The sequence below is a fragment of the Alkalithermobacter thermoalcaliphilus JW-YL-7 = DSM 7308 genome (assembly GCA_001584565.1).
GTDB lineage: Bacteria > Bacillota > Clostridia > Peptostreptococcales > Peptostreptococcaceae > Alkalithermobacter > Alkalithermobacter thermoalcaliphilus.
This window is the reverse complement of record LSFY01000001.1, coordinates 1,621,444-1,679,114: the sequence shown is the minus strand read 5'-3', so window position 1 is coordinate 1,679,114 and position 57,671 is coordinate 1,621,444. Positions and strand designations below refer to the sequence as shown.

The following is a 57,671-nucleotide window of genomic DNA, read 5'->3' as shown; positions in this document are numbered from 1 at the left end:
TACTTAATAAATATATAGGTATGATCCTTCTTTACTCTGCAGGAGCTATGGCGTTTTCTATTTGGAATTTAAAAGGATATTTTGATACAATACCAAAATCTTTAGAAGAAGCAGCATTAGTTGATGGAGCTAATAAACTTCAAATATTCTTAAATGTAATACTTCCACTATCAAAGCCTGCTCTTGCAATAACAGCACTATTTATATTCATAGTTCCTTGGACAGATTTTGCAGCAGCATTTTTATTCATATCAGATCCAGATAAATACACTTTAGCCATGGGGCTTTACCAATGGGCATCAGATCCTAGAAATATACCTTGGCCATTATTTGCCGCAGGTTCGATAATAGTTGCAGCACCACTTGCAATATTATATCTAGTTTTCCAAAGATATATAGTATCAGGACTTACTGTTGGTGGTGTAAAAGAATAGATCAAAGCTCCCTTTTGGGAGCTTAATTTAAGGGGGCTTTAATATGAGATTTGGAAAAAAGGATTGGAAAACTTATGAAAGTGGTATCCAAAAAGAGTGGATACTTACCAATGGACTTGGAGGCTTTGCATCATCTACCATAGTAAATTGTAATATAAGAAAATATAATGCACTTTTAAATGTCTCTTTAAATCCACCTATTAATAGAACTGTTTTATTATCTAAATTAGATGAAGAAATAATAATAGGTGATAAAAGTTATTATCTAGGCACTAACAAAACAGTAAACGGAATAAAAAATAAAGGATATCTTTATCTTCAACAGTTTATATTTGAAGATGTTCCAAAATTTATATATTCAGTAGAAGATATTTTTATAGAAAAGGAAATAGCTCTTGTATATAAAGAAGATAAAGTTGTAGTTACATATGAAATAGAAAGTAAAGATAGCAGCTTTATTTTTAGGTTATATCCTTTCACTAATTATAAAGATCATCATCAAAATTCTAAGAAGAATGATTTTATATACAAACAGTTTGAAATAGAAAATGGAGTTAGATTAAACCTAAAGGAAAATGAAAAAATAAACATATATATTAAAACAGATATTGGAGAATATATACAAAGCGAAAAGTGGTTTGAAGGTATGTATTATGACAACGAAGAATACAGAGGATTAGATCCTATAGATTATCATTTTATACCAGGGTATTTTGAAGTTAAAATAAATCCAAATACTAAAACAAAAATATCATTTATTGCATCTACAAAAGATTTCGATGACTTAGATGGATTTAAAATGATACAAAATGTAAAACAAAGATATAAAGATATAGTAAAAAAAGCACACTATGAAGATGAATTTGCAAACAAATTAGTAAGAGCATGTGATGACTTTTTAGTTTATAGAAAATCTACAAATACTAAAACAGTAATAGCAGGATATCCTTGGTTTACAGACTGGGGAAGAGATACTATGATATCTTTAACAGGCCTTACTTTACTTACAAAAAGATTTGATGATGCAAAGGAAATTTTACTTACATTTATAAACTATTTAGATCAAGGCCTTATTCCTAATATGTTTCCTGATGAAGGATATGATCCACTTTATAATACAGTAGATGGAACACTATGGTATTTTTATGGTGTATATAAGTACTTAGAATACACAAAAGATTATGATTTTGTAAAAAATAACATATACTCAAAGCTAAAAGAAATAATAAATTATCATATAAACGGAACAAAATATAATATAAAAATGGATAATGACTTTTTGATTACTGCAGGTGAAAAAGGAACTCAATTGACTTGGATGGATGCAAAGGTAGATGATTGGGTAGTAACTGAAAGACATGGAAAAGCAGTTGAGATAAATGCTCTTTGGTACAATGCTTTAAAGGTTATGGAATACCTTTGTAAAGAATTTAAAGAAGATTATTCATATTATGAGGATATAGCTTTAAAGGTAAAAGAAAACTTTAATAAATTGTTTTGGAATGAAGATAAAAAATATCTATACGATGTTATAAATGAAAATATTAAAGACGATAAAATAAGACCTAATGCGATATTTGCAGTAAGTTTACCTTATAGCGTATTAGATAGTCAAAAACATAAGTATATAGTAGATAGAGTGTATAAAGAACTTTACGCAACATATGGAATAAGATCACTAAGTCCTTATGAAGATGAATATATAGGAGTATATGGAGGAAATAGATATAAAAGAGATGCAGCGTACCATCAAGGAACAACATGGGCTTGGCTTATAGGGCACTTTATAACTGCATATGTAAAAGTATATGGAAAAAGTGATAATCTTATAAAGAAATTTATAGATCCTTTTAAAGATCACATAAAAGACCAGTGCGTAGGTCAGATAGCAGAGATATTTGATGGAAATGAACCTATAATTCCTAGAGGATGTTTTGCTCAAGCTTGGTCTGTAGCAGAAATATTGAGATGTTATGTCGAAGATTTAATCTAATTTTGTCTATTCCCAGGGAAATATACATGAAAAAAATAGAAAAAAATCATAAAAAATCCTATGAAGGCTCCAATAACCTAATATGTTTTTAGTTATATCTGTAATACTAATAATAAATAATTAATCATTTCAAAAGGAGTGAAATTATGAATAGATTAGCCTTATTATTAGTTATAATAGGTGCACTAAACTGGGGTCTTATTGGACTTTTTAGATTTGACTTAGTAGCAACTTTATTTGGAGGTATGTATAGTTATATAAGCAGATTAGTATATATACTAGTAGGTCTTGCTGGAATTTATGCTATAACATTTTTATTTAGAGATACAGAAAAAAGAGAATTAACATAAAAAGGGGGCAAATGCCCCTTTTTTGTATGCAAAAAATAAAAGTGGGAATAATAATTTTTAGGAAGGAGATGAGAATATGTTAGATAATGGTATGGGAAATAGAATATGCTATATGTGCAATGAAGAAAAATCAGGAGGAATAGAAGTTTTAGGAAACTACATATGTAGAAGATGTGAAGAAGAAATGATAAGACAAGATCTAGATGAACTTAAAATGGAATATTATAAAAATAATATAAAAAGTCTTTGGAAAAACAGATTCTCATAAAAAAGGGTAGAAAGCAATTTCTACTCTTTTTTTAATGAATAAAGTGTATAATAAAAAATATAAAGTTTAAAGGAGGAGTATATGTTTTACAAAAAAATCAAAGACATAACAGATAATCTTGTATCATTTCATGTACCAGGACATAAATATGGAAGATTAATTGATAAATACAAAGATTTTTACACAAATATTCCTGAAATAGATACAACTGAGATACCAGGAACAGACAATCTTTATGAATGTACATCGATTATAAAAGATTCACTAAATAAAGCAAGTAAAGTATTTAAAAGCGATTATACATTTTTTTTAGTAAACGGCTCAACGTGTGGAATATATGCTATGATAATGACAGTTACACAGCCTAAAGATAAATTAATAATTGCAAGAGATTGTCATCAATCAGTAATAAATGCATGTATATTAGCAGATATAGAGCCTATATATATATATCCTAAAATAAATAAAGAGTTAGGAATTTCTATGGGAGTAAGTTATGAAGATGTAGCTAAAGCACTAGATGAAAATTCTGATGCAAAAGGGCTTATCATAACATCTCCTAATTATTTTGGCATAGCTTCAGATATAAAAAGAATATCTGATCTATTAAAAAAACAAAATAAATACTTTTTAGTAGATGAAGCACATGGAGCTCACTTAGGACTTAGTGATCTTATTGTAGATAGTGCTATTTTAAATGGAGCAGATATGGTTGTTCAAAGTACCCATAAAACACTTCCATCATTTACACAATCTTCAATGCTTCATGTAAAAAGTGATAAAGTAGATATAAAAAAGTTAAAATCCATCTTAAAAATTGTACAGTCTTCAAGTCCATCGTATATATTGATGTCTTCTTTAGATATGGCAGTTAATATATATGAAAAAGAAGGAAAATACCTTATGAAACAACTTATAGAAAACATATTAGACCTAAAAAAGTTTTGCAAAAGCCTTAAAAATATAACTATATTTGAAAATGACGATATGACTAAAATATATATAATAACAAAAAAGATACGTAAATCTGGTTATCAAATTGAACAACTCCTAAGAGATGAGTATAATATACAAGTAGAGCTTTCTAATTTATGTGGAGTATTGTTGGTAAGTAGTATAGCAAATACTAAAGATGACTTTGAAAGATTAAAAAAAGCTCTTTTAGATATAGATAATTTAATTGGAGATGAAGATATTTCTTATTTTTATAAAAATATATATCCAAACAAGATTTTAAATCCAAAAGAGGCATTTTATAAAGAAAAGAAAAAAGTAAGAATAAATGAGGCTATAGGAAAAGTTTGTGGAGAATATATAATACCTTATCCTCCTGGAATACCAGTTATATCTTTAGGAGAGCAGATAACAAAGGAAATAGTAGATTATGTAATACACTTAAAAGAAATTGGAATGACAATAACAGGAGTTGAAGATGAAAGTTTAAACTATATACAAGTAATTGACTAGAGGTGATATTTTGAACGGATTTTTTATAACTTTTGAAGGGCCTGACGCCTGCGGAAAATCTACTCAAATAAATCTTTTGAAAAACTATTTTCAAGATAAAGGATACGATGTAGTAGTAACAAGAGAACCAGGAGGAACACTAATAAGTGAAAAAATAAGAGCTTTAATATTAGATAAAGAAAACAAGAATATGTCATACAAAACAGAAGCACTTTTATATGCAGCATCTAGAGCACAACATATAGATGAACTTATAAAGCCATCTTTATTACAGGGAAAAATAGTAATATGTGATAGGTTTATAGATTCTAGTTTAATCTATCAAGGAATAGGTAGAAATTTAGGTATAGATAAAATATATAATCTTAATTTATTTGCAATAGAAGATACATTGCCAGATATTACAATTATATTCCAAATAGAGGAAGAAGAAATACAAAGAAGAAAAAACAGACGAAAAAATTTAGATAGATTAGAATGTGAAAAAGACGAGTTTCATAAAAAAGTTTATGAAGGATATAAAATATTAAAAGATATATATCCTGAAAGAATAAAAAATGTTGATGCAAATGGGACAGTAAAGCAAGTTCATGAAAGAATAATAAAACTTATACAAAATGCAATGGAGAAGTAGATATGTTTGATAATATCTTAGGACAGGAAAGAGCAAAAAAATTTATAATAAATTCTTTAAATCAAAACAGAATAAGTCATGGATATATATTTCATGGCCCAAGTGGAGTAGGAAAGAAAGAATTTGCTATTGAGTTTGCAAAACTTATGCTAAACACTCAAAAAATAGAAAATTCACCAGATATAAAAATATTAAATCCAGAAGGAGCATATTTTAAAGTAAGTCAAATAAGGCAAATTACTGTTGATATATCTGTAAGACCTTACTCAAACAAAAAGATATATATATTAAATCAAGCTGATAAAATGACAATACAAGCCCAAAATGCACTTTTAAAAACTCTTGAAGAGCCACCTAGCTATGCAGTTATAATTCTTATTACAGATAATATTTACTCTCTTTTAGATACTATAAAGTCAAGATGCGAAATAGTAAGATTTACATTACTTCCTCAGCAAGAAATAGAAAATTACTTGATACAAAAAGAAAATATACCAAAAGATAGAGCAAGATTTATATCTTGTTTTTCTTCAGGTATATTATCAAGAGCTTTAGATTTTATATATAAAGAAAATATAGACGAATATAGAAACTTTATAGTTGAATTTATAAATACTTTATTTAAACAAGAAAAAATACCTGTTTTAGATAAAGTAAAAGATATGGAAAGTTATAAAGAAAATATATATAATATTTTAGATATTATGATGGCATACTTTAGAGATAGTCTAATAGTAAAAGAAGAAGGAGACGAACAGATTATTATTAATTTAGATCAAATAGATTTTGTAAAGGATTTAAGCAGAAAACTTACCTATTTTCAAATATGTAAAGTTATTGATATAATAGATAAAACTAGTAAATATATAAAAAGTAACTGTAACTTTAATCTTTCATTAGAGGTTATGGCTTTGAATATACAAGAGGTGATCAAATGACAAAAGTTGTTGGAATTAGATTTAAAAAAGCTGGTAAGATATACTATTTTGACCCGTTAGACTTTGATTTAAAAGTAAACGATAAGGTTATAGTAGAAACAGCTAGAGGATTTGAATACGGAAATGTAGTTGTTGGTATTAAAGAAGTAGAAGAAAGTCAAATAGTTCATCCTCTAAAACCTATAGTTAGAATTGCAACAGATGAAGATAAAGCTATAAATAAAGAAAACAAAGAAAAATCAAAAGAAGCTTTCGATATATGTATCGAAAAAATAAAAAAACACAATTTAGATATGAACTTAATAGATTGTGAGTACACTTTTGATAGAAACAAACTAATATTTTATTTTACAGCAGAAGGAAGAATAGACTTTAGAGAATTAGTAAAAGATTTAGCTTCGATATTTAAAACAAGAATAGAATTAAGGCAAATAGGAGTAAGAGATGAAGCAAAATCAATAGGAGGCCTTGGCCCTTGTGGAGTATCACTTTGCTGTTCTACTTGGCTTGGGGATTTTCAGCCTGTATCTATAAAAATGGCAAAAGATCAAGAGTTATCACTAAATCCTACAAAAATATCTGGAATATGTGGAAGATTATTTTGCTGTCTTAAATATGAACATCAAACTTATAGCGATATACTAGAAAATATGCCACCTGTAAATTCAATAGTACAAACTCCAGATGGTCAAGGAAAAGTTATAGATATTTATACACTTGAGGAAAAAGTAAAAGTTCAGTTTGAAGGAACTGAAAAAAAAGAAGGAGATATAAAAGATTATAAGTTAGAAGATATAAAAATAATAAAAAAATCTAATGAATGTGGTGGATGTTGCAAAGATAATTTAGATAAAGAGTTAGAAGAAGAACTCAAAAAGCTTGAAGATTAAGGTAGGAACTCCTACCTTAATTTTTTCTAATACATAGGAAGGAGAGTAAAAATGAAAAGGTTTATATTATTTTTATTTTTAATTATTTTTATGATATCATCAGTAGGCTGTGAAAAAAAAGAAAAGCAGACTATAACAGAAGATAAAAATATACAATATGGAATACATGAAGGAAATAAAGCCTATGATTTTATTTTGACAGATTCAGATGGAAAAAAGGTAGCCTTATCAGATTTTAAAGGAGAAAAAGTATTCTTAAACTTTTGGGCTAGCTGGTGTAAATATTGCGAAATAGATAAACAAAAAATAGCTTCTTTACAAGATGAATACAAAAATATAAAATTTTTAATGGTAAATTTAACTGAACTTGAAAAAATAAATAAAGATCAAATAAGAGATTATCTTTTTAGATATTCAAAAGATTTTGTTCTTTTATATGATGATGAGTCTTATGCTGCATCTATTTATAGTGTAGCTGCAATTCCAACATCATATATAATAGATGAAGAAGGAATAATAAGAAAAATGATAGTAGGTCCGATAACTAATAGACTTGAAGAAGAAATAAGACAATTATTAGATAACTAAAGGAGAAATGGTATGGCTGATGTACTTTTGAAAGAAAATGAAAGAATAGATGATCTTCAAATAAAAAATTTAAAAATAATTCAAGATAAAAGTGGATTTTGTTTTGGAATAGATGCAGTACTTTTAGCAAACTTTGCAAAAATAAAAAAAGACGCAAAGGTTGTAGACCTTGGTACTGGAACAGGAATAATTCCTATACTTTTAGCAGGAAAAAGCAAGGCAAAGGAAATAATAGGAGTAGAAATACAAAAACAAGTAGCAGATATGGCACAAAGATCTGTTAAACTAAACAACTTAGAAGATAAAATAAAAATAATAAATGAAGACTTAAAAAACCTAGAAGGAAAACTACAAACACATGGATTTCATGTAGTATTGTCTAATCCTCCATATATGCATCCAGACGGACTTAAAAATCCTAATGATAAAAAGGCTATATCAAGACACGAAATAATGTGTAATTTAGAAGATGTTATTAAAGCTGCCTCAAGACTTTTAATGCCTCATGGAAAATTTTTTATGATACACAGACCAACTCGCCTTGCAGATATAATTGTACTTTCAAGAAAGTATAGATTAGAGCCTAAGGAGATAAGATTTATACATCCAAAGGCAAACAAAGCTCCAAATATTATGCTAGTTCATTTTGCAAAAGACTCAAAACCAGAGCTGAAAATATTAGACCCTATTTATGTTTACGATGAAGAAGGAAATTATACAGATCAAATAAAAGAAATATACTCAAAAGAAGATATAGGAGAGAATTAAATGAAGGGAACGCTTTATATATGTCCAACTCCAATAGGAAATTTAGAAGATATAACTATTAGAACAATAAATACACTAAAAAGTGTAGATTTAATAGCAGCAGAAGATACTAGACATACAATAAAACTTTTAAACCACCTAGGAATATCAAAACCTCTTATAAGTTATCATGAGCACAATAAATATACTCAAGGAGAAAATATAATAAATAAACTACTAAATGGAGAAAATGTAGCTTTAGTATCAGATGCAGGTATGCCTGGAATATCAGATCCTGGTGAAGATTTAATAAAGCTTAGTATACAAAACGATATAAATGTTATAGTTTTACCTGGGCCAAGTGCATTTGTAAATGCGCTTGTTGGATCAGGCATTTCAACATCAAAATTTGTATTTGAAGGCTTTTTAGAAAGAGATAAATCTTCAAGGAAAAAGCAGCTTGAAAAATTAAAATATGAACAAAGAACAATAATATTTTATGAGTCTCCTCATAGACTAAAAAGCACACTAGAAGATATTGCTAAAACATTTGGAGAAGATAGAAATATAGCTATATGCAGAGAACTTACAAAAAAATATGAAGAATATATAAGAAGTGATTTAAAAACTGCACTAGAAATATTTAGTGATAGACAAGTAAAAGGAGAATTTGTTTTAGTATTAGAAGGATTTAAAGGAGAAAAAGAAGAAATAAATATTTATGAAAATTTAAGTATAAAAGAATACGTAGTTAAGTTGATGAATGATGGAATAAGGAAAAAAGATGCAATAAAACAAGTAGCAAAAGAAAGAAATCTTCCTAAAAATGAAGTATATAAAGAAGTTTTAGATATAGAAAAATAGGCCAATTATTGTAACATAATTGGCCTTAAATTAAATATTAAAGAGAACTTATTTTAGATATACACTCTGAGCAGATATTTTTTCCTTCAAAAGATTTAACTTCTTTTGCGCTTGAACAAAATACACAAGCAGGTTCATATTTTTTTAATATTATAGTTTCGCCATCTACATATATTTCTAGTGCATCTTTTTCTGATATATTTAAAGTACGTCTAAGTTCTATAGGTATAACAATTCTTCCAAGTTCGTCAACTCTTCTTACTATTCCAGTAGATTTCAAGGGACACCCTCCTTTTTTATACATTTTTCGACAACATCTTTATTTATATAATAGCAAAGTTGTAAAAAAAAGTCAATAAAAGTGTTAAATTTAACAAAAATAGATAGGGTGAGTATATATGGAAATAAATGAATTATTGATACAAGAGTTTAAAAAAACTAATGAAAATCTAAAACAAAAATTAAGATCAATAAAAAAAGTAGAAAAGCAAAAATTAAGAGATCTTTTAGATATAAAAAAAGCTAGAAAGCTAAATAAAGACGAAATGAAAAATATATTGAACAATAAAGATATAGTAGGTGTAGATGGAAGTAAAAATAAAATAGGAAATTTATATCCTCATTACATAATAGCTATACAGGCTCTTGCAAAGCCTGTAGACTCTACTAAAGAACCTATTTACTTAAATCAGATTTATTGTCCTTTGATAGAAGGAGATGAAGATGATGAAAATAAGGAAAAAAGTATGATGGCAAAACTAGAAGCTCAGGTTAGTATAGAGGCTATAAAAAAATATACCCCTTACTTAGTAATGGTAGATGGATCTTTAATGACTTATAGGATAAGGTGTGGTAAGGAGTGGGATGAACTTAGACAGTTAGCAGTTGAAAATAATTGCTTGTTAGTAGGTGTAATAGAAGAAATTAAAACAAAGGAAATTTCTTTTCATTTATCTAAACACATAGATATAGATGATCAAATATATGATAAAGATTTATTATTTGGAGTATTAGATGAGGGGGAATATGTAATTATAGAGCCAGATAAATCAAAGAAAAATAAAGAAGGAATAGTATCTTGTTTTTTCAGAACATCGAAAGATCCAAGTGTTATAGGGATAGATATATTAAAAAGTCAAATAGATTATATAGATACTATATGCTCTATTATATATACACTTACAAATCCATCGGGAAGAGGAATTCCTATATGGATAGACATAGTTGATAAAGAAGTGAAAATATCTAATGAAATGATAAATGTATTAGCACAAACTTATATAGATAAAGAGCTTTTAGAAATATTTATAAATCCAAAGAGAGAAAAGAGAAGTTAGGAGGAGAAAAATGCAAGTAGTAGGTTTTACAACTCAACAAGAAGTTAATATAGCAGGAAAAGATAGGCCTTTTAAGATAAATGAAATACTGATAGTACAAGATGAGTATCAGGGGGATCAATTAGTAGAAGTTTATGATACAAAATCATACAATAAGTATATTCCTTTAAGTGTAAATGAAGGATTTATTGATTCTAATATGACTGAAATACTAAATAATATAGGATATAAAGTAGGAGAGGAAACTATACATATAGCAAAAGCTAGGTTGTTAGTAGAAGCTGATTATCCTATACAAACAGGATCAAAAGTAAGAAAACCAAAGTTTGAAGAAGTGAAAGATATATTTGTAAAGTGTAAAAAAGAACAAGGACTTGTATTAGGAGAAATTAGATCAACAGAGGATATATTAAATAGCCTTGATGATGATTTGAAAGATTTGTTTTGTATATATGATAAAGCAAATATAAGAAAACAAACAGGTATTCCTTTTATATTTGATATAAGAAAAATGCAGCAATATCCACATATAGGAATATTCGGGGGATCAGGATCTGGTAAGAGTTTTGGTATTAGAGTTATATTAGAAGAAATTATGAAACTTAATGTTCCAACTGTTGTGTTTGATCCTCATTTTGAAATGGATTTTTCGAATCCTTGTATAGAATTAGATGCAAAATATAGAGATGATTTTGCTGGAAAATTTAATGTATATAGAGTAGGAGTAGATGTTGGAATTAATTTTGAAGAATTAGATAAAAATCAGCTCAAAAAACTTCTTGCTATATCTTCGTCTTTGACAGATTCTATGATAAATGTAGTAGATACTCTTCATCAAAATAAAGATACTTATGATACATTTATTCAAAGGCTTAAAGATTTAAGCGAAGGACATGCTATTGGTTCATTAGACAAAATAGATAAAAAAATAATTGAAGCTCAAGATCAGATACAAAGGCAGACATATGAAAGAATTAGAAATATTTATTCTAAATACGAAAAGACTTGTCCAGCAGCATCAGTAAATGGTATTATATGGAGATTAAATAGACTTTATCACGAAGGTATATTTGGAAAAGACATAACTTTTATAGAGGACGGATTAAGAAAAGGAAAACTTGTTGTAATACAAGGGGATATGAGATTGATAAAAGTATTCTCAACTTATGTACTAAACAAATTATACTTAAAAAGAAGAGAATACAAAGACTGTAAATCAAAGCATATAGAAAGTGAATTTTTCCCTCCTTTTATAATAGTAACTGATGAAGCTCACAATTTTGCTCCGAAAGGACAAGATGCGCCTTCAAAGGGAATAATAAAGGAAATAGCTCAAGAAGGTAGAAAGTATGGAGTGTTTCTAATTTTAGCAACACAAAGGCCAAATTTACTCGATGAAACAGTAACTGCACAGTTAAATACAAAGTTTGTATTTAGAACTGTAAGAGGACAAGATATAAGTATAATAAAAGAAGAAACAGATATAACTTCAGAAGAGTCAAAAAGACTTCCATATTTAAAATCAGGAGATAGCTTTGTATCATCTGCAATAATGGGAAGAACTATACCGATTAGAATTAGAATGGCAAAGACTACAAGCCCGCATACTGAAAATCCATTTGAAGAATTTGAACAGTTCATACAAAAGAGCAAAAACTATATATATGAAAATATAAAAGAAAGTTTTCCTATAAGAGAAATGCAAATACCTGATATAGTATTGCTTCTTGAAAAAAAAGATATAAAAATCAGTGCAAAAAATTTAATAGATGAGCTAGAAAGATTAGTTGAAGATGGGAAAATATCAAAAGAAGAAGGGATATTTGGCGTAACTTATAATAAAATAGACTAAAAGGATGGATAATCCATCCTTTTAGTGTTTTTCGTTTTCAACTAGCTCCATTACTGGAACTTCCATTCTTTCACTATTATCTAGGTATCTTACATAAGCAGAATTTGTTTGGTTGTTAATACTTTCAATCCAAACTGGTTTACCCTTGTATATAACTTCTACATTTTCAGGTGAAGCAACTATTTCTTTCGCTCTTCTAATTTGCATAAAAGCACCTCCTAGATAATAGTATTGAATATAATTTATAAAAATATGTGACTGTAGGTTCTTATTTTTTTCTCATTTCATTTATCATGTTATTTTTAAGTGTCCAAAGTTTTTCGGAAAGGTCTACTTTATATTCTTCAGGAGAAGTTATTCTTCTGTATTGTGGCCATAAAGTATCTAGTTCATCTTTTACAAATTGTCTTATTTTCATTATATCTTGTTTTTCATAAACACATTTACCATTTATAAATAAAGGCTTAAGAAGTCTTTTTGCTGTAAAGTTTTTGAATGTTTTTTTCTTCCAAGTATATATAGGATGGAATATAGTAAGTTCTTTTGATTCATCTATTACTTCATCCTCAAGGATGATAAGGTCAGCTTCTGCTTTATTATATTTGTTGTATATTCTAACAACATTTTTAAATCCTGGATTTGTAATTTTTTCAGGATCTTCAGATATTTTTATTTTAGGAATTAACTTATTATTTTCTTCAACAGCACATAATTTATAAACTCCTCCAAGTGCAGGACAATCACTAGAAGTTATAAGTTTTGTTCCAACGCCCCAACTGTTTATTTTAGCTCCTGAAGATTTAAGTTCAAGTATTTTATACTCATCAAGATCATTTGAAGCTACAATAGATGCATCATAAAATCCTGCTTCATCTAGCATAGATCTTATTTCTTTTGAAAGGTATTCCATATCTCCTGAATCTATTCTCACACCTAAAGGCTTAAATCCTTTATCTTTAAGTTGTTTAAACACTTTTATAGCATTTGGCATACCACTATTTAATACATCGTAAGTATCAACTAAAAGCAAAGTTTTATTAGGATATGTATTAGCATAAGCTTTAAATGCTTCAAGTTCAGAATCAAACTTTTGAACCCAGCTATGAGCGTGAGTCCCAATAACAGGAATATTAAACATTTTACCAGCAAGAACATTTGCAGTACCACTACATCCACCTATTACAGCAGCTCTTGCGCCATAAATACCAGCATCAGGTCCTTGTGCCCTTCTTAGTCCAAACTCTAAAACAGGATCAGATCCAGCAGCAAAGCAAACGCGAGAAGCCTTTGTGGCTATTAAAGACTGAAAATTAACTATATTAAGCAAAGTAGTTTCTATAAGTTGAGCTTGGTATAAAGGAGATTTAACCCTTATAACAGGTTCATTAGGGAACATAACTGTTCCTTCCTCAACAGCATATATATCTCCTGTAAATTTAAATTCTCTCAAAAATTCTAAAAAAGTATCATCAAACATATTTAATGACTTAAGGTAAGAAATATCATCATCTTCAAACTTTAAATTGTTTATATATTCTACAAGCTGTTCTATACCACAGACAATAGTATAGCCACCATTTGAAGGGTTTTTTCTAAAGAACATATCAAATACAACTATATCGTCATGTACATTTTCTTTAAAATATCCATTCATCATTGTAAGTTGATAAAGGTCTGTAAGTAGTGTTAAGTTTCTCATAGCTACCATCCTTTTAATAATATTAATATTTTTGATGAAAAATTTAGTAAGTTTATGATAATATATATAATACCACAAATAATTCAAAAAATGAGATTGTTATTTTTTCTCTAAGTAGACAGGGGTGGTATTGTGGAATATATAGTAATTTGTGACTTTGATGGAACCATAACAACTGAAGATACATGCGTTGCTATGGCCAAAAAGTTTGCTAAGGGAAACTATGATCAGCTTGAAAAAATGTGGATAGAAGGAAAGCATGATGCACAGTATATAAGTCAAAAAATATTAGATATGCTAGATGTAAATGAGCAAAAACTAAAAGAATATATAAGATCTATAAAAATAGACCCATACTTTAAAGACTTTATAGACTATATAAGAAAAAATAGTCTAGAATTTTACATACTTAGTGATGGATTTGACTTTAATATAGATAACATTCTTGAGGAAAATGAAATTAATGGAATAATGACATTTTCAAACATATTAAAATTTGACAACGATAAAATAATTGGAATTTTTCCTAATAAAAACGATGAGTGCACAAAGTGTGGGAATTGCAAAAAAAACATAATAGAAAATATAAATATAGACAACAAAAAAATAATATACATAGGTGATGGATATTCAGATAGGTGTGCATCAAAGCTTGGAGATTACATATTTGCAAAAGGAGAACTTGCTCAGTATTTAAAAGGTAAAGACATAAAATTTTATGAATATGAAAATTTCAAAGACATAATAGGATACATTAAAAAAATAAAATAAAAATTATGGCCTCCTCATAAGATTACATGAGGAGGTTTTTTTTATGAATAAAATATGGATTTATATGATATGTATAGGAATAATAAACAGTTTTATATTTTCAAGATTACAAGAACTAAATAAAGTAATAATAACTGAAAGTGCAAAAGGGGTAGATTTTACTATAAGTCTTATAGGGATTATGGCCCTTTGGATGGGAATTATGAATATAGCAAAAGAATCTGGCCTTGTAGACTTGATAGGAAAATGGCTTGAACCAGTTATAAAGTTCTTGTTTCCAAATATAGTAAAATCAAAAGAAGCAGTTTCTTACATATTAATGAATATGTCATTAAATATGCTTGGAGCATCTAATGGAGCTACTGCTTTTGGGCTTAAAGCTATGGAAAAAATGCAACAGATAAATCCTAACAAAACTAGTGCATCAAGTGATATGATAATGTTTTTAGTTATAAATATGTCATCAATACAACTAGTTCCTATAACAGTTTTAAAGATAAGACTAGATGAAGGGTCTGTAAATCCAAGTGAAATAATTTTTACTACATTGTTTGCAACAGCTATATCAACACTAGTTGGTATAGTATCTTGTAAACTAATGGAAAGGAGCAGTTGATTTGAATACATTTTCTAATACAGTAATTCCATTAATTATATTAATAATAATAATATATGGAAAATATAAAGGAATAGATGTTTATGATAGTTTTGTTAAAGGAGCATATGAAGGAATAAAAACAGCCTACAAAATAGCTCCATATCTAATAGGAATATTTTTAGCACTTGGAATATTTAAAGAAGGCTATGGGATGGAAATTCTAGAGGCGATTTTATATCCAATACTTAGAATATTTAATATACCAAGAGAGTTAATATCACTAGTTATAGTAAAGCCATTATCTGGAAGTGGATCTTTAGCTTTATACAAAGATATAATAGGAAGAGTTGGAATAGATACAGTAACAGAAAGAATGGCAGCAACTATCTTAGGATCTTCAGAGACTATATTTTATACTATGGCAATATATTATGGGAGTTTAAAAATAAAAAATATAAGATACACATTATTTTGTGCACTTGTAAGTCATATGGCAGGGGTGCTTGCATCTATATTTATATGTAGTATTGTTTTTAGATAACTATGTTAAAAAATATATACTATTCCTCCTGAAAATGAAAAAATAAAAAAAAATTATTCAAAAATAAATATGTTAAATTAAAAACTATGCAGTACAATGAACATCTTAAGCTCTGTATAGTTTTAAAATACTAGACTTTGTGAAGCGTCTGTTTTATATCAATACGTACAAAAGCAATTTTTGATGCATATAAATATAAAAAAATCAATTTTCAGATAATTTTCAGGAGGGATATGTATGAAAAATAATATAATAAAAGCTTACGCTGTTGAGGCTATGAATTATTTATTAAATATGGGAATAATAACAACTGATGAAAGAGAATTAGCAATGACATCACTAGCACTTGAGATAGATTTTCTATTAAAAAACTTTAATGAAGAAGAAATACTAGAAAGCAAAGTGTATAAAAGTTTAGAACTTATAAGATAAGTATCTAATAAATTACACTTTATCCATACCTTACACAGAATTAATATTAAAAATACTGAAATAATAAATATGATAATAAAAGAAAAGAGGGATGTGTATGGATACAAAGGATAAAAAAATTTCAAAAGAAGCTAAAAATATGGACTTAAAAACAGAAATGGCACAAGATTTTGATATAAGTGAAGAAAACATATTTTCTTATAGAGAAAACAACAAACAAAATGGAAACTTTTACAAACAAGGAGTAACAGAGAGAATGGGAAAATAGGCAAAGGGAAAACCTTTGCCTATTCTTATGCAAAATTTACATAGAATTTAATTTTGCTTTCTTCAAAAAATAAAAATGAAATTATAAAAAAGGAGTGTGTTAAAGTGGCAAAGAAAAATAAAAATAAACAAACAAGAATAGAAAAAGTAGCAAAGCTAAGAAGCAATGAAAGAAATTTAGAATTTGCAAAAGAGCTTGGAGCATATGACATAGATAAAGAAGAAAATGTTATTCAACATGGAAAACAAAAAGGAAAAAAAGTAATATCAATAAGAAAGCAATACGAGAAATAAAAAAAACTCCTTAATGGAGTTTTTTTTATAAATTGTGAGAAAGTGATAATTTCCATCATGTGTTAGAGCAAAGTCTTTTTTATTAATTTTTCAAAGAAGATTTTGTTATATCTTTAAAAAACATAATCATAGCTCCTGCGGAAGTCCTTTCAGCTAGTGGAACTGTACATCTTGATATTCTATAAAATCTTTCATTATCTTCCTTTATATATTTAAACTTTCTATATATCTTCATAGCAACTCTTGCATTAAACCTTATGTATTCATCTACTGAATCTAGAAGATAAGCTCCTTTATCACATTTAAAATCTTGTATATACCTATAAGTTTTTTTAACGAAATTTTCGTATTGTCTATGGTTATCTAAAAGCTTAACATTAGCGTGTTGTGGTATAGTCATATCTTGAATTATGTGAATACATGCTCCTAAGTAAAATAAAGAATTATATTCATCGCTTATATTCCAAAATTTAAGAGCATTTTCGTAATATTCTTTAGCTAAATTCATAGCACTATACCCACCATAAAGACCTTTTTTAGTTTTAACACTATAAAAATGACCATTACTTTTAAAATCTTGATCTGCCCAAACAGTTCCATCATTAATTGCAGTTATATAATTGCAAAAAAAGTTAAATTCATCTATATATTTATCATTTCTTAAAATTTTTAATGCCTGAGCATTTATAAACTTATGAACTTTGCAGTGGGTATTTATTACTTTCTTTTTTAAAGGATTAATAATAGAAAAATATACTTGTAAAGCTTTAGAATATGCTTTTTCTATCAAATTCATAAATTTCACCTGCCTTTACATTTAGTTTTATATTAAAAAGGTAAAATAAAACAAGTAATACTTGACATAAAAGGAATAATTATATAGAATTTTGCTAAAAATAAAAGTAAACATTCAAAAATAAGTTAAAGGCGTTGAAAGGAAGAGTAGATAAAGTTTTCTTCTAATAGAGAGCTAGGGTGGGTGAAAGCTAGCGTTGAAAGCTTTATTGAACATGGCCCTTGAGCCTTTCATCTGAAACTAAGTAAGATGGAACGTAAAGGCACGTTATAGCCTACTAGAGTAAAAACTAGGGTGGTACCGTGAGATAAACTCACCCCTAAATTTAGGGGTGAGTTTTTTTGCTTAAATATAAAATGAAGGAGGAAAATTTATGAAAAATAAAACATTTTATGTAACAACTCCTATTTATTATCCAAGTGGAAAGCTTCATATAGGACATACATATACAACAGTAGCAGCAGATGCTATAGCTAGATTTAAAAGATTTACAGGATATGATGTAAAATTTTTAACAGGAACAGATGAACATGGAGAAAAAATTCAAAAAACAGCTATAGAAAAAGGATTATCTCCTAAAGAATACCTAGATGATATAGTTGAGGATATAAAAAAATTATGGAAGACAATGGATATATCTTATGATGATTTTATAAGAACTACGGAAGATAGACACAAAAAAATAGTGCAAAAAATATTTACAATTTTATATGAAAAAGGAGATATATATAAAAGTGAATATGAAGGATGGTATTGTACTCCTTGTGAAAGCTTTTGGACAGAAACTCAGCTTTTAGAAGGAAATAAATGTCCTGATTGTAATAGAGAAGCTAAAATAGCTAAAGAAGAAGCATACTTTTTTAAGTTATCTAAATACCAAGATGCTTTAATAAAACATTTTGAAGAAAACCCAATGTTTTGTTATCCAGAAAGTAGAAAAAATGAAATGTTAAATAACTTTTTAAAAGCTGGACTTGAAGACCTTTGTGTTTCACGTACAACTTTTGACTGGGGAATTAAGGTTCCGTTTGATGAAAAACACGTTATATACGTTTGGTTTGATGCAGTATGTAACTATATAACTGCTTTAGGATATTTAACTGATGACCAATCAGAATATGAGAAATTTTGGCCAGCTAATGTTCACATAGTAGGAAAAGAAATAGTTAGATTCCATAGTATAATATGGCCTGCGATACTTATGGCTTTAGAAATACCACTTCCAAAACAAATATTTGGACACGGTTGGATTTTATTTGCAGATGACAAAATGTCAAAATCTAAAGGAAATATAGTTTATCCACAGCCACTTATAGAAAGATATGGTATAGATGCGCTTAAGTATTTCCTTCTTAGAGAGTTTACATTTGGACAAGATGGAAGTTATACAAATAGAAACTTTTTAAACAGAATAAATTCAAATTTATGTAATGACCTAGGAAACTTAGTTAGTAGAACAGTAGCTATGGTTGAAAAATACAGACAAGGCAATATTCCTTCAGCAAAATTATTTGAAGGTGTTCACAGTCAGGTTAGGGAAATAGGAGAAAATCTACACAAAAAAGTAGAAGAAAATATGGATAAGTTAAACTTTAGTGAAGCTTTAGAAGAAATATGGAAGCTTGTAAGAAGAAGTAATAAATATATAGATGAAACTATGCCTTGGGTTATAGCAAAAGATGAGGAAAAAAGTGATGAACTAGATACAGTTCTTTACAATCTTTGTGAGAGTATAAGAATAATTGCAGTTGCACTTACTCCTTTTATGGAGTTAACTTCTAAAAAGATATACTCTCAACTTGGAATAGAAAATGATAAAGAAATATTAACTTGGGATAGTATAAAAGAGTTTGGAAAAATAAAACAAGAAACAAAGGTAAAAAAATCAGATCCACTATTCCCTAGAATAGATATAGAAAAGGAACTTGAGGAGATGGAAAAAATGTTTGAAAACAAAGAGCAAGTAAAGCCTCTAAATCACAAAGAAGCAATAACAATAGATGAATTTGATAAAGTAGAAATAAGAGTAGGAAAAGTATTACAAGCTCAAAAGCATCCTAAAGCAGATAAATTATTAGTTATTCAACTTGAGCTTGGAAGTGAGAAAAGACAAATAGTTTCTGGTATAGCAAAATACTATAAACCTGAAGAGTTAGTAGGAAAAAATGTTTTAGTTGTATGCAATTTAAAACCTGTTAAACTAAGAGGAGTAGAGTCTCAAGGAATGATATTAGCAGCTGCTACTGATGATGATGAAAAATTAGTTCTTCCTACGGTTGAGAATATGCCTTCAGGGGTAGAAGTACGTTAAAGGAGGAAAAAATGCTTTTTGACAGTCATGCACATTTAGATGATGAAAGATTTGATGAAGATAGAGATGAGGTTATAAAAAAAATAAAAAGTGAGAATGTAAAATATGTCTTAAATGCAGGAGCTGATATAGCATCATCTAAAAGAAGTATACATCTTTCTGAAAAATATGATTTTATATATGCATCTGTGGGAGTACATCCCCACGATGTAAAAGATATGAATGAAGATACTATAAATTTATTAAAGACACTTTCAAAACATGAAAAAGTAGTAGCAATAGGAGAGATTGGACTTGATTATTATTATGAAAACTCTCCTAGAGAAATTCAAAAAAGATGGTTTGAAAGACAAATACAGCTAGCAAATGAAGTTAAACTTCCTATAATAGTTCACGATAGAGATGCTCACAAAGATACATTTGATATTATAAAAACCACAAAGAGCAAAGATATAGGATGTGTTTTACATTGCTACTCAGGAAGCTTAGAACTTGCAAAAGAGTATGTAAAAATGGGATGCTTTATATCAATAGCAGGTCCTGTAACTTTTAAAAATAATGTAAAGACTGTTGAAGTAATAAAAAAAATACCACTAGAATATTTACTTATAGAAACGGACTGCCCGTACTTAGCACCCCATCCTCATAGAGGAAAAAGAAATGATCCATCTTATGTAAGATATATTGCAGAAAAGATAGCAATAGAAAAAGGTATTTCGTATGAGAAAGTATGTGAAATTACAACAAAAAATGCAAAGATACTTTTTAATATATAAAATAAAGAGGCCTTGCCTCTTTATTTTTTTGATCAGATTATACTCATAAATATATAGTTTAAAGAATACAATTGATGTTAGTTAAAGATTTATACATAATAAATAGAATTCATGGAAATAATATGAATAAGTAGCAAAACCTATATAAAGGAGGCTCGAATTTGACAATGATTCAAAAATAGTTTAGAATGGATGAAGGCTTCAAATAGGGAGAGTCTTTTTCCGTAAAAAGGAGGACATTAACAGTTAAATTATATTTATAAAATTATATAAATATCTATAATTATTTTACAGATTTGAATTCATTAGGATGTGATAATTCCAATGATTAAAACTTATAAAGTTATGCTTTTGCCTAATAACAAACAAAGAACAAAATTATTTGAGTGTGCTTCAGTTGCAAGATGGGCATATAACTTTGCGTTAGCAACAGAGCAAGAAAATTATAAAAATTGTAGTAAGTTTTTAAGTGATTGTGAACTTAGAAAAAGATTAACTGAACTAAAAAAGACAAAAGAATACTCATGGCTTAATGACTATTCAAATAATATAACAAAACAAGCTATAAAAGATGCCTGTATTGCATATAAAAACTTCTTTGAAGGCAGAGCAAACTTTCCTAAGTTTAAATCAAAGAAAAAAAGTAAGCCAAGCTTTTATCAAGATACAATAAGTACAGGACAAAAGTACAAAAACATAAATAAAACAAGTAAAGTTAAAAAACTTGAGAAAAGACAAAAACGATTACAAAAAAAGCTATCTAAAAAATATGAATTAAACAAAATTCAAATGAACGGAGGTGAATACCGTTACAGAAAAACTAACAATATAAAAAAGTTAGAATTCCTTGTTTTAAAAATGAGAAGAAGGCTTAAAAACATAAGGCATAATTATATTCATCAGATAACTGCATCTTTGGTGAAAGCCAAGCCAGAGTATGTAGTTATGGAAAACTTAAATACTTGTGGAATGCTGAAAAATAAAAGATTATCAAAATCAATACAAGAGCAGCTATTTTACGAATTTAAAAGACAAATGGAATATAAATGTGCCTTAAATGATATTAAATTTATACTTGCAGATACATTCTATCCTTCATCTAAAACTTGTAGCATATGTGGTGCTTTAAAAAACAAATTTTCTTTATCAGAAAGAACATTTATATGTGATGAATGTGGCTATGAGATAGATAGAGACTTAAATGCAAGTATAAACCTAAAAAATTATGGTAAATCAATAGCATAGCACCTAAAGCTATTATTGATATGTACCGATTCGTTAGTCGGGAATTTAAGCCTTCGGAGTGTCAAATAAACAGGAGTAGATTTTTCGAAACTAGACACGATGAACAAGGAAGGAAACATAAACTTTTAAAAGTTTTTTAAGTTTTCTGTAACGGGATCTTTATGAGCCGAAGTAAAAAATATATTTATATACTTACAACGATAGCATTTTTTATACTATGTACAACAGGTATATACCAAGCTTTAAATAAAAATGTAAAAATACGTGTTCAAGATGAAGTAATAGCTGTAAGCACATTTTCAAAGACAGTAGAAGATGTTTTAAAAGAAAACAATATAAGTATACAAAAAGATGATAAAGTCCTCCCAGATATAGACACTAAGTTGAAAGACGGCATGGAAATAGTAATAAAAAGGGCCTTCGATGTGAAGTTAGTATCTGATGGGGAAGAGAAAGTTATAACCACTATAGAACAAACAGTTGAGGATTTGTTAAAACAAAACAATATTTATTTTTCTGAGATAGACAAAATCTTTCCTTCTTTAGATCACAAATTACAGCCTGGTGATGAGGTAAAAATAGTAAGGGTTACAGAAAGAATAGTTAAAGAAACTAAGGAAATACCATTTGTAGTAAATACTGTATATGATGACAATTTAGAAATAGGAAAAGTAATAAATGTTCAAAAAGGATCAGTTGGAAAAAAAGAACTAGCATACAAAGTAATAGAGGAAGATGGGAAGGAAGTAAATAGAATATTAGTCTCAGAAACAGTTGTAAAAGAGCCTAAAAATGAAATAATAAAAAAGGGATCTAAAAACTTTATAATAACATCAAGAGGGGAAAGAAGAACTTTTACAAAATCAATGACTGTAACTGCTACTGCATATACAGCAGGGTATCAGTGTACTGGAAAAACTCCTTCTCATCCTCAATATGGAATAACCAGTTTAGGAACTAGGGTAAGACCAGGAGTTATTGCAGTAGACCCGAAAGTTATACCTTTAGGATCGACAGTTTATATAGAGTCTATGGGTATATATAGAGCAGAAGATACAGGTGGAGCTGTAAAAGGAAATAAAATAGATATATATATGGAAAGTTTAGAAAAAGCACGGAGGTTCGGAAGAAGAACACTCAAAATATATGTATTAAAATAATTATTGCGACACTCTTTGAGTGTCGCATTAAGTTTGTTAAAGGGGTGAGAAGATGATAAAAGAGGTAATAGTAGTTGAGGGAAAAGATGACATAGCAGCAGTTAAAAGAGCTGTAGATGCAGAAGTTTTGGCAACAGGAGGATTTGGATTTCAAAAAGATGTTATAAATAAAATAAAAGAAGCTCAAAAAAGAAGAGGAGTTATAATATTTACAGATCCTGATTATGCAGGAGAAAAAATAAGAAGTATAATATCAAAACAAGTAAGTGGATGCAAGCATGCCTTTTTATCAAGAGATGAAGCTACCAAAGATGAAGATATAGGAATAGAAAATGCATCAGTTGAAAGTATAAGACAAGCTTTAATGAAAGTAAGAAGTGAATCAGTTCAAAAAAGAAATGAGTTTACCCAAATAGACCTTATAAAGTATAATTTAATAGGAACAGAAGATGCTTCTTTTAGAAGAAATGAACTTGGAAAAATATTAGGGATAGGATATGCAAATTCAAAGCAGTTTTTAAACAGACTAAATAATTATGGTGTAACTAGAAAAGAATTTGAAGAAGTTATAAAAAACATAGAAAAATAGGAGTGAAAAAATGGACAAACTTTCTTCTGTAAAGACTACAAAAGAAATAGTTGAAAGATATGGATTTAAATTTTCAAAATCATTAGGACAAAATTTCCTTGTAAACTCTAATATAATACAAAAAATATTAGATGGAGCACAAATAGGTCAAGATGATTATATATTAGAGGTAGGACCTGGAATTGGAACCTTAACAAAGGAAATGGCAAAACTTTCAAAAAAAGTAGTGGCTGTAGAAATAGACAAAAAGTTGATTCCTATACTTTCAGAGACATTAAAAGATAATGAGAATGTAGAAGTTATAAATGAAGATATATTAAAGTGTGATGTAAAAAAGATAGTTGATGAAAAATTAAATGGTGGACCTATAAAACTTGTTGCAAATCTTCCTTACTACATAACAACTCCTATAGTTATGAAGTTTTTAGAAGAAGATATTCCTGTTAGCCATATAGTAGTGATGGTTCAAAAAGAAGTGGCAGATAGAATGAAAGCATCTCCTGGGACGAAAGATTATGGAGCATTATCTGTTGCAGTTCAGTATTATTCAGATGTAGATATTATAACTACTGTTCCAAAAACAATGTTTATACCTCAACCAAATGTAGAGTCGACAGTTATAAGACTTAAAAGCTATACACAACCAAAATACGATCTAATAGATAAAGATTTATTTTTTAGACTTGTAAAAGCATCTTTTTCAAAGAGAAGAAAAACTATATTAAATGCGCTTAGCACATACGGACTTGAGTTTACAAAAGATGAAATAAAAAGTGCACTTGAAGAGGCTAATATACAAGAAACTAGAAGAGGAGAAACTTTGAGTATAGAAGAATTTGTTAAACTAGCAAATATAATGAAGAAAAAAAGTACTTTTAAATAATAAAGTACTTTTTTTTTATGTTTTATCATATATGTTAATATAGATTCTCTTTAAGGGGGGGTACGTTTGAAAAGATCTAATAAAAGAGCTAACATAATGCTGTATTGCAATGATACATCTTTTGAAATAAAAAGAGGATATAAACCTAGAGGATATGCAAATTTAATAACAAGAGACGATAAATCAAAGTTTTCGCTTTATGTTGAAAATATTAAATACGTAAGCGAAGGATATAGAATAGTTATTATAGACAATCAGCTAAACAAAATAGATATAGGTAGAATACTTGTAGATGAAAGCGGAAAAGGTGAAGCTAGAATAGACATAAATAAAGATGATATAGATATACAATGTGTAGCTTTAACCTATGAAGATAATATCCCTTTAATATCATATAAAGGAAGAAGAACAAAAAATTATGAAGATATATTATTAAGGAAAGAAGAAAATATAGATCAAGTACAAGAAGATAACGAAAATCAAAGAAGTGAACAAGTAGATATAGAAACAGAAATAAATGAAGAAGAATTAGACAAAGAAAGAATAGAAGAAGATAAGGAACATGTAAAAGAAAGAATAGAAGAAGAAATAGAAGAAGATGAAGAAATAAATAAAGAAATAGTAGAAGAAGAAAGAGTAGAAGAACAGATACCTCAAGAAATAGAAGAAGAAAGAATAGAAGAAGAAAAAGTAGATGAACAAGAAATAGACGAGGAAAGAATAGAAGAAACAGTACAAGAGGAACCTCAAAAAAAAAAGGAATATTTCGAAGAAAAAAAAGAAGAAAAAGAAGAAGATATTAAGACTTATTTTGAAAAAGAAAAAGAAAGAATAGAAGATAAAACATATTTTATTCCAAGAAGATTAAAGAAAAACTTAAAAAAATATAAAGAAGTAAAGCCTTTTATAAAAGATATAGACGATACAAGATGGTGGAAGATAAATATAAATCCTATGAGTATGTTTGGGTATGATATACCTTACCTAGGATATATGTATTATTTAAATTATACAGCGTATTCAGACATAGGATTTTTAGCATATAAATATAGACATTACTTATTTGGAATAAACTATGACGAAGATGGGCAAAGAAAATATTATGTATATGCTATTCCAGGCAAAAAAAATGAACAACCAGATTTAGGTGAAACAGGTTTTAATCAGTTTTTAGGTTGTAAAAATGAAGATGATGAATATGGATATTGGATTTGTTATATAGACTGCAAAACTAGATTAATAAGTATAGATCAAGAATAGGATCATCCTATTCTTGATTTTTTTTTGGAATTGATATAATTGGAATTTGGGGGCAATTTTGAAAAATTATAGTAGGGGAAGATCAAAGGTGAGATACTTTATAAAAAACTATAAAAAATTTTATATTCCGCTTATAGCTGTGGCTGTATTCAGTATAATATCTTATTATCTTTTATTTTATAATGTAATAGGAGTAAAAAATGCAGTAATAAAGGCAAATGAACAAAAATCAGACCTAATAAGATACCAAGTAGAAGAATATTTAGGCGAAAAACACAAGCTTTTAGAAAGTATAATGCAGCTTATAAGTTCAATGGAAGAGAAAAAATATTCACAAGAAGAAATAAATGTTTTACTAAAAGATATAATACAAAAATATCCAGATATAAATTCTTTATCAAAATCAAATAGATATGGAGACATAGTAATGTTTATATCTAATAATGAGATGTTTAAGCCCGATAATTACTTAGGGCTTAATATATCTCACAGAACTTATTTTCAAGCAGCAAGGCTTGGAAAAAAAACCACATTCAAACTTTTGAATGATTTAGTTACAAATAAAGAAATATTGATAATATCTATTCCTCATTATGATAAGAATGGATTTTTTAAAGGAACGATAGCTTTTTCTATAAATAAAGATTATCTTTTAGATACTTTTGAAAACTATAATGTAGATGATAAAGATTATGTAGTACTTTTAAATACAAGCTCTGAAATTCTTTATCATCCACATTTAGAAAAGGCTAGAAAGTCTGTAAGTGAAAGTAATTTTTTAGAAAGTTTGATATATCAAATAAATAGAAATAATAAAGGAACAATGAACTTATTATCAGAACTTGATAATCAGCAAAAAATAATTTCATATTCTGCTATTAAAAATACAGACTGGGCAGTTTTAAGTGTAAAGCATATATCAAAAGTTTACACTCCTTTAGTAAAACAGCTAGTTATAAATATAAATATAATAGTAATTGTAGCTTTATCTTTGTATTTGATACTTAGAAGTTATTTTCTTCAAATGAAAAGAGAAGAAGATTTTCTTGTTTATAATATGGAAAGAATACAAATGTTAGGGCAGATATCTGCTGGTATAGCTCATGAGATTAGAAACCCATTATCGAGTATAAAGGGGTATATACAAATAGAACATACAATGAACCCAACAGAGCTTTCAAATATTGCTCTAACTGAAATGAAAAAAATAGAAGAAAGCTTAAATTATTTTTTAAAATTATCTAAGCCCCTAGAGGAAGGAAAAAAAGAATTTTATCCTCATGATGTTATAAAAGAAATAGGAACAATACTAGAGGCAATAGGACTTTTAAAAGATATAAATATAAAGTACAATATAGATAACGTAAATGAAAAAATAAAATTTAATAAAGACTATCTAAGATTTATAATACTTAATTTAGTTCAAAAGCTTTGCAGTGAAATAGAAAAAGGACAAACATTGAATATAAATTTAAAATCACAAAAACAAAGTGTAGTATATGAAATAGAAAATGGAAAAATACCTAATGATAAGAATTTGGATCTTGAAATAAGTAAAAAAATAATACAGTCAGAGGGAGGTCAAATAATAGTAGAAAATAAAGGTTATTTTAAAATAGCCATTATTATACCACAAAATAAAAATTAAGTATAGATAGTTTTATTCAATGAAAATGTTGTATAATGGAATAAGAAAAAGAAAACGTATTCATGAAATGTATGGAGGTTCTGATATGGTAAATAAAGACAGAATAGTAAATGAATTTATTGAACTTGTAAAAATAGACAGTCCTTCTTCAAAAGAAGAAAAGATTGCTAAAGTATTAGTTGAAAAACTTGAAAAACTAGGTTTTGAAGTAGTAATAGATGATGCAGGTACTAAAGTAGGTGGTCAAACAGGAAATGTTATCGCAACTTTAAAAGGAACAAGACCAGGAAAGAAAATACTGTTTAGTGCACACATGGATACTGTAAGCCCAGGAGAAGGGGTAAATCCTATAATAGATGAAGAAAATGGAATAATCAAAAGTGATGAAACTACTGTTTTAGGAGCAGACGATAAAGGTGGAATAGCAGCAATACTTGAAGGTATAAGAATATTAAAAGAAAAAAATGAAGACCATGGGGATATACAAGTAGTATTTAGTATATGGGAAGAAGGAGGACTATTTGGAGCTAAGTACTTAGATTATTCTAAGATAGATGCTGAGTATGCATTTGTATTAGATAGCGGTGGATCTCCTGGAGAAATAATAGTAAAAGGACCAGCTCAAGATAAAATAGATGTAAAAATAATAGGAAAACCAGCTCATGCAGGAGTTGCTCCTGAGGAAGGAGTAAGTGCTATAATGGTAGCTGCAAGAGCTATAGAAAATATGAAACTTCTTAGAATAGATGAAGACACAACAGCAAATATTGGAATAGTAAAAGGTGGTATAGCTACAAATATAGTTATGCCAGAGCTTGAAATAAAAGCTGAATCAAGAAGTTTAGTTGACGAAAAACTAGATATGCAAACAAAACATATGGTAGAAACATTTAAAAAGGCTGCTGAGGACTCTAACGCTCAAGTTGAAATAAATGTTGAAAGAATGTATGGAGCATTCAATATTTCAGAAGATGACGAGATAATAACTATGCTTAAAAAAGCGTTTGAAAATATGGGAGTAAAATCATACATAACTTCAACAGGTGGAGGAAGTGACACTAATATACTAAATTCAAATGGAATAAAAGCTGTAAATCTTGGAATTGGTATGAAAAAACCTCATACTCTTCAAGAGTATATAGCTATAGAGGATTTAGTAAAATCTGCTCAAATGGTATACGAAATAATAAAACAAGCATAAACTAAAAGGTATGTACTAAGGTGCATACCTTTTTTCTTTGCTAAAAGTGTAGTATAATGTAAATTATATTTTGCTGTAAAGGAGAAGAAGTTATGAATGAAAGATTAAATGAATCTACAAGCGCAACTATAAAATCTATAATAATAAATATAGTTTTAACCATATTTAAAATATTATCGGGAATAATTGGCAGCTCAAACGCTATGATTGCAGATGGAATACATTCAGCATCAGATATAATAACATCAATTGGAGTATTAGCAGGAAATATAATATCTAAAAAACCTGATGATGATGAGCATAACTACGGACATGAAAAAGCAGAAACATTAGTTGGATTTACTTTATCATTAGTTTTAATATATGTAGGATTTAAGATAGGTTATAATTCACTTTTATTAATGTTTAATTTAGATAAAATAAAAACTCCGACATATCTTCCTATAATAGCAGCTTTAGTATCTATAGCTTTAAAAGAATATCAATTTTATATAACTATAAAAATTGCAAAAAAGATAAATTCTCCATCTCTTAAAGCTGATGCGTGGCATCATAGATCAGATTCATTATCATCAATTGGAGCACTTTTGGGCATAATAGGAAGTAGAATAGGTTTTAAAATATTAGATCCACTATCTGGATTTATAGTTTGTATTTTAGTTTTAAAAGTAGGATTAGATATACTAAAAACATCAGCAAACGAACTTTTAGATTATTCTATAACAAAACAAGAACAAGAAAAAATAAAAGATTTAATAATGACTGTAGAAGGAGTAAACTATGTAACTAGCTTTAAAAGCAGAAAACACGGTTCATATATATACATAGATCTTTCAATTTGCGTAGACCCTAATATAACAGTATATAAAGGACATGAAATAGCTCATAAAGTTGAAGATAAAATAAAAGAAAATATCGAAAATATAAAAGCAGTAGCTGTTCACATAGATGCGTGTACAGTTAGATATAATCAAAAAAAACATTGATTTTTATGTAAAAATATTATAAATTATAATAAGTTGGTTTCTTAAAAACACCTAAAAAGTTTATCAATATGAAACGAAGGAGATGAAAGTGTAAGTTGAAAAGATTAGATCAAACTATGACGCCTCTTTTTACAGCACTTAAGGAATATCACTCAAAAAATGTTATTCCATTTGATGTGCCTGGACATAAACATGGATTAGGAATTAAAGAACTAGCCCAGTTTTTTGGAAAGACAGTTTTAGAAGTTGATGTAAACTCTATGAAATGTTTAGATAACTTATCTAACCCTATAGGAGTTATAGCAGAAGCTGAAGAACTTGCAGCTGATGCATATTGGGCAGATTATGCTTACTTTATGGTAAATGGAACAAGTTCAGCTGTTCAAGCTATGATAATGAGTGTATGCGAGCCTGGAGATAAAATAATTCTTCCAAGAAATGCTCATAAATCAGCAACTTCTGCAATAATACTAAGTGGAGCAATTCCTGTATATATTCAGCCAGAAATAAATGAAGAGCTTGGAATAGCTATGGGAGTTTCGGTTCAAGAAATAGAAAGAGCAATAGGAAAGCACCCTGATGCTAAGGCAATCTTTTTAGTAAATCCTACTTACTATGGTGCAATATCAGACCTTGCAAGCATAGTTAAAATAGCTCATAGAAATGGAATTGCAGTTTTAGTAGATGAAGCTCACGGAGCGCATATGCACTTTCACCCTGATCTTCCAGAATCAGCTATGTCAGTAGGAGCAGATATGTCAGCTGTTAGTATGCATAAAACAGGAGGCTCTTTAACTCAAAGCTCTATACTTTTAGTAAGAGATGGAATAGTAGATGCAAAACATGTTAGAACAACTATAAACTTAACACAAACAACTTCAGCTTCATATCTACTTATGAGTTCATTAGATGTTGCTAGAAAGCAGCTAGCAACTCAGGGAGAAGAAATGTTAGATAATATACTTTCTCTTGTAAGAGAGGCAAGAGAAAAAATAAACAAAATAGATGGACTTTATGCTTTTGGAAGAGAAATTATAGATACTCCTGGAGTTTATGATTTTGATGAAACAAAATTAGGAGTTAATGTAAGAAAACTAGGTCTTACAGGATATGAGGTTTATGATATATTAAGAGATGAATATAATATTCAAGTAGAGCTTGGAGATAACTATAATATACTTGCAATAGTTAGTCTTGGTGACACAAAAGAAAATTTAGATAAACTTGTAGATGCACTTTACGATATATCTATAAAATATAGAAGAGATGAAGAAATAAAGCTTAAAAAGAGTATTCTTAAAAATCCAGACCTAATAGTAGCTCCAAGAGATGCGTTTTATTCTACAAAACACTCTGTACTACTTGAAGATGCAGTTGGAGAAATAAGTGGAGAATCTGTGATGGTATATCCACCGGGAATACCTATAATAGTTCCAGGAGAAAAAATAACAAAAGATATAGTAGAATATATAAAGTTTTTAAAAGAAGAAGAAGTTATACTGCAAGGAACACAAGACCCTTATGTAGACTATATAAATGTATTAGGTATAGAATAAAAAATCTCACAATTGTGTGAGATTTTTCTGTTTTGTGGTATAATTAACAAAAGAGGTGATTATTATGTATAAGAAAATTGCTATAGGATCAGCAGTTATATTTTTAATTGTATTTATAGCAAGTTTTTCTATAACCTATATAAATACTAAAGACGATTTAGTAGATCACAGATTTAAGCCAGTAGTAAAAAATATAAACCTTTTACAAACCCTTTTAAATGAAGAAGAAATAAGGTTAAGCGATAACAGATTTGAAAATATTTTATTAAATGAAGATGTAGTATCAGAATTTAAAGAATTTGTTCAAAACTTTAAGAAAGTAGACGAAAGGGTAAATGTAAGAAAGGTAATATCAGGAGAAGGTAAAAATATACAGTTTATAACAGATTACAAACATATAAAAATACAAGCACAAGATCAAGAAGAATACTACGAAATTCCTAGCGAATATTCAAAGCAAATTGAGGAGTTATTTGAAAAAGGTATATTTACATCACTAGATATTATAAAAAATCACAGAAATTTAACTAAAGTTTTAGTTGAAGATGAAAAAACTAAAAAACAGCAAGAGCTATCAAGATCTAACTTAAAAGAGTTTAGCGAAAGCATAAACTATAGGCAAACTTTAAAAGAACATAGAATAAAAAATGAAAGCAAAGATAACTTTTATATAACAGTATCACTTAGAAATACAGATATTTACCTTCAGCTTATAGATAAAAACACTTTAGGAGTTTTCTATAAAAATTATAGAACTTATTATAGCGTTGAGGAAACACTTTATAATTACTTATCTCATATAATGAGAAATACTCAATACACTCCTTCAGAAAACAATCAAGAACAAGATTACAGCTGGGTTGAAGAAATAGAAGTAAAAGATATAGTAAACAATATAAACTCTTTAGTAAGAGGAAAAGATGCAAAAGATTTAATGGAGTTTTTATTCAATAAAAATACTACTGAAGGAAGATTAGGAGAGTTTGAAGAAAAAAGATATGAACTTACTTTAAAAGGAAATGGAAAAACTCAAAATATAACAGCTTATGAAAATCATATACAGGTTAACTCAAAAATATATCAAGTTAGAAGTGTTGATATAATAATAAGTGCTTATGCAAATACTCCATAAAAAAAGGATGCTTACTTAGCATCCTTTAATATTTTTTCTCCTATTAAATACACATTTCCAGCACCTACAGTTAAAACTAGATCATAAGGTTTAATATTTTCCAAAATATACTCTTTTATATCATCAAAATTGCTCATATATAAAGCATCTATATCGTTTTCTTTAAGTTTAGCTACAAGGTCTTTAGAGTGTATACTTTTATCGTCTTTTTCTCTTGCTGCATATATATCAGTTATTATTACCTTTGTAGCATCATTAAACGAAAGAGCAAATTCATTTAAAAGAGCTTTAGTCCTAGTATATGTGTGAGGCTGAAATATACAATATAAATCTCCCTTACACATATTCTTAGCCGCAGCTAATGTAGCTTTAACTTCTGTTGGGTGATGAGCATAATCATCTATTATTATAGCAGAATTTACTTCACCTTTTTTTTGGAATCTTCTTTCAACACCCTTATATTTAGATATATTTTCTCTTATAATATCAATATCAATTCCAGAAACTAAGCTGCAAACAATAGACGAAGTAGCATTATATATATTGTGAAGTCCAGGTACTGAAAGATTAAATTTACCAAGGTCCTTTCCATTAAAAGTTAGCGAAAATCTTCCACACCCTAAGCTATCAAAAGATATATCCCTTATAACAACATCATTAGAGTTTAAAGTTCCATATTTAATAATATTTGCTTTAACTCCTTTAAGTATATCTTTTGTGTTTTTGTCATCTCCATTTACAATAAAATATCCATCTTCAGGGATTAATTTTCCAAATTCATTAAAAGATCTTTTTATATCTTCAATTCCAGAAAAATAATCTAAGTGATCTTCTTCTATATTTAAAACAACACCTATATTAGGATAAAACTTAAGAAAACTATCTACATATTCACAAGCTTCTGTTATAAAGTTTTCAGACTTTCCTATTCTTACATTACCATCTATTTCTCTAAGATTTCCGCCTACTAATATTGTAGGATCTTTACCTGATAAAGTAAATAAAATAGATGTCATAGAAGTTGTGCTAGTTTTACCATGAGTTCCAGCTATTGCTATTACATTTTTATAATCTTTCATAAGCTCTCCTAAGAAAGAGGCTCTATCTAAGATTTTTATATTCTTTTCTTTACATGATAAAAGCTCCTCGTTGTCATCTTTTATTGCAGCTGTGTATACTACAAGGTCTATATCGCTTGATATGTTCTCTTTTTTGTGTCCTATATATATAGTTGCTCCTAATCTTTTTAGTTTATCTGTAGAAAAAGATTCCTGACAATCTGATCCAGATACCGTATATCCTTTGCTGATACAAATTTGAGCAAGAGCGCTCATACTTACTCCACCTATTCCTATAAAATGTATATGCATTGTTAAATCATCTCTCCTTATGACAAGATATTATGTTATAATATTAAGAATAAAGTCATTTAACATTATACTATTATATTGATATGAATAAAAGAGGTATTATATTATAGATTTTATCTTAAAATCAGGAGGTTTAGCTATGAAGTTCAAAAGAAATGAAAGAATAGGGGCAATAGTTAAAATTCTATCAGACAATCCAAATACGGTTTTTACTCTTAGCTATTTTACAGAAAAATTTAATGCAGCAAAATCTACTATAAGTGAAGATGTATTAGTTGTAAAAAATGTATTTGAAAAGATGAACCTAGGACAAGTTATAACTATAGCAGGAGCAGCAGGGGGAGTAAAATATATACCTAAGATATCTAAAAAAGATAACATTATTTTCTTAGAATCTATATGTAAACAGCTAAATGATAAGTCACGATTACTTCCAGGAGGATTTTTATACATAATAGACCTTATATATAATCCTCAAATAGCTCATAAAATAGGAAAAATATTTGCATCTTATATAGATTATAAAGATGCTGACTATGTAGTTACAATGGAAACAAAAGGGATACCAATGGCTCTTATGACTGCTAGTGCAATGAACTTACCTCTTGTAATAATAAGAAAAGATTCTAAGGTTTCAGAAGGATCAGCAATTAGTATAACTTATATGTCAGAAAGTACAAAGAGAGTACAAATGATGTCACTTCCAAGAAAAGCATTGAAAGAAAATAGTAAAGTTATACTAATAGATGACTTTATGAGAGGTGGGGGAACATTAAAAGCAATGGAAGATTTGATGAAAGAATTTAACGCAAAAGTTATAGGAAAAGGAGTTTTTATAGCAATGGCAGAGCCAAAGGAAAAGCAAGTAGATGATTATGTATCCTTGATAGATTTTCAAATAGTTGAAGATAAAATGCAAATAACTCCTAATAAAGATTTTGTAATACAAAATTCAGAAAATTAAGAAGGTAAATTGATAAAAATGTAGAATATAAAAAATACAATAATTTTTATATCACAAAAGGGGAGTGGGAAACTTGAAAATTACAGACATCAAAATAAGAAAAATAACTGATGAAGGAAAAATGAAGGGTATAGTATCAGTAACATTTGACGATTTATTTGTAGTACATGATATAAAAATAATACAAGGACAAAACGGACTATTTATAGCAATGCCAAGCAGAAAAATATCAGATGGAGAGTTTAGAGATATAGCTCATCCAATTAATTCAACAATGAGACAAATGCTAGAAGAACAAGTAATAAGTGCATACAAACAAGCTTTAAATAATATGGAAGTTACAGCATAAGAAAGAGCCGACACAGGGCTCTTTTGTTTTGTCAAAATTGTATACAATTTTGACGAAAAATGTTATACTATATGAGGAATTTATGGAGTTGAGGTGAAAATATGAACGTAAAATCTATAATTCTTGCTGCAGGACAGGGAACTAGAATGAAGTCTAATATCCCTAAGGTTTTGCACAAAGTGTGCGGAAAAGAAATGATAAATCATGTAATAGATATAGCAAAAAGTGCAGGAGTAGATGAAAGCATAGTAGTTTTAGGGCATGGAAAAGACAAAGTAAAAGAAAAAATTTCAGATGATGTAAAAATTGCAATCCAAGATAAACAACTTGGAACTGGGCATGCTGTTTTAATGGCAAAAGATTATATAGATGAAAACTGTATTATAGTTGTTCTTTGTGGGGATACACCTTTAATTAAATCTGATACACTTAAAAATCTTTTCGCTTACCACAAAGAAAATAGCTATATAGCTACAGTTCTTACTACAAAAGTAGATGATCCTACTGGATATGGAAGAATAATAAGAGACAGTCAAGGAAATTTAATGAAAATAGTTGAACAAAAAGATGCAAATGAAGAAGAAAAGAAAGTAAATGAGATAAATTCAGGAATATACGCATTTGATGGAAAGGCACTTTTAGAAAGTTTATCTAAATTGTCTAATAATAATGCACAAGGCGAATATTACCTTACAGATGTAATAGAAATACTAAGAAAACAAGGATATAAAGTAGGAGCTTACATAGGATCGACAATACAAGAGCTTATGGGAGTAAACTCTAGAATAGACCTTGCAAAAGCTGAAAAAGTTATGAGAAAAAGAATAAATGAATATCACATGTCAAACGGAGTTACTATAATAGACCCTGACAACACTTATATAGAATCAGATGTAAATATAGGAATGGATACAGTTATATATCCTGGAGTTATAATAACATCAAATACAAATATAGGACAAAACTGCATTATAGGACACAGCAGCAGAATAGAAAATTCAAATATAGGAAACAATGTATGTGTTCAAATATCAACTATAATAGACAGTAAAGTAGGAGATAATAGCTGTATAGGGCCTTATGCTTATTTAAGACCAAATAGTGATATAGGTAAAAATGTAAAAATAGGAGACTTTGTTGAAGTTAAAAACTCAGTAATAGAAGACAACTCAAAAGCATCTCACCTTTCTTATATAGGAGATGCACATGTTGGTAAAAATGTAAATATTGGATGTGGAACAGTTTTTGTAAATTATGATGGAAAGAATAAACACAAAACAATAGTAAAAGACGATGCATTTATAGGATGCAATACAAATTTAATCTCACCTGTTACAGTTTATGAAAAAGCATATATAGCAGCAGGTTCTACTATAACTGAAGATGTTCCAAAAGAAAGTCTTGCAATAGCTAGACAAAGACAAGTTATAAAACAAGGCTGGGTAAATAAAAAATAATTAATATTTTGGAGGGTTAATAAATGAATACTAGTGGTAGTGAAATTAAAATTTTCTCTGGTAATTCAAATTTAGAGCTTGCAAAGAAAATTGCAGAAAATCTAAATGTTCCTATGGGAAATGCAAATGTTGGCACATTTAGTGATGGAGAAATTATGGTAAACATAAACGAAACAGTAAGAGGAACAGATGTATTTGTAATTCAATCAACAAATAGTCCAGTAAATAATAATTTAATGGAGCTTTTAATAATGATTGATGCACTAAAAAGAGCTTCAGCAGGTAGAATAACAGCAGTTATTCCATACTATGGATATGCAAGACAAGATAGAAAAGCAAAAGCTAGAGATCCAATAACAGCAAAATTAGTTGCTGATATAATAACAGCAGCAGGAGCAGATAGAGTGCTTACTATGGACCTTCATGCAGCACAAATACAAGGATATTTTAATATACCAGTTGATCACCTTTTAGGAGTTCCTATACTAGCTGAATACTTCAAAGAAAAGGGATTAGATGATTTAGTTGTTGTATCTCCTGATCTTGGTAGTGTAACAAGAGCTAGAAACTTTGCAAACCATCTAGATACTCCTATAGCTATAATAGATAAAAGAAGACCAAAAGCTAATGTTTCAGAGGTTATGAATATAATAGGAGATATAGAAGGTAAAAATGTTATTTTAATAGATGATATGATAGATACAGCTGGAACTATAGCAAATGCTGCTAAAGCATTAAAAGATCACGGAGCAAAAGATGTTTATGCTTGTTGTACTCACCCTGTTTTATCAGGACCTGCTGTTGAGAGAATACAAAACTCTCCAATAAAAGAACTTATAGTACTTGATACAATCCTTCTTCCAGAAGAAAAAAGAATAGATAAAATAAAAATAAAATCAGTAGCTCCTGTATTTGCTCAAGCTATAAGAAAAATATTTGCAAACGAATCAGTAAGTTCATTGTTTGATTAATAGACAAAGCGTCAATCGTTAGATTGACGCTTTTATAACTTATTTGTATGGTATAATATCTTTAGTAAAGGAGGTTTTTAAGATGTTTGTAGTAGTAGGACTTGGAAATCCAGGTAAAGAATATGAAGATACTAGACATAATGTAGGATTTAAAGTAATAGATATATTAGCAGAAAACAATAATATAGATATAAAAAAAATAAAACATAAGGCCATGATAGGAGAAGGAAAAATAGGAGATAAAAAAGTATTATTAGTAAAACCTTTAACATATATGAATTTAAGTGGAGAAAGCGTTTTAGATATATATAAATATTATAAAATAGATAAAGACAAAATAATAATTATATATGACGATATAGATTTAGATGTAGGAAAAATAAGAATAAGAAAAAAAGGCGGTCCAGGAACTCATAACGGAATGAGGTCAATTATAAAGTGCCTTAATTTTGAAGATTTTCCAAGAATAAGAATAGGCGTAGGAAAGCCTCTAAAAGGACAAGATTTAGCTTACTTTGTTCTTTCAAAATTTTATAAAGATGAAATTCCTAGTTTAAATGAGGCTTTAAACAAAAGTGCACTTGCTATAGAAACAATAATAAAAGAAAACATAGATATAGCCATGAACAAATTCAATGGTTAGAAAAGGAGATAAATTATGAATGATGTATTTATATATCCCCTTACAGAATCATCAGAATATCAAAATATAATACAAGCTATAAAAAATAAAAAATCACCTCTTTTAATAAATGGCCTTATAGACTCTCAAAAGGCAAATATAACTTATAGTTTATTTAAGGATATAAAAAGACAAATAATAATAGTATGTCACAATGAATTTGAAGCTAGAATGATATATGATGATTTAAGATTTTACTTAGATGATAAAGTTTTTTACTTGCCTTTTGAAGAAATATTTTTTTATAGACTAGATGCAAAAGATAAAAAAGAAGAAGGAAAAAAAATAAATATTTTATCAAAACTTTGCAAAGAAGAAGATTTAATAATAGTAACTTCAATACAATCAGTTTTAAGAAAATATACACCAAAGCAAATATTCAAACAAAACATAATATCATTTAATCTAGGAGATAGCTTAAATACAGAAACATTCTTAAAAAAGTTAGTTTCAATAGGATATGAAAGAGTATCTAAGGTAGAGTCTTTAGGACAGTTTTCTGTAAGAGGAGGAATAATAGATATATATTCTCCAAATTATGAAAACCCTATAAGAATAGAGCTGTTTGACGATGAAATAGACTCTATAAGAATATTTGACTTTATATCTCAAAGATCAATAGAAAAGCTAAATAATTTTGAAATAGTACCCGCAAGAGAATTTATATATCCTGAAGATATAAATTTATCTTTAAAAAAGATAAAGTCTGAAATAAAGGATTCAACTAGTGAAGATATATATTCTGATATAGAAAAAATAAACCAAAAAATATACTTTGAAGGAATAGAAAATTTTATAGACTATTTTTACGATGAGTTTGACAAAAGTATTTTCAGTTATATGAAAGAAAATGCCCTTATAATTTTAAATGAACCATCTAGAATACAAGAAAAGACTAAAAATATTTTAGATGAGTTTAAAGAAAATTACAAAACAAATTTAGAAAAAGGATTTGTATTAAAATCTCAAGCAAATCTGTTATATAGATTTGAAGATTTAGAAAGCCTAATAAAAGATAGATTCGTAATATTAAAATCCCTCCTTTTAAAGACAGCAAAGGGATTTAATGCTATGTCTACAGTTAATTTTAACTCAAGACAAGTACCTACATTTAATGGAAAAATAAATTTACTTATAGAAGAACTAAAATACTTAAAAAATAATAACCATAAAATCTTACTAGTAGTATCATCAAAAGAAAGGGCACAGTCTTTATACAAAAGCTTACTAGATGAACAAATAGAGTGTAGTTTAATAGATAGTAGAAATAGACAAATACAGCCATCACAGATATTTATAATTTGTGCAAGCATAAGCTCAGGATTTGTGTACACAAGTATAAAATATACATTAATAACAGATAAAGAAATATTTGGAGCTTATAAAAGAATATCTTCAAAGAAAAAGTTTAAAAAAGGAGAAAAAATAGAATCTTTCCTAGACCTTAATGTAGGAGATTATGTAGTTCACGAAAATCATGGTATAGGAAAATATGTAGGAATGGAGCAGCTTAAGGTAAATGGAGTAAAAAAGGATTATATGAAAATTGTTTACGCAGGATCAGACAGCTTATATATTCCTACAGATCAGATGGATAAAGTCCAAAAATATATAGGAGCACAAACAGATACTGTAAAGCTAAACAAACTAGGAACTAGTGATTGGAATAAAGCAAAGAGCAAAGTTAAAAAAGCAGTAGAAGATATGGCAAAAGACTTAATAGAGCTTTACGCAAAGAGAGAAAAAGCTAAAGGTTATAAATTTAGCAAAGACACTCATTGGCAAGTAGAATTTGAAAGCTTATTTCCATATGAAGAAACAGAAGATCAATTAAGAGCAATACAAGAAGTAAAACAAGATATGGAAAGCGATAAAGTAATGGATAGACTAATATGTGGAGATGTCGGGTATGGAAAGACAGAAGTAGCAATAAGAGCAGTATTTAAAGCATGTATGGATTCAAAACAAGTAGCAGTTTTAGTTCCAACTACAATATTAGCTCAGCAACACTACAATAATTTTAAAGAAAGATTCAGCAATTTTCCTATAAGAGTTGAAGTATTAAGTAGATTTAAAACAAGCAAAGATCAAAAGCTAATATTAGAAGATATAAAAAAAGGTCTTGTAGATGTAGTAATAGGAACTCACAGAATATTATCTAAGGATATACAGTTTAAAGATTTAGGCCTTTTAGTAATAGATGAAGAGCAAAGATTTGGAGTTAGAGATAAAGAGAAACTAAAAAAACTAAAAACATCAATAGATGTACTTACTTTATCTGCAACACCTATACCTAGAACACTTCATATGTCATTAAGTGGAGTTAGAGATATGAGTTTAATAGAGCAGCCACCTGAGGAAAGACATCCTGTTTTAACTTATTTAGTAGAAGCAAAAGATAGTATTATAGCTGATGCAATAGATAGAGAAATATCTAGAGGTGGACAGGTATTTTTCGTATACAATAGAGTAAATGGAATAGAAAATATGGTAGCAAAAATAAAAAGTCTAGTTCCACATGCTAAGGTTGCCATGGGACATGGTCAGATGAGCAGTAGAGAACTTGAAAAAATAATGCTTAACTTTTTAGAAAAAAGATACGATGTACTTGTTTGTACTACAATAATAGAAACAGGAATGGACATTCAAAACGCAAATACTATAATAATATACGATGCAGACAAAATGGGACTTTCTCAGCTTTATCAGTTAAGAGGAAGGGTTGGAAGGTCATCAAGACAGGGGTATGCTTATCTTTTATATGAAAAAGATAAGGTACTTAGCGAGGTAGCAGAAAAAAGACTAAAGGCAATAAAGGAATTTACAGAGTTTGGATCAGGATTTAAAATAGCTATGAGAGACCTTGAAATAAGAGGAGCAGGAAATTTATTAGGATCTGAACAGCACGGACATATGGCAGCTATAGGATATGATCTTTATGTAAAAATGCTAAACGAAGCTATAAGAAAGCTAAAAGGAGAAGTTGTTAAAAAGGAAGTAGACACAGAAATAGATATAAATATAAATGCTTATATTCCAGATTATTATATACAAGATGAAGTAGAAAAAATACAAATATACAAAAAAATTGCTTCAATAGAAACTAAAGAAGATATGTATGCTATAGAGGAAGAAATAGAAGATAGATTTTCTGATATACCACAGCCTCTTAGAAACCTTTTAATGATAGCATATATAAAAGCTTTAGGAAAGAAACTTAAAGTTGAGCTTATAAAATATGATGGTCAAAAGGTACACCTTAAGCCTCATTATGTATTTACACCAAATGAGAAAAATGAATATAAACTTATATGTGAAATTGCACAGGTTATGGAAAAGATGATATAATTATTTAAAAATTAAAGGAGTTGTTATATATGAAAAAAGTTTTAGCAATAGTTGTAGCAATCTTTGCTATGTTTAGCTTAGCTGCATGTAATAATGAAAATGCAAATGTAGTAGTAGCTAAGGTAAATGATAAAGCTATAACACTTGAACAGTTTAACAAAACACTTATGCTTTATAAAAGAGATTACGAAAGTGTATATGGAAAAGATGTATGGGAGCAAGAAATAGAAGGAAAAACTATTTTAGATATGTTTAAACAAGAACTTTTAGATATGATGATTTTAGAAGAAATAATATATCAACAGGCAAAAGATATAACTGTTGAAGAAAGTGAAATAACTGAGCAGTTTAATCAACTAAAAGAACATATACAGTCAAACAAAGATTTTAAGGAATTTTTGCAAAAAAATAAAATAACAGATGAGTTTATAAAAGAAAGATTAAAAAGAGATATCTATATACAAAGATATAGAGAAAACTATATGGAAAACATTGACGTAACTAAAGAAAAGATACAAAAGTTTTACGATGAAAACAAAGAATACTTTAGAAATGAACAAGTTAAAGCATCTCATATATTATTTAAGACAATAGATGAAAATAACAATCCATATCCTGATGAAAAAATAGAATCTATAAGAAAAAAAGCTGAAGATGTATTAGCTAGACTAAAAAATGGAGAAGACTTTGCTTCTTTAGCAAAAGAATATTCAGATGATAAAGCTTCTGCTCAAAACGGAGGAGATTTAGGGAATTTTTCAAGAGGAGTTATGGTTCCTGAATTTGAAGAGGCTGCATTTAGCCTTAAAGTAGGCGAAATTTCAGATCTTGTAAAGACTATGTATGGATACCATATAATAAAAGTAGAAGAAAAAATAGATGAGCTTCCTTCTCTTGAAGAAGTAAAAGATATAATAAAAGAAGATATAAAAGAAGAAATTTATTCACAAAACATACAAAATCTAAAAGAAAAAGCAAAAGTAGAAAAATTTATGGAAAATCTAAAATAAGGTGAGAATATATTATATATTCTCCCTTTTTTTGTATATTTTTTTTATTTCGGTAAAAAATATATTCAAAGAAGTTATGGAGGGATAATAATGAGAGCAACAGGAATAGTAAGAAGAATAGATGACTTAGGAAGAGTAGTAATACCAAAGGAAATAAGAAGAACTCTTAGGATAAAAGAAGGAGATCCACTAGAGATATTTACAGCTAAAGATGGAGAAGTAATATTAAAAAAATACTCTCCAATAGGTGAACTTAATGATTTTTCTCAAGAATATGCAGAAACACTAGCAGAAAATACAGGACTTGGAGTTGTTATAACAGATTTAGATAGTATAGTTTCAGTTGCTAAACTATCTAAAAAAGAATACAAAGATAGAAGCATAAGCAGAGAACTTGAAGACCTAATAGAAAACAGAGTCTCAATACTAGCAAAAGATACAAGAGTAGTTCCTATATATAGGGAAGATAACAACGAGTATAAAAAGCAAGTTATAGTTCCTATAATAAGTACATCAGGAGATGCTATAGGAGCAGTTATATTTGTAAATAAAGAAAAAGAAGAAATAGAAGAATCTGATGAAAAGCTAGCTAAAGTAGCTGCAGGATTTTTAGGAAAACAAATACAGTAAAAAGGCCCAAAGGGTCTTTTTTTATTTGATATATAGCTATAAATAAATAGTTGTGATATATTATTGTTTAGTTTATATTTTAGGAGGTTTTAGTATGAGTAAAAATTCCTTTCTTAAAGGAGCTTTTATACTTGGAGTTGCAGGAATTATAGTTAAAATTATGGGAGCTTTTTTTAGAATACCTCTTGGTAATATTATAACTTCAGAAGGAATGGGGTATTATCAAACTGCATATCCTATATATGTTTTTTTATTAGCTATATCTTCTTCAGGATTTCCAACAGCTATATCAAAGCTAGTTTCAGAAAGATTAGCTTTAGGTGATAAAAAAGGGGCCCATAAAGTATTTAGGGTATCTTTTATTGTCCTTATATTAACAGGTATTATATCATCTACAATACTATTTTTAGGATCAAACTATATAGTTACAAAGTTAATAAAAAATGAAAAGGCATATTACGCTATGGTAGCAATAGCACCAGCTTTATTGTTTGTACCTATAATGGCAGCATTTAGAGGATATTTTCAAGGAAAGCAGGAAATGATGCCAACAGCAATATCTCAAATAATAGAACAGTTTGGTAGGGTTGTAATAGGAATATATCTTGCTATTTTATTTTTAGGAAAAGGAAAAGAATATGCAGCAGCAGGAGCGTCATTTGGAGCAACAGCAGGAGCTATGCTTGGAAGTATATTTATGGCTTTTATGTATCTTAAAAACAAATCAAAAATTAAAAATGAATTAAAACTAGAGTCAAATTTTAAAGAAGAAAGTTCCTTTAAAATATTAAATAGACTTTTAAGTATAGCTATTCCCATAACAATAGGATCATCTATTATGCCTATAATGAACATGATAGATGTATCTATAGTAATGAGAAGACTTCAAGAAGCTGGGTTTACATATGAACAAGCAAACAGCTTATATGGTCAATTAACAGGAATGGCTGCAACACTTATAAATTTACCTCAAGTATTAACAGTAGCACTTGCAGTAAGTTTAGTTCCTGTAATATCTCACTCGCTTACAATAAATGATTTAAACTCTGCAAAAAGGGATATAAAAATAGCTACAAAAGCAGCACTTATTATAGGACTTCCAGCAGCTTTTGGTCTTGCATCACTTTCTGGGCCTATTATGAAACTTCTTTATCCTAATGAACCAGCATCAGCAGGTCAAATACTTTTTTATTTATCAATGGGAGTAATATTTATAAGTTTAATTCAGACGTTTACGGGAATACTTCAAGGAATGGGAAAAGCACACATACCAGTTATAAACCTTGTTATAGGATCTATATTAAAAATAGCACTAACTTATACATTAACAGCAATACCTAGCTTAAATGTAAAAGGAGCTGCTATAGGTACTGTTGTAGCCTACATGGTAGCATCAGTATTAAACCTTTATTATATAAAGAAACATTTAAACATAAAATTTGGATTTGTAGAGTTTGTAATAAAACCTTTCATAGCTGTAATTTTAATGTCTATATCAGCTATATTATCTTATAAAGTATTCATTTTAAATTTTAAAAACTCAATATCTACACTTTTAGCCATAGCTATAGCGTCAGGTGTATATTTTGTAACACTACTTTCAGTAGGAGCAATAAGTGAGAAGGAGCTAGCTTATCTTCCAAAAGGGCAAAAAGTAATTAAAATATTAAAGAAATTAAAGATATTTAGATAAATACTTATATAAATGTAAATTGTGGGTATAATGGTAATTGAAAGAAGGTGATTCTTTGATAATTATTGTTGGGTTAGGGCCTGGAGATATAGATTATATAAGCTATAAAGCTTTAAGTATACTAAAAGAAAAAGATAATATATATTTAAGAACTAAACATCACCCAATAGTAAAAGAGCTTTCAGATATGGGAATAAAATATACATCGCTTGATTATTTTTATGAAAAAGAAAAAGATTTTGATAATGTATATCAAAACATAAGTGACTTTATAATACAAAAGGCAAAAACACAAGAAATAGTTTATGCTGTCCCTGGTCATCCTACAGTAGCAGAAAAAACTGTAAGCATAATACAAGACAAGGCAAAACAAGAAGGAATAAAAGTAAAGATTGTGCCTTCAATGAGCTTTGTAGATGCTATGTTTAATTTACTAAAAATAGATCCATGTTATGGATTTTCTCTTGTTGATGCACTTAGCATAGAAAATGAAAAGATAAATGTAAAATCTGACCTTATAATAACTCAAGTTTATGACAACTTTATAGCTTCTGATCTTAAGATAAAGCTAATGGAATATTATGATGATGAACACTATGTATATATAGTCAAAGGTGCAGGTATAAAAGATAAAGAAAGTGTTAAAAAGCTAAAACTTTATGAAATAGACATAAAAGAAAGTTTTGATTATTTAACAAGTATTTATATACCTAAAGCTGAGGATAAAAAATTTAAAGATGTTTATGATCTTGAAAACATAATGAAAAAATTAAGATCAGAAAATGGATGTGATTGGGACAAAAAACAAACACACGAAAGCTTAAAGCCATATGTAATAGAAGAAGCATATGAACTTATAGATGCAATAGAAAAACAAGATATAGACGAAATGATAGAAGAATTAGGAGATTTACTCCTTCAAGTAGTATTTCACTGCCAAATAGGAAAAGAAGAAGGATATTTTGATTTAAATGAAGTTTCAGATAAAATATGTAAAAAACTTATATATAGACATCCTCACGTGTTTGAAGGAAAAAAGATACAAAAAGATTTTAAAAAGCAGTGGGAACAATTAAAAAAAGAAGAAAAGGGAGAAAAAACAATAACAGAAAGCTTAATGAGAATACCAAAACATCTTCCAGCTTTAATAAAAGCAAATAAAATTCAGCAAAAAGCTGCATTAGTAGGTTTTGATTGGGATAATATAGAAGATGTATATAATAAAATACAAGAAGAATATAAAGAAATTATTGACGCACAGAGGAGTTTGAATATACAATACATAGAGGAAGAAGTTGGCGATTTATTATTTGCTGTTGTCAACCTAGCTAGATTTTTAAATGTAGATCCAGAGCAAGCTCTAAACAAAACAAACAATAAATTTATAGAAAGATTTAACTACATAGAAGATGCAGCAAGAAAAATGAATAAATCTTTAGAAGAAATGACTCTAGATGAGATGGATAAGCTTTGGGAAGAGGCAAAAAATAGATAAAAATATTAAGCATAAAGAAGGAATTACAGCAATTAGGTAGAATTATTAAAACTATCAAAAGGCTATTATAAATTAATATACATTGAGGAGGAAATTAACTATGAATAAGGCTGAATTAGTAGCTAAAATGGCTGAGTACAGTGGATTAACTAAAAAAGATGCAGAAGCTTCATTAAATGCATTCATGAAATGTGTAGAAGAAGCATTAAGTGCAGGAGATAAAGTTCAATTAGTAGGATTTGGAACTTTCGAAACAAGAGAAAGAGCAGCAAGACAAGGAAGAAACCCAAGAAATCCAGAGCAAGTAATAGAAATACCTGCATCTAAAGCTCCAGTATTCAAAGCTGGAAAAGGATTAAAAGATATAATAAACAAGTAATTTAAAAAGTGTGGATATTCCACACTTTTTTCTTAGATAAGGAGTGATAATATGAGACTTGATAAATACCTTAAAGTTTCAAGACTTATAAAAAGAAGAACAGTTGCAAAACAAGCCTGTGATAGCGGAATAATAAGTATAAATGGAAAAGTTGCAAAATCATCAACACAAGTACAAAAGGACGATATAATTCAAATAGATTTTAAAACAAAACCTATAAGGGTAAGAGTATTAGAAATAAAAGAACATGCACTTAAAGATGATGCAAAACAAATGTATGAAATTATAGAATAAATACGAAAAATCCCTCATAAATTATTATAAATCATGAATTTATGGGGGGGTTGTGTATGGAACATAATATTAGTTTAAAAAATAGAGAATTATTAGCAATATCAGGAGTTGAGCATGTATATTCTTTTAATGATAACAAAATAGAAATAAAAACTTCACATGGAGATATGAAGATAGAAGGAGAAAATTTAGATATGGGTAAATTAAACCTAGAAGAGGGCTTAGTTACAGTAAAAGGAACAGTAAACTCTATAACATATTCTAAGGTAAGCAAAAAAGATGAAGAAGGATTCTTTAAGAAGATATTTAAATAGTCATGTATCAAAACAGTGAAATATATATATTCATTGTTACGGTATATACAGGTATCCTCATAGGTTTAATTTACGACATGTATAGGGCAATTTCATACAGTTTTAAAGTAAATAAAGTAGTAAGAGTAATAGAAGTAAGTTTATTTTGGACTATAACTTCAATAGTACAATTTTTTATTCTTCACAAGGTAAACGGATACGATCTTAGATTTTATAATTTTTTAGGAGTTATTATAGGCCTTGTTATATATTTTAATACAATAAGCAAATATATATTAAAATTAAACTTAAAAATAATAAAAAAAATAATTAGCATATTTAAATTTATATTTTCTATTTTTCAAGGAATATATTATGCTATTGTCTACCCAATTCACCTTATATTTGATATTATAATATATAAAGTTTTAACTTTTAGAAGATAAGGTGATAATATGAAAAAAAGAAAAAAAGGCAATCTATATTCAATACTAGCCGTAGCATTTATATTATTTTTAATAGGAAATGTTATATACGGATTTATATATCAGGGAATACTTATTAAAAGATATAAAAGTGAAATATCTAACTTAAAAGAGCAAATACAAATGACAAAAGAAGAAAATGAAAAGATGCAAAACGAAATACAAAACTATAAAGAAGATGAATTTATAGAAAAAATAGCAAGAGAAAGATTAAAAATGGTAAAACCGGGTGAAATAATATATATAGATGTAAATAGAAATAGAAACTAAAGGGGATATTCCCCTTAATTTTTTTGGAGGTAAGTTATGAAATTAGCAGCTATAGATATAGGAACAAATTCTATGAGATTATTAATTGCAGAATATGTAGAAGAAAAGTTTATAGAAAGAAAAAAATACATAAATACGACAAGAATAGGACAAGATGTAGATAAAAATGGATATATATCAGAAGATGCCATAAATAGAAATATAAATGCTTTTAAGGAGTTTGTAGATATTGCAAAACAAAACGAATGTAAAAAGATATGGGCTATAGGAACATCAGCTCTTAGAGATAGCAAAAACAAAGACGATTTTATAAAAAAAGCTTTCGAAATGACAAATGTAAATATAAATGTTATAACAGGAGATGAAGAAGCAAACTTAGGATTTTTAGGGACTATCCAAGGAATACAAGAAGAAAAAGATATCCTTATTGTAGACATAGGAGGAGGCTCAACAGAGTTTATAGTTGGAAATAAAAAAGATGGAATAAAGTTTGTAAAAAGTGAAGATATAGGAGCTCTTAGAATGACAGAAAAGATTTTAAAAAATGATTTAGTAAACGATTCTAAGATAAAACAGCTAAACGAGTATATAACCGATAACTTAAAAGGTACAATAGAAAAGATAAAAGAATTTGATATAAACAAAGTAGTAGGAATAGGCGGAACTATAACAACGCTTAGCAGCGTAGATATGAATCTTGAAACTTATGATATGGAAAAAGTACATCTTAGCACTTTAAGTTTAGATAAAATCGAAAACATGTTAAATAAATTTAAAAAGATGAAGGTAGAAGATATAAAGAAAATAAAGGGAATGTATCCTAAAAGAGCCGATATAATAACTGCAGGAACTTGTATATTAATGAATATACTTAAAATGTTAAATATAAAAGAGGTAACTATTAGCGAATATGATAATTTAGAAGGATTAATTTGTCTAAACGCAAAAAAAATGTCTTAAAATTTTAATAAATCCACTCCCAATTATGACAAAAAAATTGCTAACTATTTGTTAAAATTTTAAATCATAACAGGGGGGGATTTTTTTATGGAGAAACAACAAATAACTACTTATAAAAGGGTATATTCAACAGAAAATAAAGTAGCATCATTAGATAAGATGGGACTTTTTTTTGGAGTTTTAGGTTTTTTGCTTGGTAGGGCTGTCCTAATAGACACACTAGGGCCCTTTGGAATATCTTATTTTGCTTATATGTGTAAGCTTAAAAGATATAAAGTTCCTGTATTTTTCTTTATATCATTAGGAATTATGTTTAGTCATCAAGGTTCTAATGCCTTAAGGTATATAATATCTTTGTTTATAATGTACCTAATATCGTCTAATATAAATCTTGAAAAGAAAAAAGTATTTAATATAGCTTTATTTGGATTTATTATTAACATGCTAGTTAGTATAACTTTTAGTATTGTAAAGGGTATATATATATATGATGTATTAATTTCTTTATTTGAATCATTAGTAGTTTTTGCTTTAGTATATATATATTCATTTGGAATAGAGCTTATTCTAAAAAAGTCTATAAGAAGAGTAGTATCAAATGAAGAAATAATAGCCTTATCTATAATAATGGGAATTGCGGTGAGTGGATTTTCAAATGTAAATTTTTTTAATATATCCCTAAAGAGCGTACTATCTATGCTTATGATATTAATATTTGCATATAAAGGTGGAGCTGCTTTAGGGGCATCAACTGGAATAACTATAGGGCTTATAACTAATATAAACAACTTAACTTCAACGTTTTATATAGCTTTATATGGATTTTGTGGACTTATAGGTGGAGTATTTAATAAAATAAACAAATATATGGTAGTATTTAGTTTTTCTTTAGCTGCAAGTATTATGATGATATATACAAAAGGGATTGGAGAAATTATTTTAATAAGAGAGGTAGTAATAGCATCTTTATTATTCCTATTAATATCTGAAGAAAAGTTAGAATACTTAGAAAAATTTACAAAAGCTGCTCTTGGAAATGAAGAGTCCGCAGCAAATTATGTAAAAAGGGTAAAAGAAATATTAAACAATAGATTAAGAGAAGTTGAGTCAGCATATAGCGAAATAGCAAACACATTTGAAAAGGTAAGAGAAAAAGAAAGAATATTAGACCAAAGAGATATAGCAAGTGTTGTAGATATGATAAGTCAAGATGTTTGTGTAAACTGTGGTATGAAAAGAAGCTGCTGGAATACTAAGTTTCACCACACATATAGTATGATAATGGAAATTTTAAATATCTTAGAAAGTGAAGGAAAGATAAATGAAAGCTTAGCACCTGATGAATTTAAAAGATATTGTATAAAGAGCGATAGCATATTAAAGTCAGCAAAACATTATTTTGACCTTTTTATGCTAGATTATAAGTGGAACAAGAAGTTATCAGAAAACAGAAAACTTGTATCATCTCAAATAAAATCTTTATCAAAATGCGTAGGAAATTTAGCTAAAGAATTAAAAGAAGATATAAATTTTGATGTTGATATGGAAAATGAAATAATAGTTGAGCTAGATAAAGAAGGAATAAAAGTAGATAAGGTAAGTTATATAAAAAGAGAAAATAAAAGTTTTGAGATAAATATTCAAAAATCACCTTGTTATGGTGGAACTCTTTGCAAGGAAAGATTAATTCCTATTGTTTCAAAAGTAGTAGGAAAAAAACTTTCAAGTTTAAGTTTAGGATGTAAAATGTCAGGAGATAAATGTAATATAAAACTTGTTGAAGGGCAGGAATATATTGCAAAAACTCAAGTTTGCTTTATTTCAAAAGATGAAAGTGCAATATCAGGAGATAGCTACACATATATGGAGCTAGAAGATGGAAAGTATATGGTGGCCCTTAGCGATGGAATGGGAAAAGGTGAAAAAGCATACGAAGAATCATCAGTTACAATACAAGTACTTGAAAAAATGATGGAATCAAAAATAGATGAAAAGGTAAGTATAGATGTAGTAAATAGTATGCTTATGCTAAAATCTTCAGATGAAATATTCTCAACTGTTGACCTTAGCATAATAGACCTAAAAGAAGGAATGCTTCAAACAGTAAAAATGGGAGCTTGTCCATCATTTATAAAAAGAAGCAAAGGATCTGTTGAAGTAATATCTTCTTCATCACTTCCTATAGGAATAATATCTGAAGTAAAGGTAGACACAGATACAAGGAGAGTAAGAGAAGGAGACTTTATAATAATGGTATCAGATGGAATAATAGATGCAGGAAAAGATAAAGATTTAGGAGAAAACTGGCTTTATACAGTACTTGAAAAAATTGAAAAAACTAGTCCAAAAGAAATTGCAAATATAATATTAGATAAAGCCTTAGACCTTTTAGATAACCAGCCAATAGACGATATGACAGTAGTAGTTACAAAGATACTCAAAAACAGCAATATATAAAAGATTTAAAAAATTGTGTATAATATTGTGAACAATGTGGATAACTTGTGGAAAATGTGAAAATATTGAGGATAAAACATAGATGGATGTGGATAATGTGATTAATTTTGTGGATTTTATAAATATAAAGAGCTAGCCTTGTTGCTAGCTCTTTATTAGTTTTCCACATCGTATTCTACAGCTTTTGAAATTCCATTTTCCATAGATACTAAATATCTTTTATCAGATATTTCAGAAAGGTGAGTGTTGTGAGTTACCATTATTATTTGGCGATTAAAACTATTATTTATTTCTTTCAAAAACCTTCCTACATTAGCTATATATTCTTCAGAAACATGCTTTGCAGGCTCGTCTAATATAAAAGGTGCATAAATAGAAGGGGAATAAGTTTGAAGCATACAATACTTTAAAGTAAGGCATATAATATCTATAATACCCCCACCTCTACTATCTTCAGGAGTATTTTTTATAAATGTATTATCATCAAGTTTTGTTATGACATAAAAGTTAGCCTCAGGTCTTCCTCTTTTTTGAACAAACTCTATCTTAAATTCTATATTTTCACCAGTTATAAATTGAAGGGCATTAGTTACCATAACCTCAAATCTAACCTTTATCTGTTCTCTAGCATAAATTGAGCTTTGCTCAAGCAACATCTTAGATTTTACAAATATTTCTTCTTTTTTCTTTAATGAATCAATCTCTTCTTGTGCGCTTTTTATATCTTCAGATAGTTTATTTTTAAGTGCCCTTTTATAAGCTAGATTATCTCTATATTTTAAATATTTATTTTTTATTTGATCTATCATATAACCACCCTATATATTAGGAATTTCGTTTGGAAGAAGTTTTAAAATTTCATTTTTTAACTCTTCCTTTTCTTTTTCAAGTTTTTCGATAACTTTATCTAGATCATCAGGGCTAAAGCCAAGTTTTAAAATTTCATCATTTAGTTGTTTTTCTTGTTTTTCAAGTTCTTCAAGTCTAGTTTCAGCCTTATATTTCATCATCTTGCCTTTTTCTATTTTTTCTTTAAGCTCAGAAAGTTTCTTTTCATCCATTTTTTTACCTCCTATTAGATGTTTTTAAATATTATCTCATCTATACGTTTATTATCTATATCGCTAAAGCAAGTAGGACATTTGCCCATTTTTTTAAGATAGTCAGAATAAAGCTTAGCTTTCCTAGAAAGGTCAGTTTCAATATCACCTAAATATTTTTTACCTATATTTATTTTTTCTTTAGTTTCCTTGTAGGTTTGATTTATTTGTTTTAACTTTTCTATTTTTTCTATTTTATTTAAAAGATTGTTGTATAGAGTGTCTGCATTTTCGATATTTGATAAAGTTATCTTTATTTTTCTAAGTTTATCTGCTTTTTCGTTTAAAAGTTTAAGGTTTTGTTTGAATTTATTAAGTTCTTTTAAAGTATTTAAGTTTTCATTTAGTTTTTCTAATAAAGAATAAGCTAAATCTATATTTTTAAGGTTATCTAAAGTAGCCTTAAGGTTTTGTTTGTTTTTATCTAAAGTTTTAATTTTATTTTTTATACTTAAAAGGTTATCTAGCATACTTTGCTTTAAATTTATATCTTTAAATAAAAGCTCGCACCTTTGTATATCCTTAAAAGAATAAATTATACTTTTCATCTTTTGCTTTTGAGTTTTTATATTTTCTAAAGTCTTTATGTAGCTTTTTAAAGTATCTATATTTTCTTGTTTTTTTTCGTAAATGGATATTAAATTTTCAATTTTTTTTAGGTTTTCTTCTTCTTTTTCTAAATTATCATATTTTGTTATTTCATTTTTTAGGTTTTCTAAATTTTTTTCAGTTTCTCTTATTTTTTTAGAAACATCTAATATATCTGATTGTATATCCCTTATAGCACAATCGAATAAATTTGCATTTATAAGTTTTCCTATTGTTTTAGATCTGTTTGCGGCAGTTGATGAAATAAGAAAAGGTGCTTCAAGCTGAAATAAAAAGTTTGGAACTTCATAAAGGTCTTTATCTATTTTTAAAATTCTAACTCCACAAGCATCTAAAACCTCATCAGGTACATCTGTTCCAAAGTTTTCGTTTTCGCTCTTTGTTCCATCAGGGTAAGTAATTATATATATGTTTTTAGAAGTTATAGTTTTTTTTCCTTTTAATATTTTAACTCTCTTAACAGTTGTATTATCATTAAATACAAGTGTTACACTACACTCTGAGCACTTATCTCTTACAATAGAGTTTCCTTGAGGCTCATTTAACATAACCCACTTTATAGCACGAATTATTGCAGATTTTCCTTTATCGGATTCCCCTATTATAGTATTAAGACCATTTACAAACTTAAGGTGAGTATACTTATGACTTTGAAAGTTTTCTATAATAACCTCTTTTATATACTTCATAGCACCACTCTCTATTCTTCTAAAATATTTTCGTGTGCTTTAGAAAGTTTATCTAAAGCATAATCTACAACTTCTTTGCTTAAATTTTCATTGCTTGCAATTTTTTTTACGATATTTTCAATATCTGCAGACTCTATATCAGATGTAGACTTTATTTCTCTTAAAAATTCTTGCATTTTAATTTCTTTAAGCTTTCCTTTTTCAATAAGGGATCTATCTAAAACTTCATATCCATCTTGTTGTCTTAAAGGTATAAATTCTAAATATATATCGCTTTTAGAAACTTCTATATACAAAACGCCAACCTTTCTTTTAAGTTCAGAAATATCAGCAGATACCCTAGATAAAGATCCTGGATTTGCAAAATACTTTCCATTTATACAAACAGGATTAAACCCTTTGTGGTAATGTCCACTCAAAGTAAGGTCTGCCTTAGTTTCTAAAATATCAGAAAAAGTAACTACATTAATATGAGGATTTATACTCTTTTCCATTAACATTCCATGAACCATATGAATAGCCTTATCTACACCTTTATCGACATCTTTTACTATATAATCATCTTCAAAATCTTCACCATCTATGCCAAAGTGAGAAGGTGTTCCTGTTATCTGAAGCTTTAAGTCGTTTTTTTTGACTATAAGCTTTTCACCTTTATAAAGAAGATCTATAAGACCTGCTTTTTCAAATAGTCCAAGCCTTGTAGACTTTATATTATCTATATTGTTTCCAAATAAGTCGTGATTTCCAGCAATTCCTATAAGCCTTTCAAACTTTCTAAGAACCTTTGCACATTTACCAGATACATTATCAGAGATAGATGGGCTATCAAATAAATCTCCACCAAACAAAACAAAATCACAATTTTTTTGTTTTGCAATATCTGCAACTTGACTTAACTTATCAATTACAGTTTCAAGAAAATTATCTTTTCTAGACCTAGGATTTCTTCCTGTTACATGAACATCTGTAAAAAATAATGTCCTAATTACATTATCCCCACTTAAAACTAGCTCATTATACTCCAAACTATCACTCCCTTTCATAAATATATTATATCAATTATAGATAGGATAATGAAAAATAAAAATATTAATAATATTGCTTGAAAAAAACAAATAAAAATGATAAACTAATATAGTTATTGCAAATTGAAAAATAAAGAGCCAAGCCCTAAAGAGGGTGGCTCATCTAACGATGGTAGGTCGCCCTTTCAAGGGCGGCCTACCCCCTTTTTTGGGGAAAATAAAAAAAGGAGGATAAAAATGAGTACAAAGTATATATTTGTAACAGGCGGAGTTGTATCATCACTTGGAAAAGGAATAACGGCAGCATCACTAGGAAGATTATTAAAATCAAGGGGACTTAAAGTAACTATACAAAAATTTGATCCATACATAAATATAGACCCAGGTACAATGTCTCCTTATCAGCACGGAGAAGTATTTGTAACAGATGATGGAGCAGAAACAGATTTAGACTTAGGACACTACGAAAGATTTATAGATATAAATCTTTCAAAAAACTCTAATACAACAACAGGAAAAATATATTGGTCTGTACTTAACAAAGAAAGAAAAGGAGATTATTTAGGAGCAACAGTACAAGTTATACCTCATATAACTAACGCTATAAAAGAAAGAGTATTTAGACTATCTAAAGAAGGAAACTTTGATGTAGTAATAACAGAAATAGGAGGAACAGTAGGAGATATAGAATCACTTCCTTTCCTTGAAGCTATAAGACAAATAAAATACGATGCAGGAGAAGAAAATGTATTATATATCCACGTTACACTAGTTCCATACCTTGGAAAATCAGGAGAACTAAAAACAAAACCTACACAACACTCAGTAAAAGAACTAAGAAGTATAGGTATACAGCCAGATATAATAGTATGTAGATCAGAAAAGCCACTATCACAAGATATGAAAGAAAAGATAGGACTTTTCTGTAATATAAAACCTGAAAATGTAATCCAAAACCTTGATGCAAACACTTTATACGAAGTACCACTAATGCTAAAAGATGAAGGACTAGACGAAATAGTAGTAAAAGAACTAAAGTTAAACGCAAAAGAGCACGACCTAAAAGATTGGATAGAAATAGTAGAAAAAGAAAAATCTTTAGAAAAAGAAATAACAATAGCTTTAGTAGGAAAATATGTAGAACTTCAAGATGCATATATATCAGTTGCAGAATCGCTAAAGCACGCAGGAATACACAATGGAGTAAAAGTAAATATAAAATGGGTTCACTCAGAACAGGTAACAGATGAAAATGTAGAAAACTACCTTAAAGATGTAGATGGAATACTAGTTCCAGGAGGATTTGGAGATAGAGGAGTAGAAGGAAAAATATGCGCTATAAGATACGCAAGAGAAAACAAAATACCTTTCCTTGGAATATGCCTTGGAATGCAACTTGCAGTAGTAGAATTTGCTAGAAATGTAGCAGGGCTTAAAGGAGCACACTCATCAGAACTAAATCCAAACACAAACTATCCTGTAATAGATCTTATGCCAGAACAAGAAGATATAGAACAAATGGGCGGAACAATGAGACTTGGAGTATATCCATGCAAAATATATAAAGATACAAAAGCACAACAAGCTTATGAAGATACACTAGTATACGAAAGACACAGACATAGATACGAATTTAATAATGAATACAGAGAATTATTAACTAATAAAGGACTTGTAATATCGGGAATATCACCAGATGAAAGATTAGTAGAAATAATAGAGCTAAAAGATCATCCTTGGTTTGTAGCAGCACAATTCCACCCAGAGTTTAAATCAAGACCAACAAAAGCTCACCCACTATTTAGAGAATTTATAAAAGCAGCTAAAAAATAACATAAAAAAGACTCTGCCGTCTAGCAGAGTCTTTATTTATAAAACTCACTAATAAGAGCTTTAACTCCATCTTCATCAAGAATATAATAAGAAATATTATTTATATAAGCAGGTCTTCCTGGTAAAGTTGCATTTTTCATTTTGTTTGGATCAGCATCTTTTAATCTTAATCCTAAAGACATTATGTCTTTTTTAGACATGCTAGTATCAACATAATTATTAAATACATCTAAATACTTAGGAGCGTTTAAGATAGAAGAAGGTGATGCCATTTTCTTAAATAAAGCTTGCATAAATTGCTGCTGAGCTCTTGTTCTTCCTATATCTTGATCAGTATATCCTTTTCTAAATCTTACAAACTCAAGCGCTTTTTTACCATCTAATAAATGTTCTCCTTTAGAAAATACAACTCTTGATCCTTCTTTCATATCAGAAGGAATATACACACTAACTCCACCTATTGTATCTACAATTTTTTCAACAGCTTCAAAGTTTACCCTTATATAGTGGTGAATAGGAATATCTAATAAGTTTTTGACAGTTTCTACAGCAAGATTTACTCCGCCATAAGCATGTGCATGATTTATCTTGTCATACCTTCCATTTATTAAAACTCTACTATCCCTTGGAATAGAAAGAATTGATGTATCATTAGTTTTAGGGTCAAAACTTAAAATCATAATGGTATCTGTCCTACTTCTATTTATATTTCTAACATCCCTAGCATCTACTCCTAACAAAAGAACATTTACTCTAGTATCTTCTTGAGAAATCTTATTAGGCTTATCTAAAGTAACT

At 28.3% G+C, this 57,671-nt stretch carries 59 protein-coding genes and 1 other annotated feature (2 of these 60 only partly in view); of the genes, 49 read left to right on the top strand and 10 right to left on the bottom strand.

Translation table 11 applies throughout. From position 1 onward, the window contains the following. From JWYL7_RS08650 to rsmI, 11 genes are all read left to right on the top strand, one after another. Positions 1-434, top strand: the 3' portion of a protein-coding gene (locus JWYL7_RS08650; protein ID WP_066071842.1) for a sugar ABC transporter permease. The gene continues 403 nt to the left of window position 1, outside the view; only the last 434 of its 837 coding nucleotides appear in the window; its start codon lies beyond the left edge, outside the window; its stop codon occupies positions 432-434. A gap of 43 nt (positions 435-477) precedes the next feature. Further along, positions 478-2,427, top strand: coding sequence for an amylo-alpha-1,6-glucosidase (locus JWYL7_RS08645; RefSeq protein ID WP_066071839.1), 1,950 nt, complete (start codon positions 478-480; stop codon positions 2,425-2,427). A gap of 146 nt (positions 2,428-2,573) precedes the next feature. Further along, positions 2,574-2,777 (top strand): DUF378 domain-containing protein, encoded by a 204-nt coding sequence (locus tag JWYL7_RS08640; RefSeq protein WP_066071836.1) that lies wholly within the window; start codon positions 2,574-2,576, stop codon positions 2,775-2,777. Between the two features lie 76 nt (positions 2,778-2,853). Beyond that, positions 2,854-3,045 carry a sigma factor G inhibitor Gin gene (locus JWYL7_RS08635; RefSeq protein WP_066071833.1) on the top strand — a complete coding sequence of 64 codons (192 nt, stop codon included), beginning with the start codon at positions 2,854-2,856 and terminating at the stop codon, positions 3,043-3,045. Between the two features lie 81 nt (positions 3,046-3,126). Continuing rightward, on the top strand, positions 3,127-4,512 hold the full coding sequence (locus JWYL7_RS08630; RefSeq protein ID WP_066071830.1) for an aminotransferase class I/II-fold pyridoxal phosphate-dependent enzyme: 1,386 nt from the start codon (positions 3,127-3,129) through the stop codon (positions 4,510-4,512). 10 nt (positions 4,513-4,522) lie between these two features. Further along, a complete protein-coding gene (tmk, locus tag JWYL7_RS08625) occupies positions 4,523-5,146 on the top strand; it encodes a dTMP kinase (protein ID WP_066072481.1) in 624 nt (207 codons plus the stop codon). Positions 5,147-5,148: 2 nt separating this feature from the next. Then, the gene (locus tag JWYL7_RS08620; RefSeq protein WP_066071827.1) at positions 5,149-6,084 is read left to right on the top strand and encodes a DNA polymerase III subunit; all 936 of its coding nucleotides are present in this window, start codon (positions 5,149-5,151) and stop codon (positions 6,082-6,084) included. Further along, positions 6,081-6,974 carry a PSP1 domain-containing protein gene (locus tag JWYL7_RS08615; protein ID WP_066071824.1) on the top strand — a complete coding sequence of 298 codons (894 nt, stop codon included), beginning with the start codon at positions 6,081-6,083 and terminating at the stop codon, positions 6,972-6,974. The genes JWYL7_RS08620 and JWYL7_RS08615 overlap by 4 nt, the downstream gene beginning before the upstream one ends. Before the next feature lie 51 nt (positions 6,975-7,025). Beyond that, positions 7,026-7,562, top strand: a complete 537-nt coding sequence (locus JWYL7_RS08610) for a TlpA family protein disulfide reductase (RefSeq protein ID WP_066071821.1) — start codon at positions 7,026-7,028, stop codon at positions 7,560-7,562. A 12-nt stretch (positions 7,563-7,574) separates the two neighbouring features. Beyond that, positions 7,575-8,330, top strand: a complete 756-nt coding sequence (locus JWYL7_RS08605; protein ID WP_066071818.1) for a tRNA1(Val) (adenine(37)-N6)-methyltransferase — start codon at positions 7,575-7,577, stop codon at positions 8,328-8,330. Further along, positions 8,331-9,173, top strand: a complete 843-nt coding sequence (gene rsmI / locus JWYL7_RS08600; protein WP_066071815.1) for a 16S rRNA (cytidine(1402)-2'-O)-methyltransferase — start codon at positions 8,331-8,333, stop codon at positions 9,171-9,173. It abuts the gene before it with no gap. A 37-nt stretch (positions 9,174-9,210) separates the two neighbouring features. On the opposite strand, the gene JWYL7_RS08595 is transcribed toward rsmI, so the two are convergent. After that, positions 9,211-9,453 (bottom strand): AbrB/MazE/SpoVT family DNA-binding domain-containing protein, encoded by a 243-nt coding sequence (locus JWYL7_RS08595; RefSeq protein ID WP_066071813.1) that lies wholly within the window; start codon positions 9,451-9,453, stop codon positions 9,211-9,213. A gap of 118 nt (positions 9,454-9,571) precedes the next feature. On the opposite strand from JWYL7_RS08595, the gene JWYL7_RS08590 reads away from it, so the two are divergent. Then, entirely contained in the window at positions 9,572-10,510 is a 939-nt protein-coding gene (locus JWYL7_RS08590) for a DNA double-strand break repair nuclease NurA (RefSeq protein WP_066071810.1), read from the top strand. 10 nt (positions 10,511-10,520) lie between these two features. Then, entirely contained in the window at positions 10,521-12,362 is a 1,842-nt protein-coding gene (locus JWYL7_RS08585) for an ATP-binding protein (protein ID WP_066071807.1), read from the top strand. A 21-nt stretch (positions 12,363-12,383) separates the two neighbouring features. Here the strand turns inward: JWYL7_RS08585 and JWYL7_RS08580 are convergent, their stop codons facing one another. After that, positions 12,384-12,569, bottom strand: coding sequence for an H-type small acid-soluble spore protein (locus JWYL7_RS08580; protein WP_066071804.1), 186 nt, complete (start codon positions 12,567-12,569; stop codon positions 12,384-12,386). A gap of 61 nt (positions 12,570-12,630) precedes the next feature. Beyond that, on the bottom strand, positions 12,631-14,061 hold the full coding sequence (locus JWYL7_RS08575) for a nicotinate phosphoribosyltransferase (protein WP_066071801.1): 1,431 nt from the start codon (positions 14,059-14,061) through the stop codon (positions 12,631-12,633). A 132-nt stretch (positions 14,062-14,193) separates the two neighbouring features. Here JWYL7_RS08575 and JWYL7_RS08570 point away from each other — a divergent pair, with 132 nt between their 5' ends. The 6 genes from JWYL7_RS08570 (at position 14,194) to JWYL7_RS08550 (ending at position 16,964) form a co-directional block, all read left to right on the top strand. Then, entirely contained in the window at positions 14,194-14,832 is a 639-nt protein-coding gene (locus tag JWYL7_RS08570; RefSeq protein ID WP_066071798.1) for an MtnX-like HAD-IB family phosphatase, read from the top strand. Positions 14,833-14,875: 43 nt separating this feature from the next. Then, complete coding sequence (locus JWYL7_RS08565) at positions 14,876-15,448, top strand: nucleoside recognition domain-containing protein (protein ID WP_066071795.1); 573 nt, start codon at positions 14,876-14,878, stop codon at positions 15,446-15,448. Between the two features lies 1 nt (position 15,449). Further along, positions 15,450-15,971, top strand: a complete 522-nt coding sequence (locus JWYL7_RS08560; RefSeq protein WP_066071792.1) for a spore maturation protein — start codon at positions 15,450-15,452, stop codon at positions 15,969-15,971. Positions 15,972-16,208: 237 nt separating this feature from the next. Beyond that, positions 16,209-16,403, top strand: a complete 195-nt coding sequence (locus JWYL7_RS08555; RefSeq protein ID WP_066071789.1) for a hypothetical protein — start codon at positions 16,209-16,211, stop codon at positions 16,401-16,403. A 97-nt stretch (positions 16,404-16,500) separates the two neighbouring features. Beyond that, a complete protein-coding gene (locus tag JWYL7_RS10600; RefSeq protein ID WP_161937499.1) occupies positions 16,501-16,671 on the top strand; it encodes a hypothetical protein in 171 nt (56 codons plus the stop codon). A 104-nt stretch (positions 16,672-16,775) separates the two neighbouring features. Beyond that, positions 16,776-16,964, top strand: coding sequence for a hypothetical protein (locus JWYL7_RS08550; protein ID WP_066071787.1), 189 nt, complete (start codon positions 16,776-16,778; stop codon positions 16,962-16,964). An 82-nt stretch (positions 16,965-17,046) separates the two neighbouring features. Here the strand turns inward: JWYL7_RS08550 and JWYL7_RS08545 are convergent, their stop codons facing one another. Beyond that, positions 17,047-17,760, bottom strand: a complete 714-nt coding sequence (locus JWYL7_RS08545; RefSeq protein ID WP_066071784.1) for a zinc dependent phospholipase C family protein — start codon at positions 17,758-17,760, stop codon at positions 17,047-17,049. Positions 17,761-17,885: 125 nt separating this feature from the next. Continuing rightward, positions 17,886-18,084 (top strand) — a binding site (T-box leader). Between the two features lie 49 nt (positions 18,085-18,133). Here JWYL7_RS08545 and metG point away from each other — a divergent pair. The 12 genes from metG to JWYL7_RS08485 all read left to right on the top strand — a co-directional run bounded on the left by metG (position 18,134) and on the right by JWYL7_RS08485 (position 32,507). After that, positions 18,134-20,071, top strand: a complete 1,938-nt coding sequence (gene metG, locus JWYL7_RS08540; RefSeq protein ID WP_066071781.1) for a methionine--tRNA ligase — start codon at positions 18,134-18,136, stop codon at positions 20,069-20,071. A gap of 11 nt (positions 20,072-20,082) precedes the next feature. Beyond that, positions 20,083-20,847, top strand: a complete 765-nt coding sequence (locus JWYL7_RS08535; protein WP_066071778.1) for a TatD family hydrolase — start codon at positions 20,083-20,085, stop codon at positions 20,845-20,847. 324 nt (positions 20,848-21,171) lie between these two features. Further along, on the top strand, positions 21,172-22,092 hold the full coding sequence (locus JWYL7_RS08530; RefSeq protein ID WP_066071776.1) for an RNA-guided endonuclease InsQ/TnpB family protein: 921 nt from the start codon (positions 21,172-21,174) through the stop codon (positions 22,090-22,092). A 161-nt stretch (positions 22,093-22,253) separates the two neighbouring features. Continuing rightward, on the top strand, positions 22,254-23,252 hold the full coding sequence (locus JWYL7_RS08525) for a resuscitation-promoting factor (RefSeq protein ID WP_066071774.1): 999 nt from the start codon (positions 22,254-22,256) through the stop codon (positions 23,250-23,252). 52 nt (positions 23,253-23,304) lie between these two features. Beyond that, positions 23,305-23,841 carry a ribonuclease M5 gene (gene rnmV, locus JWYL7_RS08520; protein WP_066071771.1) on the top strand — a complete coding sequence of 179 codons (537 nt, stop codon included), beginning with the start codon at positions 23,305-23,307 and terminating at the stop codon, positions 23,839-23,841. Between the two features lie 10 nt (positions 23,842-23,851). Beyond that, positions 23,852-24,724, top strand: coding sequence for a 16S rRNA (adenine(1518)-N(6)/adenine(1519)-N(6))-dimethyltransferase RsmA (gene rsmA, locus JWYL7_RS08515; RefSeq protein ID WP_066071768.1), 873 nt, complete (start codon positions 23,852-23,854; stop codon positions 24,722-24,724). 66 nt (positions 24,725-24,790) lie between these two features. Next, a complete protein-coding gene (locus JWYL7_RS10430) occupies positions 24,791-25,984 on the top strand; it encodes a hypothetical protein (RefSeq protein ID WP_066071765.1) in 1,194 nt (397 codons plus the stop codon). An 88-nt stretch (positions 25,985-26,072) separates the two neighbouring features. Beyond that, entirely contained in the window at positions 26,073-27,632 is a 1,560-nt protein-coding gene (locus tag JWYL7_RS08505; RefSeq protein WP_161937498.1) for a PAS domain-containing sensor histidine kinase, read from the top strand. Positions 27,633-27,651: 19 nt separating this feature from the next. Beyond that, the gene (locus tag JWYL7_RS08500; RefSeq protein WP_331722126.1) at positions 27,652-28,833 is read left to right on the top strand and encodes a M20/M25/M40 family metallo-hydrolase; all 1,182 of its coding nucleotides are present in this window, start codon (positions 27,652-27,654) and stop codon (positions 28,831-28,833) included. 92 nt (positions 28,834-28,925) lie between these two features. Then, entirely contained in the window at positions 28,926-29,819 is an 894-nt protein-coding gene (locus JWYL7_RS08495) for a cation diffusion facilitator family transporter (RefSeq protein ID WP_066071756.1), read from the top strand. A gap of 95 nt (positions 29,820-29,914) precedes the next feature. Further along, entirely contained in the window at positions 29,915-31,375 is a 1,461-nt protein-coding gene (locus JWYL7_RS08490) for an aminotransferase class I/II-fold pyridoxal phosphate-dependent enzyme (RefSeq protein ID WP_331721858.1), read from the top strand. Between the two features lie 64 nt (positions 31,376-31,439). Beyond that, on the top strand, positions 31,440-32,507 hold the full coding sequence (locus JWYL7_RS08485; protein WP_066071753.1) for a hypothetical protein: 1,068 nt from the start codon (positions 31,440-31,442) through the stop codon (positions 32,505-32,507). An 11-nt stretch (positions 32,508-32,518) separates the two neighbouring features. Here the strand turns inward: JWYL7_RS08485 and murC are convergent, their stop codons facing one another. Next, positions 32,519-33,877, bottom strand: coding sequence for a UDP-N-acetylmuramate--L-alanine ligase (gene murC, locus JWYL7_RS08480; protein WP_066071750.1), 1,359 nt, complete (start codon positions 33,875-33,877; stop codon positions 32,519-32,521). 139 nt (positions 33,878-34,016) lie between these two features. Between murC and purR the strand changes: the two genes are divergently transcribed. From purR to spoIIE, 17 genes are all read left to right on the top strand, one after another. Then, positions 34,017-34,841 carry a pur operon repressor gene (purR, locus tag JWYL7_RS08475; protein ID WP_066071745.1) on the top strand — a complete coding sequence of 275 codons (825 nt, stop codon included), beginning with the start codon at positions 34,017-34,019 and terminating at the stop codon, positions 34,839-34,841. 73 nt (positions 34,842-34,914) lie between these two features. Beyond that, positions 34,915-35,190, top strand: coding sequence for a septation regulator SpoVG (spoVG, locus tag JWYL7_RS08470; protein ID WP_066071742.1), 276 nt, complete (start codon positions 34,915-34,917; stop codon positions 35,188-35,190). Between the two features lie 101 nt (positions 35,191-35,291). Next, positions 35,292-36,647, top strand: a complete 1,356-nt coding sequence (gene glmU, locus JWYL7_RS08465; protein ID WP_066071740.1) for a bifunctional UDP-N-acetylglucosamine diphosphorylase/glucosamine-1-phosphate N-acetyltransferase GlmU — start codon at positions 35,292-35,294, stop codon at positions 36,645-36,647. A gap of 23 nt (positions 36,648-36,670) precedes the next feature. Beyond that, complete coding sequence (locus tag JWYL7_RS08460; protein ID WP_066071736.1) at positions 36,671-37,618, top strand: ribose-phosphate diphosphokinase; 948 nt, start codon at positions 36,671-36,673, stop codon at positions 37,616-37,618. An 82-nt stretch (positions 37,619-37,700) separates the two neighbouring features. Next, positions 37,701-38,261 (top strand): aminoacyl-tRNA hydrolase, encoded by a 561-nt coding sequence (gene pth, locus JWYL7_RS08455; RefSeq protein ID WP_066071733.1) that lies wholly within the window; start codon positions 37,701-37,703, stop codon positions 38,259-38,261. Positions 38,262-38,276: 15 nt separating this feature from the next. Further along, positions 38,277-41,648: a transcription-repair coupling factor gene (mfd, locus tag JWYL7_RS08450; RefSeq protein ID WP_066071731.1), complete on the top strand. Its 3,372-nt coding sequence runs from the start codon at positions 38,277-38,279 to the stop codon at positions 41,646-41,648. A gap of 29 nt (positions 41,649-41,677) precedes the next feature. Beyond that, positions 41,678-42,658 carry a peptidylprolyl isomerase gene (locus tag JWYL7_RS08445; RefSeq protein ID WP_066071726.1) on the top strand — a complete coding sequence of 327 codons (981 nt, stop codon included), beginning with the start codon at positions 41,678-41,680 and terminating at the stop codon, positions 42,656-42,658. 90 nt (positions 42,659-42,748) lie between these two features. Beyond that, positions 42,749-43,288, top strand: coding sequence for a stage V sporulation protein T (gene spoVT / locus JWYL7_RS08440; protein ID WP_066071722.1), 540 nt, complete (start codon positions 42,749-42,751; stop codon positions 43,286-43,288). Between the two features lie 94 nt (positions 43,289-43,382). Further along, positions 43,383-44,981, top strand: a complete 1,599-nt coding sequence (locus JWYL7_RS08435) for a putative polysaccharide biosynthesis protein (RefSeq protein ID WP_066071719.1) — start codon at positions 43,383-43,385, stop codon at positions 44,979-44,981. A 55-nt stretch (positions 44,982-45,036) separates the two neighbouring features. Then, the gene (gene yabN / locus JWYL7_RS08430; RefSeq protein ID WP_066071716.1) at positions 45,037-46,476 is read left to right on the top strand and encodes a bifunctional methyltransferase/pyrophosphohydrolase YabN; all 1,440 of its coding nucleotides are present in this window, start codon (positions 45,037-45,039) and stop codon (positions 46,474-46,476) included. 100 nt (positions 46,477-46,576) lie between these two features. Continuing rightward, positions 46,577-46,855 (top strand): HU family DNA-binding protein, encoded by a 279-nt coding sequence (locus JWYL7_RS08425; RefSeq protein WP_066071714.1) that lies wholly within the window; start codon positions 46,577-46,579, stop codon positions 46,853-46,855. A 51-nt stretch (positions 46,856-46,906) separates the two neighbouring features. Continuing rightward, positions 46,907-47,149 (top strand): RNA-binding S4 domain-containing protein, encoded by a 243-nt coding sequence (locus JWYL7_RS08420; protein WP_066071711.1) that lies wholly within the window; start codon positions 46,907-46,909, stop codon positions 47,147-47,149. A 56-nt stretch (positions 47,150-47,205) separates the two neighbouring features. Continuing rightward, the gene (gene yabP, locus JWYL7_RS08415; RefSeq protein WP_066071708.1) at positions 47,206-47,463 is read left to right on the top strand and encodes a sporulation protein YabP; all 258 of its coding nucleotides are present in this window, start codon (positions 47,206-47,208) and stop codon (positions 47,461-47,463) included. Positions 47,464-47,465: 2 nt separating this feature from the next. Next, the gene (gene yabQ, locus JWYL7_RS08410; RefSeq protein WP_066071706.1) at positions 47,466-47,888 is read left to right on the top strand and encodes a spore cortex biosynthesis protein YabQ; all 423 of its coding nucleotides are present in this window, start codon (positions 47,466-47,468) and stop codon (positions 47,886-47,888) included. Between the two features lie 9 nt (positions 47,889-47,897). Beyond that, a complete protein-coding gene (locus tag JWYL7_RS08405) occupies positions 47,898-48,197 on the top strand; it encodes an FtsB family cell division protein (protein ID WP_066071702.1) in 300 nt (99 codons plus the stop codon). Positions 48,198-48,233: 36 nt separating this feature from the next. After that, positions 48,234-49,157: a Ppx/GppA phosphatase family protein gene (locus tag JWYL7_RS08400; protein WP_066071699.1), complete on the top strand. Its 924-nt coding sequence runs from the start codon at positions 48,234-48,236 to the stop codon at positions 49,155-49,157. A gap of 87 nt (positions 49,158-49,244) precedes the next feature. After that, positions 49,245-51,614: a stage II sporulation protein E gene (gene spoIIE / locus JWYL7_RS08395; protein WP_066071696.1), complete on the top strand. Its 2,370-nt coding sequence runs from the start codon at positions 49,245-49,247 to the stop codon at positions 51,612-51,614. Between the two features lie 155 nt (positions 51,615-51,769). Here spoIIE and JWYL7_RS08390 read toward each other — a convergent pair whose 3' ends face one another. Genes JWYL7_RS08390 through JWYL7_RS08375 form a run of 4 tightly spaced genes read right to left on the bottom strand, consistent with a single transcriptional unit; the run spans position 51,770 to position 55,040 of the window. Then, positions 51,770-52,423, bottom strand: coding sequence for a hypothetical protein (locus tag JWYL7_RS08390; RefSeq protein ID WP_066071693.1), 654 nt, complete (start codon positions 52,421-52,423; stop codon positions 51,770-51,772). 9 nt (positions 52,424-52,432) lie between these two features. Then, positions 52,433-52,675, bottom strand: a complete 243-nt coding sequence (locus JWYL7_RS08385; protein WP_066071690.1) for a hypothetical protein — start codon at positions 52,673-52,675, stop codon at positions 52,433-52,435. Positions 52,676-52,689: 14 nt separating this feature from the next. Next, complete coding sequence (locus JWYL7_RS08380) at positions 52,690-54,012, bottom strand: AAA family ATPase (protein WP_066071687.1); 1,323 nt, start codon at positions 54,010-54,012, stop codon at positions 52,690-52,692. A gap of 11 nt (positions 54,013-54,023) precedes the next feature. After that, complete coding sequence (locus JWYL7_RS08375; RefSeq protein ID WP_066071684.1) at positions 54,024-55,040, bottom strand: metallophosphoesterase family protein; 1,017 nt, start codon at positions 55,038-55,040, stop codon at positions 54,024-54,026. A 237-nt stretch (positions 55,041-55,277) separates the two neighbouring features. Between JWYL7_RS08375 and pyrG the strand changes: the two genes are divergently transcribed. Then, positions 55,278-56,873, top strand: coding sequence for a CTP synthase (gene pyrG / locus JWYL7_RS08370; RefSeq protein ID WP_066071681.1), 1,596 nt, complete (start codon positions 55,278-55,280; stop codon positions 56,871-56,873). Between the two features lie 32 nt (positions 56,874-56,905). On the opposite strand, the gene JWYL7_RS08365 is transcribed toward pyrG, so the two are convergent. Next, on the bottom strand, positions 56,906-57,671 hold the 3' portion of the coding sequence (locus JWYL7_RS08365; protein WP_066071678.1) for an LCP family protein. Its footprint extends 95 nt past the window's final position; only the last 766 of its 861 coding nucleotides appear in the window; the start codon falls outside the window, past its right edge; the stop codon is at positions 56,906-56,908.

What these genes read in the sequence shown, in the direction of transcription:
- JWYL7_RS08645 (WP_066071839.1), top strand. Translation starts at nt 478, where the DNA reads ATGAGATTTGGAAAAAAGGATTGGAAAACTTATGAAAGTGGTATCCAA.
- JWYL7_RS08640 (WP_066071836.1), top strand. Translation starts at nt 2,574, where the DNA reads ATGAATAGATTAGCCTTATTATTAGTTATAATAGGTGCACTAAACTGG.
- JWYL7_RS08635 (WP_066071833.1), top strand. Translation starts at nt 2,854, where the DNA reads ATGTTAGATAATGGTATGGGAAATAGAATATGCTATATGTGCAATGAA.
- JWYL7_RS08630 (WP_066071830.1), top strand. Translation starts at nt 3,127, where the DNA reads ATGTTTTACAAAAAAATCAAAGACATAACAGATAATCTTGTATCATTT.
- JWYL7_RS08620 (WP_066071827.1), top strand. Translation starts at nt 5,149, where the DNA reads ATGTTTGATAATATCTTAGGACAGGAAAGAGCAAAAAAATTTATAATA.
- JWYL7_RS08615 (WP_066071824.1), top strand. Translation starts at nt 6,081, where the DNA reads ATGACAAAAGTTGTTGGAATTAGATTTAAAAAAGCTGGTAAGATATAC.
- JWYL7_RS08610 (WP_066071821.1), top strand. Translation starts at nt 7,026, where the DNA reads ATGAAAAGGTTTATATTATTTTTATTTTTAATTATTTTTATGATATCA.
- JWYL7_RS08605 (WP_066071818.1), top strand. Translation starts at nt 7,575, where the DNA reads ATGGCTGATGTACTTTTGAAAGAAAATGAAAGAATAGATGATCTTCAA.
- rsmI (WP_066071815.1), top strand. Translation starts at nt 8,331, where the DNA reads ATGAAGGGAACGCTTTATATATGTCCAACTCCAATAGGAAATTTAGAA.
- JWYL7_RS08590 (WP_066071810.1), top strand. Translation starts at nt 9,572, where the DNA reads ATGGAAATAAATGAATTATTGATACAAGAGTTTAAAAAAACTAATGAA.
- JWYL7_RS08585 (WP_066071807.1), top strand. Translation starts at nt 10,521, where the DNA reads ATGCAAGTAGTAGGTTTTACAACTCAACAAGAAGTTAATATAGCAGGA.
- JWYL7_RS08580 (WP_066071804.1), bottom strand. Translation starts at nt 12,569, where the DNA reads ATGCAAATTAGAAGAGCGAAAGAAATAGTTGCTTCACCTGAAAATGTA.
- JWYL7_RS08575 (WP_066071801.1), bottom strand. Translation starts at nt 14,061, where the DNA reads ATGAGAAACTTAACACTACTTACAGACCTTTATCAACTTACAATGATG.
- JWYL7_RS08565 (WP_066071795.1), top strand. Translation starts at nt 14,876, where the DNA reads ATGAATAAAATATGGATTTATATGATATGTATAGGAATAATAAACAGT.
- JWYL7_RS08555 (WP_066071789.1), top strand. Translation starts at nt 16,209, where the DNA reads ATGAAAAATAATATAATAAAAGCTTACGCTGTTGAGGCTATGAATTAT.
- JWYL7_RS10600 (WP_161937499.1), top strand. Translation starts at nt 16,501, where the DNA reads ATGGATACAAAGGATAAAAAAATTTCAAAAGAAGCTAAAAATATGGAC.
- JWYL7_RS08545 (WP_066071784.1), bottom strand. Translation starts at nt 17,760, where the DNA reads ATGAATTTGATAGAAAAAGCATATTCTAAAGCTTTACAAGTATATTTT.
- metG (WP_066071781.1), top strand. Translation starts at nt 18,134, where the DNA reads ATGAAAAATAAAACATTTTATGTAACAACTCCTATTTATTATCCAAGT.
- JWYL7_RS08535 (WP_066071778.1), top strand. Translation starts at nt 20,083, where the DNA reads ATGCTTTTTGACAGTCATGCACATTTAGATGATGAAAGATTTGATGAA.
- JWYL7_RS08530 (WP_066071776.1), top strand. Translation starts at nt 21,172, where the DNA reads ATGATTAAAACTTATAAAGTTATGCTTTTGCCTAATAACAAACAAAGA.
- JWYL7_RS08525 (WP_066071774.1), top strand. Translation starts at nt 22,254, where the DNA reads ATGAGCCGAAGTAAAAAATATATTTATATACTTACAACGATAGCATTT.
- rnmV (WP_066071771.1), top strand. Translation starts at nt 23,305, where the DNA reads ATGATAAAAGAGGTAATAGTAGTTGAGGGAAAAGATGACATAGCAGCA.
- rsmA (WP_066071768.1), top strand. Translation starts at nt 23,852, where the DNA reads ATGGACAAACTTTCTTCTGTAAAGACTACAAAAGAAATAGTTGAAAGA.
- JWYL7_RS08500 (WP_331722126.1), top strand. Translation starts at nt 27,652, where the DNA reads ATGAAAATGTTGTATAATGGAATAAGAAAAAGAAAACGTATTCATGAA.
- JWYL7_RS08495 (WP_066071756.1), top strand. Translation starts at nt 28,926, where the DNA reads ATGAATGAAAGATTAAATGAATCTACAAGCGCAACTATAAAATCTATA.
- JWYL7_RS08485 (WP_066071753.1), top strand. Translation starts at nt 31,440, where the DNA reads ATGTATAAGAAAATTGCTATAGGATCAGCAGTTATATTTTTAATTGTA.
- murC (WP_066071750.1), bottom strand. Translation starts at nt 33,877, where the DNA reads ATGCATATACATTTTATAGGAATAGGTGGAGTAAGTATGAGCGCTCTT.
- purR (WP_066071745.1), top strand. Translation starts at nt 34,017, where the DNA reads ATGAAGTTCAAAAGAAATGAAAGAATAGGGGCAATAGTTAAAATTCTA.
- glmU (WP_066071740.1), top strand. Translation starts at nt 35,292, where the DNA reads ATGAACGTAAAATCTATAATTCTTGCTGCAGGACAGGGAACTAGAATG.
- JWYL7_RS08460 (WP_066071736.1), top strand. Translation starts at nt 36,671, where the DNA reads ATGAATACTAGTGGTAGTGAAATTAAAATTTTCTCTGGTAATTCAAAT.
- pth (WP_066071733.1), top strand. Translation starts at nt 37,701, where the DNA reads ATGTTTGTAGTAGTAGGACTTGGAAATCCAGGTAAAGAATATGAAGAT.
- mfd (WP_066071731.1), top strand. Translation starts at nt 38,277, where the DNA reads ATGAATGATGTATTTATATATCCCCTTACAGAATCATCAGAATATCAA.
- JWYL7_RS08445 (WP_066071726.1), top strand. Translation starts at nt 41,678, where the DNA reads ATGAAAAAAGTTTTAGCAATAGTTGTAGCAATCTTTGCTATGTTTAGC.
- spoVT (WP_066071722.1), top strand. Translation starts at nt 42,749, where the DNA reads ATGAGAGCAACAGGAATAGTAAGAAGAATAGATGACTTAGGAAGAGTA.
- JWYL7_RS08435 (WP_066071719.1), top strand. Translation starts at nt 43,383, where the DNA reads ATGAGTAAAAATTCCTTTCTTAAAGGAGCTTTTATACTTGGAGTTGCA.
- JWYL7_RS08425 (WP_066071714.1), top strand. Translation starts at nt 46,577, where the DNA reads ATGAATAAGGCTGAATTAGTAGCTAAAATGGCTGAGTACAGTGGATTA.
- JWYL7_RS08420 (WP_066071711.1), top strand. Translation starts at nt 46,907, where the DNA reads ATGAGACTTGATAAATACCTTAAAGTTTCAAGACTTATAAAAAGAAGA.
- yabP (WP_066071708.1), top strand. Translation starts at nt 47,206, where the DNA reads ATGGAACATAATATTAGTTTAAAAAATAGAGAATTATTAGCAATATCA.
- yabQ (WP_066071706.1), top strand. Translation starts at nt 47,466, where the DNA reads ATGTATCAAAACAGTGAAATATATATATTCATTGTTACGGTATATACA.
- JWYL7_RS08405 (WP_066071702.1), top strand. Translation starts at nt 47,898, where the DNA reads ATGAAAAAAAGAAAAAAAGGCAATCTATATTCAATACTAGCCGTAGCA.
- JWYL7_RS08400 (WP_066071699.1), top strand. Translation starts at nt 48,234, where the DNA reads ATGAAATTAGCAGCTATAGATATAGGAACAAATTCTATGAGATTATTA.
- spoIIE (WP_066071696.1), top strand. Translation starts at nt 49,245, where the DNA reads ATGGAGAAACAACAAATAACTACTTATAAAAGGGTATATTCAACAGAA.
- JWYL7_RS08390 (WP_066071693.1), bottom strand. Translation starts at nt 52,423, where the DNA reads ATGATAGATCAAATAAAAAATAAATATTTAAAATATAGAGATAATCTA.
- JWYL7_RS08385 (WP_066071690.1), bottom strand. Translation starts at nt 52,675, where the DNA reads ATGGATGAAAAGAAACTTTCTGAGCTTAAAGAAAAAATAGAAAAAGGC.
- JWYL7_RS08380 (WP_066071687.1), bottom strand. Translation starts at nt 54,012, where the DNA reads ATGAAGTATATAAAAGAGGTTATTATAGAAAACTTTCAAAGTCATAAG.
- pyrG (WP_066071681.1), top strand. Translation starts at nt 55,278, where the DNA reads ATGAGTACAAAGTATATATTTGTAACAGGCGGAGTTGTATCATCACTT.